Here is a 56,133-nt window from a genome sequence, read left to right on the forward strand (position 1 = left end):
ACCAGGGGCCTTACGTCTGCCCGGAGTTGGGAGTACACCACGAGACTCCCGGAGGCGATCACCCTCAGCGACCGTCGGTTACCGGGAAAGGCTCATGGTGCCCACGTGGGCCTGGTTGATGCGGTCGTCGCGGCCGACGGCCGACTGGGTGGCGAGTCGGCCCAGCGCGTCGTACGTGTTGTGCAACGTGAGGAAGTCGCCGACGTGCCGGGTGAGTTCGCGGGCCGCAGCGTCGTAGGACATGTCGACAGAGCGGCCGGAGGCGACCAGACCGGTACGGCGGCCCGCCGCGTCGTACGACCACTTGGTGGTCGCCCCGGTGGGGTTGTACGCCCGACGCGACGCCCCAACTCGTCGTAGTTACAGGAGTTCGCGGCCGTCCACGCTCTCCGAGCGGACGCATCCGTACTGGTCGCGGGCGATGGACAGACGGGTTCCGTCGGGGCCAGTGGCCTCGGCGAGGCGGCCGCTCGCGTCCTAGGCGTAGGTGGTGACCTGGCCAGCGGCGTCCTTGCGGACGGTCTGACCCAGCGTGTTGCGCTCGAAGACGGTGGTCTCGCCCAGGGCGTTCGTCCGGGCGACCAGCCGACCCGCGGCGTCGTGCCGATAGGTGGGCGCACGGTCGTCGAAATCGGTCTCCATGACCAGACGGCCCGCCGGGTCGCGGGTATAACACCATTTCAAACCCTGGGGTTGGTGACCTGGGTGAGGCGCAGCTCGGTGTCGTGGCCGGACTCGTGACGTACGCCGTCGGGGGTCGTTCGGGCGGTGAGCAGATCGAAGTGGGTGTACTCGAAACGGGTCTCGCCACCGAGCGGGTCGATGTGGGTGGTGCAGTTGCCCTCGCCGTCGTAGGTCCAGGACTCGTGGACACCGTCCGGCAGAGTGCGCCGGGCCAGTCGGTTCTCCGGCGTCCATTCCAGCCGAGTCGTCGCGCCCGTGGGGTCCGTGCGGGTGACGGGGCGGCCGAGGGCGTCATGGGTCTGGCGGGTGACCGCGCCGAGTGGATCGGTGATCTCCTGAGGCAGGCCCGCCTGGTTGCAACGGATGGTGGTGACGTTGCCGAGCGGGTCGGTGACCTTGGTCGGGCGGCCCGCCTCGTCGTAGGCGAAGTGAGTGGTGTGGCCTGTTGGGGTGGTGATCGAGGCGGCTTAGAGGTTCACCGGGACCGGGGCCGCCTGCTGTCCTGCAGCATCGGTGGCAGCTCACTGGGCACCGTCCAGCACTCCGGGCCGCCACCTTGACGGGGCCAAACTTCCGGCCCACCACCGTGCCACTCGATCAGGTCCGATCCGGCGACGTCCAGCTCGTCCCCGACCACCAGCCCGGCTCGTCGGAGGAGCAACGTCAGCTCGTGCAGCGAAAACGCCGCGCCCAGGACCTGGTCACCAACGCGCACACGCCGGCCTCCGGAGCCGCAGGGGGCCTCCACGCTCACAACACGCTCGACCATGGACTCAGCCTCTCACCAGTCAGTGTCGCGCTGCATGTCCGAGGAACGACCTCAGAACCGACAGCCGAACGCTCCTGAACGGCGGCGTCCGTCGCTGAATCTGTCGAAAGCCCTGGCGGCCGCACTCGCCACGGGCGCGATCGCCACCGTGAACTCCACCCTTTGGAGCATGTCCGGGGCCCTGAGCGCGCCGCGCCTCGTGATCGCCATGGCCGGGTCCGTCGCGCTCATGATCGGCTGGCTGATCGTGGACGCGCACCTGTGCCATCGATCAGCAGAGGCCTCGCCGGAGGCGAGGAAGAGGGCGGCTCTCTACAACGCGTCCACGGTCGTGACCGCCGGCATCGGGGTGCTCATCTGCTACGCGGGTTTGATGGTCATCAACTTGGTGCGGGCGCTCTTCATCCTCAACGCCCGCGTCTTCGCCTCCCTGACACGAACCCCGCTGCACGCCACGGAATACTGGAGGCTGTCCTGGTTCGTCGCTTCGATCGCCACGGTGGGCGGCGCTCTGGGATCGGGCTTGGAGAGCGACGATGCGATCCGAGCAGCCGCTTATTCCAAGCGCGAACAGGAACGTCGCCGCCTGCTCGAGGACGACGGTGACTAGCGGGTGACCAGAGTCGGAGATGCGTATTTGGTCGCGGCCGTCCGGGCGGGAAAGATCGGCTGATCGATCGGTGAAGGGTTTGTTTCGCGTCGGAGGCCGACGGGGACCCGCACGGCACGCCGTCGGAGCGCCGAAGCTCCGCCTGGCGGGCCGGCGGCGGAACCACGGTTCCACCTCATCCGGGTAAACGGCCCGCAGAGGCGTGCCGGAGCCACGGACTCCGTCGTAGCACTTACGAGAGTCAGGCTCTCCGCGTCGTCTCCATCCCCGTCACGCCGCGGTCATGCCGTGACACCAAGGGAAGTCATCATGAAAGCAGCGGTATACGAAGGACCGCGAACGGTCACAGTGAAGGACGTACCGGACGCGAAGATCGAACATCCCTGCGACATCATCGTCAAGATCACCACCACCAATATCTGCGGTTCGGACCTGCACATGTACGAGGGCCGCACCTCGTTCGAGTCCGGCCGCACCCTGGGACACGAGAACATGGGCCAGGTGGTGGAGGTCGGCTCGGCCGTCCGCAAGGTGCAGGTCGGCGAGTACGTGGTCCTGCCCTTCAACATCGCCTGCGGCTTCTGCAAGCAGTGCGAGCAGGGTCTGACCAACTACTGCCTGACCATGCAGCCGGAACCGGCCCTCGCGGGAGCCGCCTACGGATTCGCCGACATGGGCCCCTACCAGGGCGGCCAGGCGGAGCTGCTGCGCGTGCCCTACGGCGACTTCAACGCGCTGCGTCTGGGCGAGGACGCCGCCGAACGGCAGACCGACTACGTGATGCTCGCCGACATCTTCCCCACCGGCTATCACGCCACCGAGATGGCCCACGTCAAGCCGGGCGACCAGACCATCGTCTTCGGGGCCGGTCCCGTCGGGCTGATGGCGACCTACTCCGCCCTCCTCAAGGGCGCCGGCCGCGTCTGGACGGCCGACCACCAGCCCGACCGGCTGCGCAAGGCGGAGGAGATCGGGGCCATCCCGATCAACACCGCCGAGCAGAACCCGGCGGAGGTCGTCAAGGAGGCCACCCTCGGTCTGGGCGCCGACAACGGCTGCGAATGCGTCGGCTACCAGGCACACGACCCCGAGGGACACGAGGACGCCAGCCTCACGCTCAACGGCCTGATCGACTCGGTCAGGTTCACCGGCGACATCGGCGTGGTGGGCGTGTTCCTGCCCCAGGACCCCGGCGGCGCGGAGGCCCAGGGCGAGCTGGAAGCTCAGGGCAAGGTTCCGATCGACTTCGGGATGATGTGGTTCAAGGGCCAGCACATGGGGACCGGGCAGGCGCCGGTGAAGAAGTACAACCGGGCGCTGCGGGATCTGATCGCCGGCGGGAAGGCGAAGCCGAGCTTCGTCGTCTCCCACGAGCTCAGCCTGGACGAGGCCCCCACCGCCTACGAGCACTTCGACGCCCGTGACGAGGGCTGGACCAAGGTGGTCCTGCATCCCGACGGACACGGCAACGGCCACAAGCGGTAAGAGACCCGGGGGCGCCGTCCGCCTGCTTCACCGGACCAGGTCGGCCGACGAGTGGCGTCCAACCACATCTGACACGACGGATCTGCAGTCGGCGACGGCGCCCCCATCATCCCGGTGCCGGCCGACCCCCGCCGGAGGCACTGTTCTGACAGCGGCTTGCCGTCCAGGTCTCGACTCGGGGCCGTAGCTTGCTGCGGCCCCAGGGGCCGGCCCCCTGCGCTCACACGCCGTCAGACACCCACGAGCCCCCTCCCAATCAGGGAAGGGGCTCGACAGATCACACAAGGTTGCACGTCCGGGAGCGGCTCAGACCCACTCCACCTCGGGTGTTTCCGGGCCCCGGCAGCGGTGTTCGAGAGGACGCCGGCGGCACCGACGGGCAAGGGACCGAAGCGCCGACTGCAGCCAGTGCAGCCGCCGCCTCCTCCTCGCTCGCCCCCGCCAGCGCCTCCATCACCCGATCGAGTGCCTCGCCCACCTCAGTGCGCGTGACCGCTCGCAGCCGGCGTCGGACCTGCGTTCTTGACCGTCAGCGGCAGCAGCTTCTTGCCGGTCGGGCCGATCTGGATGTGGGTGTCCATCTGCGGCCATATACCAACGGACCCATAACCGCTGCCCGCGCCGGAGAGCCGCTGCGGCATCGTCCAACTACCGCAACGCTGCCGTAGCGGGACCCACAGTGCGCCTGCCCGCTGGAGCAGCCGCGGCACGATGCGCCCGTGCCGCCGAGCCTGTGGTGCCATGTAATCCGCCGCTGATCCGCTCCGCCCGGTCGGTTGCGGTTGTGGGAGCCGCGCGTCATGCAGGCGGCAAAGGCTGTTCCGTCCAGACGGTCTTGCCGTCGTGGGTGTAGCGGGCTCCCCACCGCTCTGTGAGCTGCGCGACCAGGAATAGCCCGCGTCCACCCTCGTCCGTGCTCAGGGCCCGTCGCAGGTGAGGGGACGTGTGGCTGGTGTCGGACACCTCGCAGATCAGGCAGTGCGTACGGATGAGACGCATAGTGACGGGGCCGGCCGCGTATCGGTAGGCGTTCGTGACCAGCTCACTCGCGACCAGCTCAGTGGTGAAGGCCAGTTCGGTCAGCCCCCATTCGGCGAGTTTCGCCGTGGTCAGCTCTCTGGCACGGGCGGCCGAGGTCGCCTCCAGCGGCAGCTGCCACGAGGCGACATTCTCCGGCCGTAGCACGCGGGTACGGGCGATGAGCAGTGCGACGTCGTCGGTGGGGAGGTGGCCCTTGGGCAGCAGCGCCTCGACCACGGCATGGCACGCATGGTCCAGAGGTTCCGGCGTGTTGGTAAGACATGCGCGCAGGAACTCCAGCGCGGTGTCCACGTCGCCGTTTCCCGCCTCCAGGAGGCCATTGGTGTAGAGGGTGAGCAGGCTCCCCTCGGGGAGATCCACATCGTATGTCTCAAAGGGCAGTCCGCCCAGGCCCAGCGGCGGACCCGCGGGCGGATCGAGCACGGTCACCTCGCCGTCCGGGGTGGACACGACCGGAGCCGGGTGACCGGCCCGTGCCAGGGAACAGTGCTTGGAGACCGGATCGTAGACGGCGTAGAGGCAGGTGGCCCCGAGCACCTGCTCGGTCGCCGACGGGTTGCCGCTCGCGTTCGCCTCCAGCTCCGCGGCCAACAGACTGACCAGGTCGTCCAGCCGCGCCATCACCTCGTCCGGTTCCAGGTCGAGGCTGGCCAGGGTGCGCGCGGCGGCACGCAGCCGACCCATCGAGGCCGCGGCGTGGATCCCGTGACCGACCACGTCTCCGACGACGAGGGCGACCCGAGCCCCTGACAACGGGATCACGTCGAACCAGTCACCCCCGAGGCCCGGTTCACCGCTTGCTGGGAGGTAGCGGCAGGCCACCTCCACGGCCGGCAGGTCGGACAGCGTGCTCGGCAGCAGGCTGCGCTGAAGGGTCAGAGCGGTGTTCTGCTGCTGGGTGAAGCGCCGCGCGTTGTCGATGCAGACGGCCGCGCGCGAGGAGAGCTCCTGGGCCACCGCCGCATCGTCATCCTCGAAAGGCTCCGAATCCCGCGACCGCCACAGGCTGACCACGCCCAGCACGAGGCCACGCGCGACCAAGGGCACCGCGATCAGCGAATGAACGCCGAGCCCCAGGGCGAGTTCGACCCGTCTCCGGTCCATGGCGTGCCACTCGGGGCGGAGGGACAGCAGCCGTTCGACGATCGGGCGCCGCTCGGCCAGGCACCGTGCCTGCGCGGACTCCGGCAGCAGCGGCACCACATCGCCCTCCCGGAACGGGATACGGAGTTCCGGCGGTGAGAGGGCGGTCCGGAGCAGCGGCCCTGCCGCACCAGGAACGGGTTCGTCACCCACTGTCACAGGCTTGAGGAGGTCCACCGAGCAGTAGTCGGCCAAGCCCTGGACGCCCACTTCGGCCAGTTCCCGAGCGGTCTGTGCCACGTCCAGTGAGGTTCCGATCCGGGCGCTCGCCTCGTTCAGCAGAGCGAGTCTGCGTTGCGCCCGGTGGCGGTCGGTGACGTCCTCGATCGTCTCGGCCACGCCGAGAACCCGGCCCGAGGGATCTTCCATCCGGAACGCCGAGACGGACACGATCCGTTCCCGGCCCGGATCGTGACGCGTCCGGGCGGACTGCTCCGTGAAGATCCACGGCTCGCCGGTCTCCAGGACGCGCCGCACCCGTTCGTCCGCCGGACCGGCGTCCTCGTCGACCATGAATTCGCGGGGTCGGTGGCCTACCGGTGCCTCGGCCGGGACGCCGCTTGCCTTTTCGACCGCACGGTTGACTCTGATCACTCTCCTGTCCGGGCCATAAGTGACCAGCCCGATTGGAGACCGGCGGTACAGACCATCCAGCAGCGCACGGTCCCGCTGCCAGGCAATGACGTCGGCGGCAGGAGCACCGACCAGGAGCCACTCCTGATCGCCCCCCTCGCGGGTGACCGCACGGGCCCGGAAACCCATCTCCACACGGCGTCCGTCGCGGTGCCGGACGGGCAGGATCCCGAACCATCCCCCCGCCTTCACGGCCTCCACGACGACGGACCGCGCGACCGGCAGGTCACGGCTGTCGATCAGGAGGTCCTGCCACGTCCGTCCGATCACTTCCTTGGCCGGATAGCCGAGCAGTTCCTGCGCTCGTGAGCCCCAGCCGACCACGGTGCCATGAGCGTCGAGCACGGCCGCGGCGCCACGCCCGAGGGCGAAAGGATCCTCAGGACTCTCACTGAAGTGCCTCGACGGCGTCCCCATAGCCACCACCACCTTGCCTCCGATGGTCCTCCCGGTGGTCTCCGTCCGCGACTCTCCCTCTCGGGTCCGAGGGTCTCGGCAGGAATGCCATGTCCCCGCTCGGCACGTGCGAGGAACGGGGAGGCCGTTCGGTCAGTTCGCCGAGACCTCGGGCGCCGACGCGATCGCCGTCGGCTACGGCGCCCCCAGTCCACCGCGAACCGGTTGCTCAATATGACCCAGCCCTCGTGGTAGCCGCTCGGGACAGCGGCGGCGAACCGGCGCAGCCGCGACCGAGCCCGTGTGAGGAAGCGGGATGGCTGCTGCGGGCGCAGGGCCGCCGATGGCGCGCGTCGACCTCGGCAAGCAGAAAGCGGAGGGACCTCGTGCGTTACCGGTACGCACGAGGCCCGACCAGCTACTTGTTGACCACAGTCAATGGCAGAAGCTTCTTGCCCGTCGGCCCCACCTGGATCTGCGTGTCCATGGCGGGGCACACGCCGCACGCCGATCGGGCTGCGAGCCGCTGATCCCCGCTGCTCTTCGCACCAGCTCGTTGTTCGTCGCGTGGATCCCCCGCGTGTAGATCAAGTTCGCGGCGTGCTCGAGGATGCGACCTCGCGTCGCCAGCCCGCTGCCCGTGCGCCCGCGAAGATCACGCGATCCATCCTTCATATGCATGCCACCACGCAGATTGGGCTCTGCAGCCCAACATGAACACGGATTGGGCTTGACAGCCCAATCCGCGTCGCGTTGACTACGAGTGGGCCAGACAGCCCAGACTGATACCGACCCGAGGACCGCCACCATGTCTCGTCTCAGCACGCCCGAGCTCACCGACATCGACGCCAAGACGCAGGGCACGCTCGACGCCATCGCCAAGCAGTTCGGCTTCGCTCCGGGCATGTTCACCACGCTCGCCGCCAACCCGAGGGTCCTCGAGATCGTGATGGGCCTGCAGGGCGGCATCGCCAAGCTCCTCGACGCGAAGACCCGCCACACGATCGCGCTGGCCACGTCCCGCTCCAACGACTGCGACTACTGCTCGGCGCTGCACGGATACATCTCCGCGAACCTCGCAGGCATGTCCACCGAGGAGATCGAGCTGGCCCGCAGCGGCGGCTTTACCGATCCCAAGCGCGCCGCCGTCGCCCGCTTCTCCCAGCAGGTGATCGAGACCCGCGGTCAGGTGGGCGACGATGACATTGCCGCGGTCCGCGACGCCGGGTACACGGACCCCGAGATCCAGGCGATCGTCACCGTCGTGGTCGTCACGCTGCTCACGAACTACCTCAACAACGTCAACGACACCGTCGTCGACATCCCCGGTGCGGGCGCGTAACCAGCGACATCGAAACCGCATCGACCGGCACGCAGGCAGCCCCGATGAAAGCGACATTCACCACGTACTGACGTGACTCCAACGCACAAAAACCACCTCTGACCCGATCTCCCCGAACACGAAACGAAAACCGAGCATGGATCTCAACAAGCTGATCACCAAGCACCTCACCCGCTACTTCGACCCGAACAAGAAGATCCCGGAGGAGACCTTCCAGCTCCTGCTGCGCTACCTGCGCACCTCGCCGACGACGGTCAACATCCAGCCGAACCACTTCCATGTGCTGGAGACACAGGCCGGCAAGGACAAACTGGCGGACGCTCTCGTCGGCCGCTTCGCCGACAACCAGGAGAAGGTGCGCAACGCGTCGCACGCGATCGTGTTCACGACCCGCAAGACGATTCCCGACGAGCACCTGCAGGAGATCTTCGCCAAGGAGCGCGCGGACGGTCGCTTCGCGGACCCGGAGATCCAGAAGGGGTGGGAGGCCGGAGCGTCCAACTTCGTGGAGATCCAGTCGGAGAACTATGGCGGCGACGTGCTCCACTGGCTGGAGAAGAACACCTACCTCGTGGTCGGCGCGACCATGATGGCCGCCGCTTCTCTCGGAGTCGACGCCACCCCGTTCGAAGGGTTCGACCGCGCGGCGATCGACGAAGCGTTCGGCCTCACCGACACCGACTTCACCACAACGCTGATCATGGCGCTCGGGTACCCGGACGAGACGCGCGTCTCTCGCCAGCCGGTCTCGCGCCTCGACGCCGAGAAGATCTTCACCCACATATGACGAACTGAGCGGGTGCGCGACCGGCGCGCCCGCTCGCTTCTGCGCCACTCGACTCTCCGGCGCCCGCACCTCTCCTCGACGGACGCCGGACAGTCGACCTCCACCGACCTCAAGGAGGCCAAGATGCACGCAGACAGGACAGTCCAGAACCGCGCGGCCGCGCGCGCCGCAGAGCTCCCGGGTTCTGAGCACACGCACCAGTTCACCGGCGACTGGGAGGTGTGGAAAGTCGGCGGCAAGGTGTTCATGCTGCAGACATCGATGCCTGGGGAGCCGGTCGTGATCCTCAAGGCCGATCCCTCGGATGCGGAGACGCTCCGCGCCTCGCACACGAGCATCTCTCCCGGCTACCACATGAACAAGAAGCACTGGATCACCATCAGACCTGGTGCGGATATCGAGCAGGCGTTGGTGGACGACCTCGTGACCGAGTCGTACCTGCTCGTCGTCGCGGGCCTTCCCGGACAGAGCCGCCCGGCCGACCCCGACACCTTCAGCTTCCTGCCGTCCGCCGACTGACCGACGCGGCACCAGACAAATACAAAACCGGCTCTTCGCCGATCCGGTGGGGATCATGGCGTGAGTCCGCCGGCGGCTAGTGCAGCGCCGCATTGATCTTGCGAGGATCATGCGGCTTTGAGCGGGGTTCCGTCGTAGGTCCAGCGGAACGGTCGGGCCTCATCGTCGTAGGCGAGAGTGAACTCGCGGATCTGGTCGATGAGGCCCTGGCGCGAAGTGAACTCACCACGCCGCGGCAGTCGGCGGGCCAGGATGCACTGACGAGCCGTCATGAAACGCCGAGGCTAGCGGGTCGTGGCGCCCTTGGAGGGCATGGCCTTCAGCGTGCCGCACAGCGCGGGAGCGGTGGCGACCTGGGGAAGCTTGGGGTCCAGCTCGCTGGGGCCTAGCACGTTGGTGAACTTGCCGCTGCCGTCGTAGTCGATGCCGTGCACGACGATGACCGCCTTGCCGGCGCGGATGTTGCTGGCCACATCGTTGTTGACGGTGATGGTGCGCGAGTACTGGTAGGAACTGCCCACGGGAAAGCGGGTCACCGCCAGTGCGCTGGCCGGGGAAGTGTCGCCGCTTGTGGTCAGCGAGGGGCCGATCTTGCCGTAAGACTTCATGCCGTCGGTGGTGCTGATCGCGATGTGCCCGTTGAGGTTGGTGGCCGCGGCAGCAGTGGGGCACACGCCCATGCCGTCGATGTAGATGTGGGCCGCGTGCGGAACTCCGGCTAGGAGCCCCTTCACGGTCATCCTCACGGTGACCTTGTGACCGGACAGGGACTGTGACAGCGGCTTGCCGTCCAGGTCTCGACTCGGGGCCGTAGCTTGCTGCGGCCCCAGGGGCCGGCCCCCTGCGCTCACACGCCATCAGACACCCACGAGCCCCCTCCCAATCAGGGAAGGGGCTCGACAGATCACACAAGGTTGCACGTCCGGGAGCGGCTCAGACCCACTCCACCTCGGAGACGATGTGCGGGGTGTTTCCGGGCCCCGGCAGCGGTGTTCGAGAGGACGCTGGCGGCACCGACGGGCGAGGGACCGAAGCGCCGACTGCAGCCAGTGCAGCCGCCGCCTCCTCCTCGCTCGCGCCCGCCAGCGCCTCCATCACCCGATCGAGTGCCCCGCCCACCTCAGTGCGTGTGACCACTTGAAGCCGGCGTCGGACCCGTGTTCTTGACCGTCAGCGGAAGCAGCTTCTTGCCGGTCGGGCCGATTTGTATGGCCGTGTCCATCTGCGGGCACACGCCGCAGTCGAAGCAGGGCGTCCAGCGGCAGTCCTCGACCTCCGTCTCGTCGAGGGCGTCCTGCCAGTCCTCCCAGAGCCAGTCCTTGTCCAGGCCGGAGTCGAGGTGGTCCCAGGGCAGGACCTCCTCGTAGCCGCGCTCGCGGGTGGTGTACCAGTCGACGTCGACGCCGAAGGGCGCGAGGGCCTTGTCGGCGCAGCTCATCCAGCGGTCGTAGGAGAAGTGCTCGCGCCAGCCGTCGAAGCGGCCGCCGTCGTCGTACACCGCGCGGATGACGGCGCCGATACGGCGGTCGCCCCGCGACAGCAGGCCCTCCACGATTCCCGGCTTGCCGTCGTGGTAGCGGAAACCGATCGAGCGGCCGTACTTCTTGTCGCCGCGGATCTTGTCGCGGAGCTTGGCGAGCCGGGCGTCCGTCTCCTCCGCGCTCAGCTGCGGGGCCCACTGGAAGGGGGTGTGGGGCTTGGGGACGAAACCGCCGATGGAGACCGTGCAGCGGATGTCGTTCGAGCCCGAGACCTCGCGGCCCTTCTGGATGACGTGCATCGCCATGTCGGCGATCTGGAGGACGTCGTCGTCGGTCTCCGTCGGCAGACCGCACATGAAGTACAGCTTCACCTGGCGCCAGCCGTTGCCGTAGGCCGTGGCGACCGTGCGGATCAGGTCGTCCTCGGAGACCATCTTGTTGATGACCTTGCGGATGCGCTCCGAGCCGCCCTCCGGGGCGAAGGTCAGGCCCGAGCGGCGACCGTTGCGGGTCAGCTCGTTCGCCAGGTCGATGTTGAAGGCGTCGACGCGGGTGGAGGGCAGGGAGAGGCCGATCTTGTCGTCCTCGTAGCGGTCGGCGAGGCCCTTGGCGATGTCGCCGATCTCCGAGTGGTCCGCGGAGGAGAGGGAGAGCAGGCCCACCTCCTCGAAGCCCGTCGCCTTCAGGCCCTTGTCGACCATGTCGCCGATGCCCGTGATCGAGCGCTCGCGCACCGGGCGGGTGATCATGCCGGCCTGGCAGAAGCGGCAGCCGCGGGTGCAGCCGCGGAAGATCTCCACCGACATGCGCTCGTGGACCGTCTCGGCCAGCGGGACCAGGGGCTGCTTGGGGTAGGGCCACTCGTCCAGGTCCATGACCGTGTGCTTCGACACGCGCCAGGGGACACCGCTCTTGTTCGGGACGACACGGGCGATACGGCCGTCCGGCAGGTACTCGACGTCGTAGAACGCCGGGATGTACACCCCGCCCGTCTTCGCCAGGCGGAAGAGGACCTCCTCGCGGCCGCCGGGGCGGCCCTCGGCCTTCCACTCGCGGATGATCCGGGTCATGTCGAGCACGGCCTGCTCGCCGTCGCCGATGACGGCCGCGTCGATGAAGTCGGCGATCGGCTCCGGGTTGAACGCCGCGTGGCCGCCGGCCAGGACGATCGGGTCGTCGTCCGTGCGGTCCTTGGACTCCAGGGGGATTCCGGCCAGGTCCAGGGCGGTGAGCATGTTGGTGTAGCCCAGCTCCGTGGAGAAGCTCAGCCCGAGCACGTCGAAGGCGCGGACCGGGCGGTGGCTGTCCACCGTGAACTGCGGGACGCCGTGCTCGCGCATCAGCGCCTCCAGGTCCGGCCACACGCTGTAGGTGCGCTCGGCGAGGACGCCCTCCTGCTCGTTGAGGACCTCGTAGAGGATCTGGACGCCCTGGTTGGGCAGGCCGACCTCGTACGCGTCCGGGTACATGAGCGCCCAGCGGACATCGCACTCGTCCCAGTCCTTGACGGTGGAGTTGAGCTCTCCGCCGACGTACTGGATCGGCTTCTGCACGTGGGGGAGCAGAGCTTCGAGCTGCGGGAAAACCGACTCGACAGGCATCTCGCGAACCTTCATGAGCTGACAGGGGTGACCATCAAGCGTAACCCGGCCGAGGGGCTCCCCCGAACGCTCAGCCGGTCGTCCCGGAGCGGATCTTCTTCCACAGTCCGGGCAGCTCCGCCTCGGCCTGGGCCGCCCGTGCCTCCTCGCGCCCGTACAGCACCCCGTATGTGAAGGTGCTCTCCCCCGTCGCATGGGCCACCGCGGACAGCTCGCGCAGGGTCAGGCGGGTCATGACACTGTCCTGGTGGTCGCCGAGGAGGGTGGTCAGGGACTTCATCGCCTTGGTGAGGAAGCGGGCGGGTTTTCCGAGGGCCGGGGTGGCGGCCTCGGCCGCGTACCGGGTGCGCTTGGCCTTCTTGCGGGCCTCGTGCACGGCGACGTCGCGTTCCCCGCCGGGCGGGACGCCGATCGCCCGCTCGACCAGGGCGGACAGGGTCGCGAGGTCCTTGTCCATGGCCTTGGCGAGGACCTTCTCCGGCTTCTTCCCGGCTGCCTTGCGCAGCGGCGGGTCGGCCAGGAGCGCGTCCAGGGTGTCCAGCAGGGTCAGATAGCGGCGGGAGTCCAGCACGCCGGTCAGATGGGCCCGGGCGCCGCCGCCGCGTGCCTCGGCCCAGGAGGCGAGGCGTTCGGGGAGCGGTCCGATGACCAGGTCGGGCGGGAGGGCGTCCAGGTCGGCCGTCAGGCGCTCGGCCATCACCTCCTGGTCGCGGTCCACGCCCAGCTCGCCCGCGAGCCACTTCAGCTCGTCGGCGACGGGGTCGGTGACGGCGCGGTCGAGGACGGAGCGGAAGCTGCGCAGGGTGCTGCGGGCGCGGCGGGTGGCGACCCGCATGCGGTGCACGGAGTCGGGTACGTTCCGGCGGACGGCGGGGTCGAGCTCGACCAGCACGTCCCGCTGGGCGCGCAGATAGGCGAGAACGTGGTCGCCGGCCGTCACCGGCGGTGCGGGCTTGGCCTTCCTGTGGCGCGCTCCCCCTGTCTGCTCCAGGGCCCGGGCGAGCTTGGACGGCGACTTCGAGGGGCGCACGCCCGCCTTGCGCAGCCGTTTGTCCACCAGGTCCAGGAAGGCGGGGTCGCCGTCGTCGGCGAGTTCCACCTCGATCTCGGTCCACTGGGCGGCCCCGCCCGGCGCTCCGAGCCGCTGCGCGGTCACGGCGTCGACGCTCGCCTCGGCCAGCAGGGTGCCGTCCGCGTCGACCAGGTGGCGCACATCGCGGGCGGAGCGCAGCCGGACCAGCGGGACCAGTTCGGCGTCCCTGACCCGGGACCGGGCCAGGGCGGCGATCTCCTCCGGGACGGTGTCGGAGAGCGGGGCCCTGATCTCGTCCCGCACGCCCGGTTCGACCGGGAACTTCAGATGCCAGCCGGCGTCCGAGCCGCCGGTGCGGCGGCGCAGGGTGAGGGCGGCGGCGGTCAGGCGCTGGTCGGCGGTGTCGTAGTAGGTGGCGTCGAGCTCCACCAGGCCCTTGTCCAGGACGGCCGCCACTCCGCCGACGCCGGTCAGGTCGGGCAGCCCGCTGTCGTCGGACTCGTACTTGCGCTCGATCTCGCGTTTCGCATCCGCCATGGATCGAATCTAGTTGTCCGCGCGGTGGTGCGGCAGGGGTAGTCCCGGGTGAATGGCCGGAAAACTCCCGTCATCCACCCGGCGAACCACCGCCCGCACCATCCGGATCGCCGGGTAACCGCAGGCCCCCGCCGCACGGCTGGAGACCTACGCCGACATGGGTCTCTGGACCTTGATCGACTGCAGCAGTCCCACGGCCACCCAGACCGCGAACATCGACGAGCCGCCGTACGACACGAACGGCAGCGGCAGGCCGGTGACCGGCATGATGCCGAGGGTCATGCCGATGTTCTCGAAGGCCTGGAAGGCGAACCAGGCGACGATCCCGGCGGCCACGATCGTCCCGTACAGCTCGGTGGAGTCGCGGGCGATGCGGCAGGCCCGCCACAGCACCACGCCGAGCAGGAAGATGATGAAGCCGGCGCCGAGGAAGCCCAGCTCCTCCCCCGCGACCGTGAAGACGAAGTCCGTCTGCTGCTCGGGCACGAACTGGCCGGTGGTCTGCGAGCCGTGGAAGAGGCCGGCGCCGGTCAGGCCGCCGGAGCCGATGGCGATACGGGCCTGGTTGGTGTTGTAGCCGACGCCCGCCGGGTCCAGGTCCGGGTTGGCGAACGCCGCGAAGCGGTTGATCTGGTACTCGTCCAGGATGTGCAGCTGCCAGATGGCGACACAGCCGATCACGCCGGTGACGAGCAGGCCGAAGATCCAGCGGTTGGAGGCGCCGGAGGCGAGCAGCACGCCCAGGATGATCGCCACCATGGCGAGCACCGAGCCGAGGTCGGGCATGAGCAGCAGGATCAGGCACGGTACGGCCGCGAGGCCCAGGGACTGCGCCACCGTCCGGTGGTCCGGGTACGGCTTGTCGCCGGCGTCCACCCGGGCCGCGAGCATCATCGCCATCCCCAGGATGATCGTCACCTTGAGGAACTCGGCGGGCTGCAGCGAGAAGCCGCCGATGACGAGCCAGTTGCGCTGGCCGTTGATGGTGGCGCCGAGCGGGGTGAGGACCACCAGGGCCAGCAGGACCGACAGGCCGTAGAGCATCGGCACGGCGTTGCGCAGGGCGCGGTGGCCCAGCCAGAGCGTGCCGAGCATCAGGGCGAACCCGATGCCGAGGTTCATCAGGTGCCGTTCCAGGAAGAAGTACGGATCCCCCTGATTGATCTCGGTGCGGTTGCGGGTCGCCGAGAACACCAGCGCGGACCCGATCAGGGACAGCGCGAGGGCGGCCAGCAGTATCGGCCAGTCGAGCCTGCGGGCCAGCGAGTCACGGGCGAAGATCCTCGTCCAGCCGGCCCGCTCGGGGCCGTACCCGGAGACGGAGAAGCTGTTCGCGCCGGTCATGAGGGCATCCTCCGGCTTCCCCGCTTGGGGATCCTGCGTGGTCGCCTGCGGGTGTCGCGGTTGCCCGTGGTGGGCGGGGGCGAGGTGGCGGGCTGCTGGTCGGCGCCGTTGCTGGGGTTGTCCTGCTGGGAGGCCTCGGCGTCCTTCGCCGGGTCGCCCGCGACCTTCGGGGCGTCGATCATGCCGTCGGTGCGGACCTTCGGCAGGCCCTTCTGCGGCTCGGGCAGCAGCGCCTTCTTGTTGTCGATGGAGCCGTCTCCCTGGACGCCGTACAGCGCGCTGTAGATGTTGCGCACGGCCTCACCGGCGGAACCGGAACCCGTACCGGCCTGGGAGATCGTCATGATCACCGAGTAGTCCTTGGAGTACGTGGCCAGCCAGCCGGTGGTCTGCTTGCCGTAGACCTCCGCCGTACCGGTCTTGCCGTGCAGGGGGATCTTGTCCTGCGGCCAGCCGTTGAACTTCCACGCGGCCGTACCGCGGGTGATGACGCCCGCGAAGGCGTCGTTCATGCCCTTGAGGGTGGCCTGGCTGACCGGCAGCTTGCGCTGCACCTTGGGCTTGATCTCCTGGACGCTCTTGCCATCGGCGCTGATGATCGCCTTGCCGATGGTCGGGACGTACTCGGTGCCGCCGTTGGCGACGGCGCCGTAGATCATCGCCTCCTGTATCGGCGTCACGAGGGTGTCGCCCTGGCCGATGGAGTAGTTGATCTCGTCACCCTCGCGCATCTTGTTGCCTTCGAGGCAGTTCTCGTAGGCGATCTTCTCGACGTAGGAGCCGTCCTTCTTGCCGCTCTTGCACCAGGCGTCCTTGTTGGCCTTCCAGTAGTCCAGCTTCCACTGGCGGTCGGGGACACGGCCGGTGACCTCGTTGGGGAGGTCGATGCCGGTCTCCTTGCCGAGGCCGAACTGGTGGGCGGTCTTGAAGAAGTAGTCCTTCGGCTGGCCCTTCTTGGGGTTGATGCCGCCGTCCCGCTTCCACTCCTTGTCGGCGAGGCCGTAGAAGACGGTGTCGCAGGAGACCTCCAGGGCGCGGCCCAGGGAGATGTCGCCGAAGTTCTCGCCCTCGAAGTTCTTGAAGACCTGGCCGCCGACCGAGTACGAGCTGGTGCAGGGGTAGCCGCCGTCCCAGGCGTAACCGGCCTGGACCGCCGCCGCCGTGGAGACCACCTTGAACGTCGAACCGGGGGCCGCCTGACCCTGGATGGCCCTGTTGAGCAGCGGGTAGTCGGAGTCCTTGCCGGTGAGGGCCTTGTAGTCCTTGGCGGAGATGCCGCCCACCCATACGTTCGGGTCGTAGGTCGGGGCCGAGGCCATCGCGACGATCCGGCCGGTCTTGGCCTCCATGACGACGACGGCGCCGGAGTCGGCCTTGTAGTTCTCCTGGGTGATCTTGTCGTACTGCTCGCGGGCCGCCTTCATCGCCTTGTCCAGTTCGTACTCGGCGACGCGCTGGACGCGGGAGTCGATGCTGGTGACCAGGTTCGAGCCGGGCTCGGCGGCGTCCGACTTGGCCTTGCCGATGACCCGGCCGAGGTTGTCCACCTCGTAGCGGGTGACGCCGGCCTTGCCGCGCAGCTCCTTGTCGTACTGCCGCTCCAGGCCGGAGCGGCCGACCATGTCGGAGCGCAGATAGGGCGAGTCGGTGTCCTTGGCCTGCTGGATCTCGGCGTCGGTGACGGGCGAGAGATAGCCGAGCACCTGCGCGGTGTTGGACTTGCCCGGGCCCGGGTAGCGGCGCACGGCCTCGGGCTCGGCGGTGATGCCGGGGAAGTCCTCGGCGCGCTCACGGATCTGCAGGGCCTGCTTGGGCGTGGCCTCGTCGGTGATCGGGATGGGCTGGTACGGCGAGCCGTTCCAGCACGGCTTGGGGGTCTTGGCGTCGCACAGCCGGACCTTCTGGATGACCTCCTCGGGCTTCATGCCGAGGACGCCCGCCAGCTTGGTGAGGACCGCCTTGCCGTCGTCCTTCTGCTTGAGCAGGTCGGTGCGGGAGGCGGAGACGACCAGACGGGTCTCGTTGTCCGCGAGGGGCACCCCGCGGGCGTCCAGGATGTCGCCGCGCACCGCGGGGTCGACGACCTGCTGGACGTGGTTGCCGGACGCCTCCTTCTGGTACTGGGCGCCCTCACGGATCTGCAGGTACCAGAGCCGGCCGCCGAGCGTGCCGAGCAGGGAGAGGACGAGGATCTGGATCACGACGAGCCGGATCTGGACCCGTGGGGTCCGGCCGGTCTCGGGGATGTTGGTCACTGCGGTTGTCTCCCCCTCTCAGTGCGCGGACGTGTGTGCGAGCGGCGCGTGTGTGCGCACCGGCTGCGCGCGTACGAATGATGAACGACCAGCCTGTGAACCCGCGTTCCACGAAAGCTGACCCGTTCGGGTGAACTCCCCGGACTCCTCGGCTGCCTGACTCGCCCTCACAGTCGCTTGACCCCCTTGATGCGGCCGACCCGCGCGGAGCGGGTGCGGGCCTTGGCCTTCAGCGCGCCCAGGCCGCCGCGCTGGCTGCCGATGCGCAGGCCGGTGCCGGAGGAGAGCCAGCCGGTGGAGATGCCACCGGCCTTGGCGGCGGGACCGCTCTCGGCCAGCGGGTCGTTGTCCGCCCGGCGGGCCAGCCACATGATCCCCGGGACCACGAACGGGGCGAGCAGCAGGTCGTACAGGGCCGCCGAGAACAGCAGCCCGGTCAGGCCGACATGGCGGGCGGCGGTGTCGCCGACGAGGGCGCCGACGCCCGCGTACAGCAGCGTGGAGCCGACGGCGGCGGCGACCACGACGGCCATCGGGCCGGTCGCCGACTTCAGGCGGCCGTTCCCCGGCTTGATGAGCCCCGCGAAGTAGCCGGTGACGCACAGCACGAGGGCGTAGCGGCCGGCCGCGTGGTCGGCGGGCGGGGCCAGGTCGGCGAGCAGGCCGGCGCCGAAGCCGACGAGGGCGCCGCCGACATGGCCGTACACCATGGCGAGGCCGAGGACGGTGAGCAGCAGCAGGTCCGGGACGGCGCCCGGCAGATGCAGGCGGGCGAGGACGCTCACCTGGATCACCAGGGCCACGACGACCAGCGCGCTGGAGAGCAGGATCCGGTTGAGGCGCATGGAAGAGTCAGCTCCTACTGCTGCTGGCCGGTCGGGGCGTTCTCGTCGGCGGAGGGGGTCACCGTGACGGTCACCGTGGGCGTCGGGACCGGCTTGGGCTGGGCCGGCAGGACCGTGTCGCGCGGGTCCTTCTTCGGGGCCTGGACGACCACGCCGACGATGTCGAGCTTGGTGAAGCCGACGTACGGGGTGACGTAGATCGTGCGCGTGAGGCCGCCGTTGGAGGGCTCGACGCGGGAGACCACGCCGACCGGCACACCGGGCACGAACGGCCGGTCGGCCTGGGAGCCGAAGGTGACGAGGCGGTCGCCCTTCTTCACCTCCGCCTGGCCGTTGAGCAGTTCCACGCGCAGCGGGCGGTCGCCCTGCCCGGAGGCGAAGCCGAGCTCGTCGCTGCCCTCCATGCGGGTGCCGACGGTGAAGTCGGGGTCGTTGGCGAGCAGCACGGTGGAGGTGTTGGGGCCGACGGTGGTGACGCGGCCGACCAGGCCGTCGTCGTTGAGGACGGTCATGTCGCGCTTGATGCCGTCGTTGGCGCCGGCGTCGATGGTGATGGTCCAGGAGAAGCCCTGGGCCGCTCCTATGGCGATGACCTGGGCGCCCTTGATGCCGTACTGGCCCTCGCCGGCGATCTTCAGCATCTTGTCGAGCTGGTTCAGCCGGCTGCGGTTGCGGTCGTCGCTGCCGAGCTTCGCCTTGAGAGCCGCGTTCTCCTTCTCCAGCCGGGCGAGCCGGTCGTGGCGGCCGCCGGAGTCCCGGATCGCGGAGACGGCGTTGCCGACCGGATCGACCGCCGAGGACAGCCCGTTCTCGACGGGGCCGAACACCGCGGCCGCGGCCTGCCGGGCACCGTCGACCGGAGAGTTCCTGCCCCCGCGGATGTCCACCGTGATCAGCGCGAATGCGATGGCAACCAGCAGGACCAGGAGCAGCCGGCTCTCTTTCGTGTCCCTCACGTGCGGCGGCCGTGCCCTTCCTCAATAGGAATTCGGGAGCCCCTCTTTGCGGGCGCTTCACGCGAAACGCGAACCCGAGGGGCCCATTTGTGGGAGCTTATGCCTCTAATCAACGATCCGCCGCACGAGAGGAGAACGTCTCGTACGGCGGAATCGAAGAGTTACGTCATCTGCGCGGCTGGGCGTCCAGGACCTGCTGCAGCGCCTCGAACTCCTCGACGCATTTGCCGGAACCGAGCGCGACGCTGTCCAGCGGGTCCTCGGCGATGTGGATCGGCATGCCGGTCTCCCGGCGCAGCCGCTCGTCGAGGCCGCGCAGCAGGGCTCCGCCGCCGGTCAGAACGATTCCTCGGTCCATGATGTCGCCGGACAGCTCCGGCGGGCACTTGTCGAGGGTCGTCTTGACCGCGTCCACGATCGCGTTGACCGGCTCCTCGATCGCCTTGCGGACCTCGGCAGCCGAGATGACCACGGTCTTGGGCAGCCCGGACACCAGGTCCCGGCCGCGGACTTCGGTGTGCTCGTCGGAGTCGAGGTCGTACGCCGAACCGATCGTGATCTTGATCTGCTCGGCCGTGCGCTCACCCAGCAGAAGGCTGTACTCCTTCTTGATGTACTGGATGATCGCGTTGTCCAGTTCGTCGCCCGCGACCCGGATGGACTGGGCGGTGACGATGCCGCCGAGCGAGATGACCGCGACCTCCGTGGTACCGCCGCCGATGTCCACCACCATGTTGCCCGTGGCCTCGTGGACCGGCAGGCCGGAGCCGATGGCGGCGGCCATGGGCTCCTCGATGATGTGCACCTGGCGCGCACCCGCCTGGGAGGACGCCTCGATCACGGCGCGGCGCTCGACGCCCGTGATGCCCGAGGGCACACAGACGACCACCCGCGGGCGGGCGAGATACCGCCGCTTGTGGATCTTCAGGATGAAGTAGCGGAGCATTCGCTCGGTGATCTCGAAGTCGGCGATCACACCGTCCTTCAGCGGGCGGACCGCCACGATGTTGCCCGGCGTCCGGCCGATCATCTTCTTCGCTTCGGCACCGACCGCGAGGATCCCACCCGTGTTGGTGTTGATCGCGACGACAGACGGCTCGTTGAGTACGATTCCGCGACCCCTGACGTACACCAGCGTGTTGGCGGTCCCGAGGTCGACAGCCATGTCACGGCCGATGAACGACATTGAGTTCCCCATCCGGATTCATCTGGCCTTCCCGAGCTTTTGAGGGCATATCAGGTCGGCGAGGCGGGTGCGGTGACGCGAAGGCTTCCATCGTAAACGCGCCTTCGCGAACACTGCGCGAGGGTCTCCGCCATTGTCACCATGTGGCGGCCCGCCCCGCTTGTGGAGACGCTCCATCGGTGGCACGCGTTCCCCCGAACGGCAAGGCATATGCCAAGGGACGGCCGGAAATGTACGGCCGTCCCTGGTCAGGCGCCACCGGAGCGGGCTGACGCCTCATCAGAAAAATTATCGAAAATTCAACTCGCGCGAGCTCACGCCCGGCCCGGGAAGAAGATCTTCACCTCGCGCTCGGCGGACTCCTCGGAGTCGGAGGCGTGGATCAGGTTCTCGCGGACGATCACACCGAAGTCGCCGCGGATGGAGCCCGGCGCGGCCGCGATCGGGTCGGTCGGACCGGCGAGCGCGCGCACGCCCTCGATGACCCGCTCGCCCTCGACGATCAGGGCGACGACCGGGCCGGAGGACATGAACTCGACCAGGGGCTCGTAGAACGGCTTGCCGACGTGCTCGGCGTAGTGCTGCTCCAGCGTGGCACGGTCCAGGGTGCGCAGCTCCAGCGCGGTGATCTGCCAGCCGGCCTTGCGCTCGATACGGCTGATGATCTCGCCGGTCAGGCCCCGACGGACGGCGTCGGGCTTGAGGAGGACGAGGGTGCGCTGGCTCACGGGAGGACTCCTTCTGCGGACGTCTGCGGTGGTGGGACGAGGTTACAGGGCGTGTCCGGCCGCCCGTCACACAGCGTCAGGTGTAGAGGAGCCGGACTCCGCCTGGGCGGCGAATCTGGCCTTGGCCTCGTCCACCTTTCTGCCGAAATGCACCGACGCCCACCACAGCGCCCCGAACACCGCGCCCATGAAGTACATGGTCGGGACGAAGACGCCGGAGGCGACCAGCGCGATCTGCAGGGCCCAGCCGAGGGCCACCCCGCCGGGCCGGGTCACCATGCCGCACAGCAGCACACACAGCAGCATGGCGATGCCGCTGACCAGCCACACCGTGGAGACCGACAGGCTCGGGTCCTTCATCGCGACGAGCCCGGCGAACCCGATGATGAAGAACTCGCCGATCAAGGTCGATGAACAGAGCGTACGCATCTTCGACTCTCAGCCCTTCCCCAGCAGCAGCCGGGCCTCGCCGACGGTGATGACGGAACCGGTGACCAGCACGCCGCCGCCGGCGAACTCGCCCTCCTCCTCGGCCAGCGTGATCGCGGCCTCCAGGGCGTCCGGCAGCCGCGGCTCGACCTGCACCCGCTCCTCGCCGAACACCTCGACGGCGATCGCGGCCAGTTCGTCCGCGTCCATCGCCCGCTGGGTGGAGTTCTGCGTCACGACGATCTCGGCGAAGATCGGCTCGAAGGCCTCCAGCAGACCCCGCACGTTCTTGTCGCCGCTCGCTCCGACGACGCCGATCAGCCGGCTGAAGTCGAACGCCTCCCGCACCGCGTCCGCGGTCACCCGCGCGCCCGCCGGGTTGTGCGCGGCGTCCAGCACGATGGTCGGGGAGCGCCGTACCACCTCCAGGCGGCCCGGCGAGGACACGGCCGCGAAGGCCTTGCGGACGGTGTCGATGTCCAGCGGCTCGGCGCGCTGCGCGCCGACGCCGAAGAACGCCTCGACGGCGGCGAGCGCGACGGCCGCGTTGTGCGCCTGGTGGGCGCCGTGCAGCGGGAGGTACAGCTCCGGGTACTCGCCGCCGAGGCCGCGCAGGGTGACCAGCTGACCGCCGACGGCGACCTGCCGGGCGACGACCCCGAACTCCAGCCCCTCGCGGGCCACGGTGGCGTCCACCTCGACGGCCTTCTTCAGCAGCACCTGCGCCGCGTCGACCGGCTGCTGGGCCAGGATCACGGTGGCGTCCTGCTTGATGATCCCGCCCTTCTCGCCGGCGATCTCCGCGGGCGTCTCGCCGAGGCGGTCGGTGTGGTCCAGGTCGATCGGGGTGATCACGGCGACGTCACCGTCGATGACGTTGGTGGCGTCCCAGGAGCCGCCCATGCCGACCTCGACGACGGCGACGTCCACGGGGGCGTCCGCGAAGGCGGCGTACGCCATGCCGGTGAGCACCTCGAAGAAGGACAGCCGGTACTCCTGCCGGGCGTCCACCATCTCGACGTACGGCTTGATGTCGTTGTACGTCTCGATGAACCGCTCGGCGGTGATCGGGGTGCCGTCCAGGCTGATGCGCTCGGTGATCGACTGCACGTGGGGGCTGGTGTAGCGGCCGGTGCGCAGCTCGAAGGCGCCGAGCAGGGCCTCGATCATGCGGGCGGTGGAGGTCTTGCCGTTGGTGCCCGTGATGTGGATCGAGGGGTACGACCGCTGGGGCTCGCCGAGGAAGTCCATCAGCGCGGAGATGCGGCTGACCGAGGGCTCCAGCTTGGTCTCGCCCCAGCGGGTGGCCAGCTCCGCCTCGACCTCGCGCAGGGCCTTGTCGACCTCAGGGTCCTCCGGCCGCGCGGGTACGTCTGCCTGCGGCGGGCCGCCGCTCTGCGTCCGCAGGGTTCGACTACCCGCTTCGATCACGGCGAGGTCGGGGTCGCGGTCGGTCTCCTCAGCGATGATCTCGTCGAAGCTGTCGAGGGGGTCGGTGCCGTTCGGGTCGCTCACGGGGCCCAGTCTACGGAGCGGGAGCGACAAAGGGTGCGGTGGCTCGGTGCCCCTGCTGAAGGGGGTGGCTGAGCGTGTCGTGCGAGTGCGGATCGATGTCGCTCCTCGCGCAGTTCCCCGCGCCCCTTCGGGGCGTGCGAAGGCCCCCGGTGCCTCAGCGGCTCCAGGGGCCTTCGGCGCCGTTCGCCTACGCCTGCGGCAGCTTCTCCAGCTGGGCCTGGATGCGGGCGATGTCGTCCTCCGCCTTGGACAGACGCGTGCGGATCTTGTCCACCACGTTCTCCGGGGCCTTCGCGAGGAACGCCTCGTTGCCGAGCTTGGCCGTGGCCTGGGCCTTCTCCTTCTCGGCGGCGGCCAGGTCCTTCGCGAGCCGCTTGCGCTCGGCGGCCACGTCGATCGTGCCGGAGAGGTCGAGGGCGACCTCCGCACCGGCGACCGGCAGGGTGGCCGTGGCCGTGAAGGCGTCGCCCTCCGGCTGCAGGCGCAGGAGCTGGCGGATGGCGGCCTCGTGCGGGGCGAGGGCCGTACCGTCGAGCGTCAGGCGGGCCGGGACGCGCTGGCCGGGCTGCAGGCCCTGGTCGGCGCGGAAGCGGCGGACCTCGGTGATGACCGACTGGAGGGTCTCGATCTCCCGCTCGGCCGCCGCGTCGCGGAAGCCACTGTCCTTCGGCCACTCGGCGATGACGACGGACTCGCCGCCCGTCAGCGTCGTCCACAGGGTCTCCGTGACGAACGGGACCACCGGGTGCAGCAGCTTCAGGGTGACGTCGAGGACCTCGCCCAGGACCCGCTTGGAGACCTCGGCCGGCTCGCCGCCCGCCTGGAAGACCGTCTTGGACAGCTCGACGTACCAGTCGAAGACCTCGTCCCACGCGAAGTGGAAGAGGGTGTCCGAGAGCTTGGCGAACTGGAAGTCGTCGTAGTGGGCGTCGACTTCGGCCACGACCGAATTGAGGCGGGAGAGGATCCAGCGGTCCGTCGCGGACATACGGGACGGGTCCGGCAGCGGGCCCTGAACCGTCGCGCCGTTCATCAGGGCGAAACGGGTGGCATTCCAGATCTTGTTGGCGAAGTTGCGGGAGCCCTGGACCCAGTCCTCGCCGATCGGGACGTCGACACCCGGGTTGGCGCCGCGCGCGAGGGTGAAGCGGAGCGCGTCGGAGCCGTACTTGTCCATCCAGTCCAGCGGGTTGACCGCGTTGCCGAAGGACTTCGACATCTTCTTGCCGAACTGGTCGCGGACCATGCCGTGCAGGGCGATGGTGTGGAACGGCGGGGTGCCGTCCATCGCGTACAGGCCGAACATCATCATCCGGGCGACCCAGAAGAAGAGGATGTCGTAGCCGGTGACCAGGACGGAGTTCGGGTAGAACTTCGCGAGCGACTCGGTCTGTTCGGGCCAGCCGAGGGTGGAGAACGGCCACAGGCCGGAGGAGAACCAGGTGTCGAGGACGTCGGTGTCCTGGTGCCAGCCCTCGCCGGCCGGGGCCTCGTCGTCGGGGCCGACGCAGACGACCTCGCCGTTCGGGCCGTACCAGACGGGGATGCGGTGGCCCCACCACAACTGCCGCGAGATGCACCAGTCGTGGAGGTTGTCGACCCAGTCGAAGTACCGCTTCTCCATCTCCTGCGGGTGGATCTTGACGCCGCCGTCGCGGACGGCGTCGCCGGCGGCCTTCGCCAGCGGGCCGACCTTGACCCACCACTGCATGGACAGGCGCGGCTCGATGGTGGTCTTGCAGCGCGAGCAGTGGCCGACGGAGTGGACGTACGGCCGCTTCTCGGCGACGATCCGGCCCTCGGCGCGCAGCGCGGCGACGATGGCGGAGCGGGCCTCCAGGCGGTCCAGGCCCTGGAAGGGGCCGTGGGCGGTGATGACGGCGTGCTCGTCCATGATCGTGATGGACGGCAGGTCGTGCCGCTGGCCGATCTCGAAGTCGTTCGGGTCGTGGGCCGGGGTGACCTTGACGGCGCCGGTGCCGAACTCGGGGTCGACGTGCGTGTCCGCGACGACCGGGATGGAACGGTCGGTCAGCGGGAGCCTGATGAGCTTGCCGACCAGGTGCTTGTAGCGCTCGTCGTCGGGGTGGACCGCGACGGCGGTGTCGCCGAGCATCGTCTCGGCACGGGTGGTGGCGACGACGATGGTGTCGTCCCCCTCGCCGTACTTCATGGAAACGAGCTCGCCGTCGTCGTCCTGGTACTCGACCTCGATGTCGGAGATCGCCGTCAGACAGCGCGGGCACCAGTTGATGATGCGCTCGGCGCGGTAGATCAGCTCGTCGTCGTAGAGCCGCTTGAAGATGGTCTGGACGGCCTGGGACAGGCCCTCGTCCATGGTGAACCGCTCACGCGACCAGGCGACGCCGTCACCGAGGCGCCGCATCTGCCCGCTGATCTGGCCACCGGACTCGGCCTTCCACTGCCAGACGCGCTCGACGAAGGCCTCGCGGCCGAGGTCGTGCCGGGACTTCCCCTCCTTGCCCAGCTCCCTCTCGACGACGTTCTGCGTGGCGATGCCAGCGTGGTCCATGCCGGGCTGCCACAGCGTCTCGTAGCCCTGCATGCGCTTGCGGCGGGTCAGGGCGTCGATGAGGGTGTGCTCGAAGGCGTGGCCCAGGTGCAGGCTGCCCGTGACGTTCGGCGGCGGGATGACGATCGTGTACGGCGGCTTGTCGCTCTTCTCGTCCGCCTCGAAGTAACCGCGCTCTACCCAGCGCTCGTACAGCGGCCCCTCTACATCGGCCGGCGCGTACTGGGTCGGCAGTTCGGAGTCGGGCGCGGGTGGCTGCTGCTGAGCATTCTCGGTCACGGGGGTCAGTTTAGAGGTGTCACGGGGCGGTCCCGAAACGCGTTTGTTGTGTAACGGTGCGGCCCCCGGTGCCGTGCGTTTGCCGTGCCTGGTCCAGGATGTCAGGAACACTTAAGCATCTGGAGGGGAACCCAGAGATGAGCAACAACCAGCCGGGCCCGTACGGCGGCCCGCCCCAGCAGCCGGGTCCGTACGGCCAGCCGGGGCAGCCTGGTCCGTACGGCCAGCCGGGGCCCTACGGTCAGCCGGGCCCCTACGGCCAGCAGCCGCAGGCCCCGCAGCCCGGTTACGGCTACCCCCAGCAGGCGCCTCCGGCCGCTCCGCCGCAGCCGGGTTACGGCTACCCGCAGCAGGGCGGCGTGCCGCAGCAGCCGAACCCGTACGGCCAGCAGCCGGGTCCCTACGGCCAGCAGCCCTACGGCATGCCCCAGCCCCCGGCCCCGGCGGGCGGCAAGAAGAAGACGGGCCTGATCATCGGCGCGGTGGCCGTGGTGGCGGCCGTAGCGGTGGGCGTGTACTTCGCGGTCGGCGGGAGCGGCGGCAGCGATGTGGCGGACGACGGGCCGCACAAGCTGATCACGCCGGCGAAGGTGATCAACGGGACGTACAAGAAGTCGGACCAGGACTCGGCCGACCAGGGCATGAGCCAGAGCGACCTGAAGAAAACGGAAGCGCTGGGCGTCAAAGACCCCAAGGACGTGAGCGCCGGCTACAGCTACGGCTCGGGCCTCGCCGGGAAGAGTCTCGGTTTCTCCGGGGTGTACGGCACCATCGACGACCCGGAGAAGGTCGTCGACGGATTGTTCGCGATGATGAAGGAGGACTCCGAGAAGGACAAGTCCTCCAAGGGCAAGCTCGTCGGCAGCCCGCAGAAGATGTCGCCTTCCGGCTTCTCGAACGGCGTCATGAAGTGCCAGTCCATCGAGACGCAGGAGTCGGGCAAGACGATCACGACGCCGATCTGCGCGTGGGGCGACCACAGCACGGTCGCGTACGTCATCTCGTTCGACTTCGCGGGACTCGCCGCGGGGAAGAGCACCTCGATGGAGGATGCCGCCCAGTTGGCCGCGGAGCTCCGCAACGACGTACGGGTGAAGGCCTGACACCGTAGGCCTTGACGCGGAAGGGCCCCGGTCGGTCGACCGGGGCCCTTTGGCACGGCGGAGGTTACGCCGACTTCTGCTCCCCGGACCCCCGCCCCCGCGCGTCCCGCGGGATCAGGGTCGGGTTGACGTTGGAGAGGACCACGTCCGCCGTGATGACGACGCGGGCCACGTCCTTGCGGGACGGGACCTCGTACATGACGCCCTGGAGGACTTCCTCCATGATGGCGCGCAGGCCCCGGGCGCCGGTCTGGCGGAGGATGGCCTGGTCGGCGATGGCCTCCAGGGCCTCGCGCTCGAAGTCCAGTTCCACGCCGTCGAGTTCGAAGAGGCGCTGGTACTGCTTCACCAGGGCGTTGCGGGGTTCGACCAGGATCTTGAGGAGTGCCTCGCGGTCGAGGTTGTGGACCGACGTGATCACCGGCAGACGGCCGATGAACTCGGGAATCATGCCGAACTTGACCAGGTCCTCCGGCATGACGTCCTCGAAGACGTCCTTCGACTCCAGCTCGCGCTTGGAGAGGATCGTGGCGCCGAAGCCGATGCCCTTCGCGCCCGCCCGGGCCTCGATGATCTTCTCCAGGCCGGCGAAGGCACCGCCCACGATGAACAGGACGTTCGTCGTGTCGATCTGGATGAACTCCTGGTGGGGGTGCTTGCGGCCGCCCTGGGGCGGGACCGAGGCCGTGGTGCCCTCGAGGATCTTCAGCAGTGCCTGCTGGACGCCCTCGCCCGAGACGTCACGGGTGATCGAGGGGTTTTCGCTCTTCCTCGCCACCTTGTCGATCTCGTCGATGTAGATGATCCCGGTCTCGGCCTTCTTCACGTCGTAGTCGGCCGCCTGGATCAGCTTCAGGAGGATGTTCTCCACGTCCTCGCCGACATAGCCGGCCTCCGTGAGCGCGGTGGCGTCGGCGATCGCGAACGGCACGTTCAGCATGCGCGCCAGGGTCTGCGCGAGGAGGGTCTTGCCGGAGCCCGTGGGGCCCAGCAGGAGGATGTTGGACTTCGCCAGCTCGATGGCGTCGTCACGGCCCCCCGGACCGCCGTTCTCGCCGGCCTGGACCCGCTTGTAGTGGTTGTACACCGCGACGGAGAGGGCCTTCTTCGCCGCCTCCTGGCCGACCACGTAGCCCTCGAGGAACTCGTAGATCTCGCGCGGCTTGGGCAGCTCTTCCCAGCGCACCTCGCTGGTCTCCGCGAGCTCTTCCTCGATGATCTCGTTGCAGAGATCGATGCACTCGTCGCAGATGTACACACCGGGCCCTGCGATGAGCTTCTTGACCTGCTTCTGGCTCTTGCCGCAGAACGAGCACTTGAGCAGATCGCCGCCGTCACCGATGCGTGCCACGGTGTGCTTCCCCTTCGCCTGGGAGACGCCTGGACGCTTTCGAATCCAGCGGCTCCTGGTGCTGCCTTATGTCCGACGGTACCTTGCCGGGCCCGGTGTTCGGGCCCCCCTTGGCAGGGTTCACTTTGACGTGCACCGTGCCAAGAGGGGCAGAGAGTGTGCCGCTCCGCCTCAGCGGACCGCGGCGTTGTTCAGCTTGCGGGTGGAGATGATCTGGTCGACGAGGCCGTACTCCAGCGCCTCCTCGGCCGTGAGGATCTTGTCGCGCTCGATGTCCTCGCGAACCTGTTCGATCGGCCGGTTCGAGTGCTTGGCCAGCATGTTCTCCAGCTGCTCACGCATCCGGGTGAACTCGTTGGCGATGATCTCCAGGTCGGAGAGCTGACCGCGGCCGGTGGAGCCCGCCGGCTGGTGGATCAGCACGCGCGAGTTCGGCAGGGCCATGCGCTTGCCGGGGGTGCCGGCGGCGAGCAGGATGGCCGCCGCGGAGGCCGCCTGGCCCATGCAGACGGTCTGGATGTCGGGCTTCACGAACTGCATCGTGTCGTAGATCGCCGTGAGGGCGGTCATGTCGCCACCGGGGCTGTTGATGTAGATCGAGATGTCCCGGTCCGGGTCCATCGACTCCAGGCACAGCAGCTGCGCCATGACGTCGTTGGCGGAGGCGTCGTCGATCTGGACGCCCAGGAAGATCACGCGCTCCTCGAAGAGCTTCGCGTACGGGTCGTACTCGCGGATGCCCTGGGAGGTGCGCTCGACGAAGCGCGGAATGACATAGCGGCTGTCGGGGCGGGGCCCTTCGTACATGCCGCTGGCGGCGCCGGGGAAGTTGCTCATGGGGTGTTCACCGTCCTGGTGGCGTTCTGGGGGCTTCGGTCTCGGCGGTGCGTGGCGCGGCCGGGCCGGTCAGGCACCGGTGCCGCCGCCTCCCGGAACACCCGAGGCGTGCGTGATGATCTCGTCAATGAGACCGTACTCCTTGGCCTCTTCCGGGGTGAACCAGCGGTCGCGGTCGCCGTCGCGGATGATGGTCTCGACCGTCTGGCCCGAGTGTCGCGCGGTCAGCTCGGACATGCGCTTCTTGGTGCGCATCAGGTACTCGGCCTGGATCTTGATGTCCGAGACCGTACCGCCGAGGCCCGCGGAGCCCTGGTGCATCATGATGTCCGCGTGGGGCAGGGCGAAGCGCTTGCCAGCGGTGCCGCCGGTGAGCAGGAACTGGCCCATGGAGGCGGCCATGCCCATCGCGATCGTGACCACGTCGTTCGGGATGTACTGCATGGTGTCGTAGATCGCCATGCCGGCCGTCACCGAGCCGCCGGGGCTGTTGATGTAGAGGTAGACGTCCTTCTCCGGGTCGGCGGCGAGGAGCAGCAGCTGTGCGGTGATCTTGTTGGCGATGTCGTCGTCAACCTGCTGGCCGAGGAAGATGATCCGCTCGTTGAGCAGCCGGTTGTAGACCTGGTCGCCGAGGCCACCACCGATGGAAGGCTCGCCGGCGGCGGAGGGCATCAGATTCGTCACGTATCCACCTGCTCGTCTTACGACGGCGCCGGGCCGTCTCATTGTTCTGCCTTTCATGGACCCTAACGCGAGGGTCCCTTCGGGGAATCCCGGAGATGGGGGTGTTCGCCGGGGGCGTAGCGCTCCGCTCGGGGGCCGGGAGCCCGCTCGCCGTGAGGTGCGCGGTGCGTCGGCGGCCGCGGGTCGTCCGTGGTTGCTCACGCGGTTCCCCACGCCCCCTCGGTGGGCCACCGCCCGGGTACGACAGCGGGCCCCGGGGAAAGTCCCCAGGGCCCGCTGTACGCGCCTCACAGACGCCGTGGGACCGCTCAGCCCTCGGCGTTCTCCTCGGAGGTCTCCGACGCCTCGGCGGCCTCGGTCTCCTCCTCCTCGTCGTCCAGGTCGACGACCTCGCCGTTGGTGTCCTTCACCGTGGCGGCCTCGACCACGACGGCCAGGGCCTTGCCGCGGGCGACCTCGCCGACCAGGAGCGGCACCTGGCCGCCCTCGACGACGGCCTGGGCGAACTGGTCGGGGGACATGCCGGAGGACGCCGCACGCCGCATGAGGTGCTCGGTGAGCTCCTCCTGGTTGACGTTGAGCTGCTCCTTCTTGACCAGCTCGTCCAGGACGAACTGGGTCTTGATGCCCTTGACCGCGGCCTCGCGGGTCTCGGCCTCGAACTCCTCGGCGGTCTTGCCCTGGATCTCCAGGTACTTGTCGAGGGTCAGGCCCATCTGGGCGAGCTGGTGGTGCTCCAGGTTGTGCTTGCGGGTGTTGATCTCGTCCTCGAGCAGCTTCTCGGGGACCGGCACCTCGACCAGCTCCAGGAGCTTGTCCAGGACGCGCTCCTGGGCCTGGGTGGCCTGGTCGAACTGCTTCATGTCGGCCAGGCGCTTGCGGCTGTCGGCCTTCAGCTCGTCCAGGGTGTCGAACTCGGAGGCGAGCTGCGCGAACTCGTCGTCCAGCTCGGGCAGTTCACGGGCGGCGACCTGGGTGACCTTGACGGTGACCTCGGACTCCTTGCCCGCGGCGGAGCCGCCCTTCAGCTCGGAGGTGAAGGTGGCCTCCTCGCCGGCGGACAGGCCCTTCACGGCGTCGTCGATGCCGTCGAGCAGCTCACCGGAGCCGATGGTGTAGGAGACGCCGTTGGCGATGCCGTCCTCCAGCACCTCGCCGTCGACCTTGGCCTGCAGGTCGATGGTGACGACGTCGCCGTCCTCGGCGGCGCGCTCGACCGGGGAGGTGGAGGCGAAGCGCTCACGCAGCTGCTCGACCGACTTCTCGATGTCCTCGTCGGTGACCTCGACGGCGTCGACCTCGACCTCGATGCCGGAGTAGTCCGGGATCTCCAGGGCCGGGCGGACGTCGACCTCGGCGGTGAAGTTCAGCGTCTCGCCGTCCTTCAGCTCGGTGATGTCGACCTCGGGCTGGCCCAGCGGGCTGAGCTCGGCCTCGTTGACCGCCTCGGTGTAGAACTTCGGAAGCGCGTCGTTGACGGCCTCCTCCAGCACGGCGCCACGACCGAACCGCTGGTCGATGACCCGGGCCGGGATCTTGCCCTTGCGGAAGCCCTTCACCGTGACCTGCTGGTTGATCTTCTTGTACGCCGCGTCGAGGCTGTCCTTGAGCTCCTCGAAGGGCACCTCGACAGTGAGCCGAACCCGGGTCGGGTTCAGGGTCTCCACGGCGCTCTTCACGGTTCGGTCTCCTTGTGGCTGACTTCTTGGTTTCTGCCGGGGCCAGACTGGTCCGGCGGATTCGCCGCCCGGAGGAGTTCGTAGGCCGAGTGGGCCGGGACACACGGGCGCGCAGTTTGCATAGTAACCGCAGCCGGTCAGCGCCCCAAAAGGCGATCATCACGACGTCGTGAGCAGGTGGTCGGGGTGGCGGGATTTGAACCCACGGCCTTCCGCTCCCAAAGCGGACGCGCTACCAAGCTGCGCCACACCCCGTCTGGTGCGACACGTAGGGTACATGCCCCGGCCGGTCGCGTCGGCCGCATTCTCCGAGGCGGCGCGCGCGGGCTCCGGGGATCAACTCGTTGGCCTCCACGGCGGGCGACCCGCTACGATGCGTGCAGTGCCGCGGTCGCCGACCTGCGGCGCACTGTTGCGGGCGTAGCTCAATGGTAGAGCCCTAGTCTTCCAAACTAGCTACGCGGGTTCGATTCCCGTCGCCCGCTCCATACGACTCAGGGCCAGGTCAGAGGGTTAGTCCTCCGCCTGGCCCTGGTCGTTTCCGAGATCGTTCGCGGGGGTCCGAAAGGGCGGCCGGCCAGCCGCTTCGTGGCCTCCCTCCAAGCGCCTCAAACGCCTGTTTCCGCAGCCCCGGCATGCCTAGACTCGGCGGATGACCTTGGAATGGGAACAGGTGATCGTTCACTCGGCGGATCCGGTGGCCTTGGGGCAGTGGTGGGCTACTGCTCTCGGCTGGGTCGTGGTCCACTCCTCGGACGAGGAGTTCGAGATCCGCCCGGAGCCGGACCGCCTGCCGGGGTTGGACTTCGTCCGGCTCGACGAGGCCAAGACGGCCAAGAGCCGGCTGCATCTCGACTTCAGGCCCGACGACCAGGCCGCAGAGGTGGCTCGCCTCGAGGCGCTCGGCGCGAAGCGTGTCGACATCGGCCAGGGTGACCAGTCGTGGGTTGTCATGGCGGACCCCGAAGGCAACGAGTTCTGCGTCCTTGGCCAACGGCGTCAGTGAGAACCCGTTGAGAGCGCGCGTGTCCTGGCGCGTCCACCGTTGCAGGACGTCCGCGCGATGCCTTCCAAGCCGTGCTTCAACCCCGATCGATCACAGGTGACCCCGTCGTGGGGGACGGCGATCACTGCTTCCGCACAGGCACCACCACGGTGCCGGCATCGTGGGAGCTTGCGGGCACCTGGTACGTGCATGTCGACGGCGCACAGTCCCTTGACGCAGACGTGCAGGGCGGCGGACACCCGTCCGCCGAGCATCCCGGCCTGCCGGCGCCTGTGTCGTCGCTGTCGTCGAGCGTGCCGGTGACCCGGCCGGTGCTCAGGTCGAGGGTGGCCGGGTGGCGGAGGCGGTGGGCGGGCCGGGCCGCTCGGCGCTGGAGTTGCCCTCCCACGGCTCGCGTCCGGGCGCCGGGGCGATGGCACGGACGCGGCCGCTGGAGAGGGTGAGGTGCGGGGGCCGCGTACCTGGCCGGCCGTACCGTCGTCAGGGCCGGCAAGACACAGATGTTCGTGCGCCGCGCCGAGCGGGTGGATCCCGCCCTTGGCCCCCTCCGCATCCAGCGGGGCCTGTCCGGCGGCGCCGCACCTCGCGGCTGGACCGCGAGCCGGCGGCCGGAGGCGGACCGGGCGAGGTGGGCACGCCCATGCCGCCGCTGCCGAGGCGGTCCTCGACGCGGTGGCCGCCGTTCTCCGCCGGCCCCGCTCCGGTCAGAACTTGATCGAGTTGATGGAGTCCGCTATCGAGTTCAGGAAGCGGTCGATGGACGGGGCCATGCCGGTCGAGGCGAGGAAGAAGCCGAACAGCACCGCGACGATCGCGGGGCCCGCCTTGATGCTCCCGCCTCTCAGCAGCACTACAAGGATGATCGCCAACAGCAGCACCACAGACAGTGAAATGGCCACAACTAATCACACCCTCGGTCGGTCCGCTCTCCCGGCCCGGGGGTACGCCCCGCGCACCCCTGCCAGAACCATCGTGCCACCAACCAGGCCCGCCCATGCGGCCCGTGACACAACGTCGGACATCCGGCCGGCGCGGACGATCCGCCGCAGGGTAATTCGACCGGGCCGCCCGCACATGACTCCCCCGGGAATTAAGCGACTTCGTTTCCGCCTCCACACATCCTGTGCGCAGGTAATTCGAATTGATGGCACAGAGGCGCCGTATGCCCCATTTAGTCGGGATGAATCGGGACATCGAGGGTGAGTTGACGGCCTCTGTGTGCGCACCATCACGTAGACAGGGATGGCAAGTTCTGTAAATCGGTGGGTACCCGAAGAAGTTAACCAGGAATGACTGCGGGGGTTTTACGAAATCCCACAGACGACGCTAGGGTGCCTGAGATGTTTGACGCCGCCTCCTCCTCCGGCCAGAACCGCAGGCCGCTCCCCCCGGCACAGTCGCCGGCGGACGGAGTGCCCAGTCCGCGTACCCCGCCGAGTACGCCGGCGCGGCAGACGAACGCGGACAGACCCGGCAAACAGCACGACGGCGCACAGCACGGCGGCAAGCAGCGCGACTCGTTCTTCGACAACGCCAAGTACCTGGCGATCGTGCTCGTCGCGATGGGTCACTCGTGGGAGCCGCTGAAGGGCGACAGCCGGATCCTGGAGGGCGTGTACACGGTCGTGTACTCCTTCCACATGCCGGCGTTCATCATCATCTCCGGCTTCTTCTCGCGCAGTTTCGACATGCGCCCGGACCGGCTGAAGCGGCTGATCACCGGTGTCGTCGTGCCGTACGTCCTGTTCGAGACCGCGTATCCGACGTTCAAGAACCTGGTCACGGGCTCGCACGAGGAGATCAGCCTCCTCGATCCCTGGTACCTGACCTGGTTCCTGGTCGCGCTGTTCATCTGGCGGCTGACGACGCCGATCTGGAAGCTGGTGCGCTCGCCGTTCGCAGTCGCCCTCGGCATCGCCATGCTGGCGTCCGTCACCCCGAACATCGGTGACGACCTCGATCTGCAGCGCGTCCTGCAGTTCCTGCCGTACTTCGTGCTCGGCCTGTGCATGAAGCCCGAGCACTTCCAGCTGGTGCGCCGCCGCTCGGTGCGGATCGCCGCGGTGCCGGTGTTCGCCGCCGCGCTGGCCGTCGGCTGGTGGGCGGTGCCGCGCATGAACACCGCGTGGTTCTACCACCGGGACTCCGCGCAGGAGCTGGGCGCGCCCTGGTGGAGCGGCCCGGTGATGACGCTCGCGATGATGGGCTGCTCGCTGCTGCTGACGGCGTGCTTCTTCGCCTGGGTGCCGCGCCGGAGGATGTGGTTCACGGCGCTCGGCGCGGGCACTCTGTACGGCTATCTACTGCACGGCTTCCTGGTGAAGTTCGCCGACTACCGCGGCTGGTTCGACCACCCGTGGCTGCACCGCCCGTTCGGCGAGATCCTGGTGACCCTGGCCTTCGGCGCGGCCGTCACCCTGCTGTGCACCAAGCCCGTGCAGCGGGTCTTCCGGTTCGCGATGGAGCCGAGGATGGAGTGGGCGTTCAAGCAGGACGCGGCGGAACTCGCCCGCGAACGGCAGCGCAGGGAACGCGAGCGCGAGAAGGTCGGCGCCTAGGACCCCGACTGCTCCCCCAGACCGAGAAGCGCGCGCATCCGGGCGTACTTCTCGGTCAGTCGTTTCCGGGTCGGCTCGTCCAGGACCGCCAGCCGCTCCGGGTCGGCGTTGTGCGCCAGGTCGGCCTCCTTCACCAGCCGCGCGCCGTCCGTGGCGAGGATCCGCCCCGCGTACGCCTCCGGGTCCTCCCCCGGCCGCTTGGTGAGGGCGTCCACGATGGCCTTGGTACGGGCGCTCAGGGCCGCCTGTTCCAGCCACTCACGCGTGAGCGCGTCGTCCTCGACGGAGTCGTGCAGCCAGGCCGCCGCGATCTGTTCCGCATCCCCGCCCCGGGCCCGCACACCGGCGGCGACGGCGGCGAGATGTTCGGCGTACGGCCGTCCCGCCTTGTCGGTCTGGCCCTCGTGGGCGGCACGGGCGAGGGCCTCGACCTCGGCGAGCGTGAGCTGAGTCATCGGCCCAGTGTCTCGCGGCGCGGGGGCCGCACGAGCGGGCGGGGTCCACAAGCCAACCGGGCCCAAAGCCAACCGGCCCTCCGCCGCAAGCCCACTGCCCCGGATCCGTCGGCGGATCGGCGGGTCAGGGGGTCAGCGGGGTCTGTCCGCGGCAGATCAGGAGCAGGGCCCGGTCGTCGTTGACGTCCTTCGCGACCGCCTCGATGAGGTGCCAGGCGGCACCGTGGAAGCCGCCGACGACATAGCGGTCGGCCTCGCCGGTGAGCCGGTCGATGCCCTCGACGATGTCGCGGTCGGAGGTTTCCACCAAACCGTCCGTGAACAGCATCAACACGTCCCCGGGCCGCAGCGAGCCCTTCACGGAGTCGAACTGCGCGCCGTCGTACACACCCAGCAGCGGCCCCTCGGCGGCCTTCTCCTCCCAGCGTCCGCTGCCCGCGCTGAGCTGCAGCCCCGGCGGATGGCCGGCCGAGTACAGCTCGTAGTCGCCGGAGTCGAGGTCCAGGACGAGATGGATGGAGGTGGCGAAGCCCTCGTCCCAGTCCTGGCGGAGGAGGTAGCCGTTCGCGGCCGGAAGGAAGGCGTGCGGGGGAAGGGAGCCCAGCAGGCCCCCGAAGGCGCCGGACAGCAGCAGGGCGCGCGACCCCGCGTCCATGCCCTTGCCGGACACGTCCGTGAGGACGACCTCCAGCGTGCGGCCGCCGTTGGTCCGGGCCGCGACCACGAAGTCCCCGGAGAAGGACTGTCCGCCGGCCGGCCGCAGCGCCATCTCGTGGTGCCAGCCCTGCGGCAGCTTCGGCAGCTTGCTCTGCACCCGGATCCGCTCGCGCAGGTCGAACAGCATGGTGCCGCCGCGCCGCCAGGGCACCCCGACCCGGCTGCGGAACTGCGCGGTGAGCAGCCCGAAGAAACCGCAGGCGGCCACCACCAGCACCACGCCCGGAGTGACCCGGGACGGGCCCTCGGTGTACGGGCCGAGCCGTACCGACTCCACGATCAGCGCGGTGGCCCCGGCCGCGTACAGGCCGAGCAGGCTCGCCGGGCGCAGCAGCAGGCCGCCCGCGATGATCGGCAGCACCAGGGTGGCCGGGGAGCACCAGACCGAGTCGACCAGGGTCATGGCCATGAGGACGGGGATGGTGATCAGCAGTCCGGCGAACGCGATCCAGTCGGAGCCGTCGCCGCGGAAGTAGTCCACGGCGCTTCTGCGCAGGCCGGTGCGGGCCCGGTGCCACTGCATCTTCCACCGGGCCGTGAACGTCTCGGCCTTCGCGCGCCGCTCTCGTCCTGCTGCCATTAGTTCGCGACCCTATCCATCGGACCGGCTGCTTGGCACGGGAGGTCCCACTTGTCCCTCGTGCGAGGCCCGACTTCGCGGTTCGTCGTCGTCTGTCCTCGGTTCGTCCTCACAGTGAACGGCACGCGAGGCCATCGCGCCGCCGTCCGGGGGAAATTCGCTGGCTCGTCCCGCGACGCCCTGGTACGCATGGTTCATGGGGACTGACCGGGAAACCGAGTTGAGGGTGCTGCGCGAGTCCGACTGGGACCGGTGGTACGACGTCCTGTACCGCGCCTTCGGCGCCTCGGCGGCACCGCCCGAGGAACGCGAACTGGACAAGTCCCTCACCGAGTTCGACCGTTCCCTGGCCGCATGGGACGGGGACGCGATCGTCGGTACGACGGGGGCGTTCAGCTTCCGGATGACCGCGCCGGGCGGGACCGCGGTCCCGGCGGCCGGCGTGACGATGGTGAGCGTGGCGGCCACCCACCGGCGGCGCGGGGTGCTGACCTCGATGATGCGCCGGCAGCTGGACGACGTACGGGCGCTGGGCGAGCCGGTGGCGGTGCTGACCGCGTCCGAGCCCGCGATCTACGGCCGTTTCGGGTACGGCGCGGCCACCTTCCGTACGGCCGCCGAGATCGACACGAGCCGGGTGACGCTGTCCCTGCCGCCCGGCGTGGACGACGTACGCCTGCGCTACGCGGCGCCCGCGGACGTCCTCGACGCCTGCGAGGCGGTCTACGCGGCGCTGGTGCCACTGCGGCCCGGGATGCTGGCCCGGCGGCCCGGCTGGGAGCGGGCCGGTCTCCTCGACCCCGAGAGCGAGCGGGGCGGGGCGTCGGCGCTGCAGTGCGCGGTCGCCGAACGGGACGGCGAGGTCACGGGATACGTCCGCTTCAGCACCAGGATCGGCTGGGGCGAGAGCGGCCACGACGGCACGGTGCAGCTGAAGGACCTGGCCGCGCTCGATCCCGTCACCGAGGCGGCGCTGTGGCGGTTCCTGTTCGGCATCGACCTGATGACCACGCTGTCGGTGCGATCGCGACCGCTCGACGACGCCTGGCGATACCTGGTCTCGGACCCCCGCCGCTGCCGGCCGCGCCTGAAGGACGACGCGTACGTGCGTCTCGTCGACGTGGGTGCGGCACTGTCGGCGCGCACGTATCAGGCGCCCGTGGACGTCGTGCTGGAGGTGGAGGACACCTTCTGCCCGTGGAACGCGGGGCGCTGGCGCCTGACCGGGGACCCGAAGGGCGCGTCCTGCGAGCGCACGGCCGACGCCGCCGATCTCTCCCTCACCGTACGGGAGTTGGGCGCGTCCTACCTCGGCGGTGTGACACTGCTGTCGCTCGCGGCGGCCGGGCGGGTACGGGAGCTGCGGCCGGGGGCGCTGACGGAGGCGTCGGTGGCGTTCGGCTCACCGGTGGCCCCGTGGCTGCCGCACGGCTTCTAGTGCCCGGTCACCGCTGCTGACAGGTGGGGCACCAGAAGAGGTTGCGGGCGGCGAGGCCGGCGGTGCGGATCCCGGTGCCGCAGATGTGGCAGGGCTGGGCGGCGCGGCGGTAGACGTACACCTCGCCGCCGTGGTCGTCCACGCGCGGTGGCCGGCCCATGGCCTCCGGGGTGTGCTCGGCCCGAACCGTGTCGATCCGGTTGTTCCGGACGCCTTCGTGCATCAGCTCGACGAGGTCGGCCCATATCGCGTCCCACTCGGCGCGGCTGACGTCCCTGCCCGCGCGGTAGGGGTCGATGCCGTGCCGGAACAGCACCTCGGCGCGGTAGACGTTGCCGACGCCGGCGACGGTCTTCTGGTCCATGAGCAGCGCGGCGATCGTCGTACGGCTGCGGGAGATCCTGCGGTACGCCGCGTGCGGGTCGGCGTCCTCGCGGAGCGGATCGGGGCCGAGGCGGGCGTGTACGGCCCGCTTCTCCGGGTCGGTGATCAGCGCGCAGGTGGTGGGGCCGCGGAGGTCCCCGTACGCCGTGTCGTTCGCGAGCCGGAGCCGGACGGTGTCGGCCGGCGGGGGTGCGGGGGCGTCGCCGAAGCCGACCTTGCCGAAGAGGCCGAGGTGGATGTGGACCCAGTCGGTGTCCCGGAAGCGGAGGAAGAGGTGCTTGCCGTGGGCTTCGGTGGCCGTCAGTTCGGAGCGGTCCAGGAGGGCGGCGGCGTCGGAGAACTTGCCCTGGGGGCTGGTGACGCGGGGGGCCGTGCCTTGGAAGCGCTCGGCGTAGTCCTGGGCCAGCCGATGGATGGTGTGCCCTTCCGGCACGGCGGGAGTGTCCTTTCCTTCGCGAGCGGACGCCCCGAGAGCGCGCCCTCGGGGCGGAGCCCAGGGGTGCCCTATGCCTGGCTGTCCTGCGGGTGGTGGGCCGGGATCGGCGGCAGGTCGCCCGTCGTCTCGTACGCCGACAGCATGTCGATCCGCCGGATGTGACGCTCGTCACCGGAGAACGGCGTGTTGAGGAAGACCTCGACGAACTTCGTCGCCTCCTCCGTGCTGTGCATGCGCGCACCCACGGCGACCACGTTGGCGTTGTTGTGCTGCCGCCCCAGCGCCGCGGTCTCCTCGCTCCAGGCCAGCGCCGCCCGCACGCCCTTCACCTTGTTCGCGGCGATCTGCTCACCGTTGCCGGAGCCGCCGATCACGATGCCGAGGGCGTCGGCGTCCGCGGCCGTCCGCTCGGCGGCGCGAAGGCAGAAGGGCGGGTAGTCGTCCTGGGCGTCGTAGATGTGCGGCCCGCAGTCGACGGGCTCGTGACCCGCCGCCTTGAGCCACTCGACGAGATGGTTCTTGAGTTCGTAGCCAGCATGGTCGGAGCCGAGATACACGCGCATGCCATGAGTGTGACACGCCGCATTGCGGGCAGCAGCCTCGGGTGGCGGCACCCCGCCGGGCCCCCAGGAACCCCCGCCGGGCCTCGGAAGATGTGACCGGGACCATAGAACCTCAAGGGAACCTCAAGTAACGATACGGATTCAGAGGTTCCCGAATCCGTTCGCCTCGGATTCACTGGACCGACTCGTACACCGCTCGTATGAGCTGCTCCTCCTGGCGCAAAGGAAATCCGTCCAATGACCCCTGGTTCGGGCCTCCAAGCAGGACTCAAGAACCGCCACCTGACGATGATCGCGATCGGTGGTGTCATCGGAGCCGGCCTCTTCGTCGGCTCCAGCTCCGGTATCGCCACGGCGGGACCGGGCATCCTCCTGTCCTACGCCCTCGTCGGCACCCTCGTCGTGCTCGTGATGCGCATGCTCGGCGAGATGTCCGCCGCCAACCCCACCTCCGGCTCCTTCTCCGCGCACGCCGACCGTGCGCTCGGCCGCTGGGCCGGGTTCTCCATCGGCTGGCTCTACTGGTTCTTCTGGGTCGTCGTGCTGGCCGTCGAGGCCACCGCCGGCGCCAAGATCCTCTCGGGCTGGGTGCCGGGCGTACCGCAGTGGGGCTGGGCGCTCATCGTGATGACCGTGCTCACCGCGACCAACCTGGTCTCCGTCGGCTCCTACGGCGAGTTCGAGTTCTGGTTCGCCGGTATCAAGGTCGTGGCGATCGCCGCGTTCATCGCCATCGGTGTGCTGGCCGTCTTCGGCGTACTGCCGGGCGTGCACGCGGACAAGGCCTCCTTCGGCAACCTCACGGATCATGGCGGCTTCCTGCCGCACGGGCCCGGCTCGATCCTCACCGGTGTCCTGCTGGTCGTCTTCTCGTTCATGGGCAGCGAGATCGCCACCCTGGCGGCCGGCGAGTCGGAGGACCCGCAGCGTGCGGTCACCAAGTCCACCAACAGCATCATCTGGCGTATCGGCGTCTTCTACCTCGGCTCGATCCTCATCGTGGTCTCGCTGGTGCCGTGGAACGACCCGTCCATCGCCGAGCAGGGCTCCTACGTCGCCGCGCTGAACTCGCTCGGCATCCCCAACGCCGGTCAGATCATGAACGTCATCATCCTGACCTCGGTGCTGTCCTGCCTCAACTCCGGCCTGTACACGGCCTCCCGCATGGCCTTCTCGCTCGGCCAGCGCGGTGACGCCCCGAAGGCGTTCGCCCGCACCACCTCCCGGGGCGTGCCGATGGCGGCGATCCTGTCGTCGGTCGTGTTCGGCTTCGTGGCGGTCTTCTTCAACTACAAGTACCCGGACTCCGTCTTCCTCTTCCTGCTCAACTCCAGCGGTGCGGTGGCCCTGTTCGTGTGGCTGGTCATCTGCTTCTCGCAGCTGCGGATGCGCAGGATCATCCAGCGGGAGGCGCCGGAGAAGCTCGTCGTGAAGATGTGGCTGTACCCCTATCTGACCTGGGCAACGGCCGCGCTGATCGTGTTCGTCCTGGGTTACATGCTCACCGACACCGAGGGCGCCAGCAGCGGGCGCAAGACCGTGCTGCTGTCGGTCGCGGTGGCGGCGGTCGTGGTGGTGATCGCTGTGGTGAAGCAGCAGATCGAGTCCCGCCGTGCCGCGACGGCCCCCGCCGCCGTCGAGGCGGCCGAGAAGGTCACCACCGGCTGAGGTCACCGACCCGGCCGATGAACATGGCCGCATAACCTGACGGCACCTGTCAGGTTATGCGGCCATGCTGCATCCCATGACCTCTGTGGACGACGCCCTGGACCTGACCCTCCTGCGCCCCGGCGACGCCGGTTACCGCGACGAAATCGCCGGTTTCCAGCGCGGTTTCGCCCAGCGGCCCGCCGCCGTGGTGCCCGCCCGCTCGGCGGCCGACGTGGTGGCCGCCGTACGGTACGCGGCCGCCCAGGGCCTGCCCGTCGGGGTGCAGGCGACCGGGCACGGACTGCCCGGCGGCTACGAGGGCGGGCTGCTCGTCAGCACCCGGCGGATGGACGGGGTCGTGGTCGATCCCGGGGCCCGTACCGTCCGGGTGCGGGCCGGAGCGCGCTGGGGGCAGGTGGTCGCGGCCGCCGAGCCGTACGGGCTGGCGCCGTTGAACGGGTCGGCACCCGGCGTGGGCGCGGTCTCGTACACCCTGGGCGGCGGACTGGGGATCCTCGCCCGCGAGTTCGGCTACGCGGCCGACCATGTGCGGTGGCTGGAGCTCGTCACCGCCGACGGGGAGCTGCGGCACGTCACCGCCGGCTCCGACCCCGAGCTGTACTGGGCGCTGCTCGGCGCCGGGCAGAACCTGGGGATCGTGACCGAGCTGGAGATCGGGCTCGTACCGGTGCGGACGCTGTACGGCGGCTCGCTCGCCTTCGACGGGCGCGCGGTGGACCCGGCGGCCGTGCTGCGGGCGTACGAGGCCTGGACGCGGACCGTGCCCGACGGGCTGACCTCGTCCTTCGCCGCCGTACCGTACCCGGACCTGCCCGCGCTGCCCCCGTACCTGCGCGGCAGGTACGTCGTCTCGGTCCGCGTCGCCCACACCGGCGCCGACGGCGAGCGGATCGTCGCCCCGCTGCGGGAGATTGGGCCGGTGCTCGCGGATTCCCTGCGCGAGATGCCGTACGCCGAGAGCCACACCATCCACAGTGACCCGGACTTCCCGCACGCCTACTACGGCGACAGCGCGGTGCTGCGGGAGCTGGACATGGAGCGGGCCGGTGAGCTGCTGCTGGCGACCGGGCCGGAGGCGGGCCCGATGTGTGTCGTGCAGGTCAATCACCTGGGCGGCGCGCTCGCCCGCCCGGCGCCGAACGCGGTGCCGTACCGCGACGGGCGGTTCCTGGTGCGGCTGTTGACGGCCGGGGAGCGGAAGCGGGCCCGGGCCGTGCTCGACCCGGCGTTCGCGCTGCTGGCCGAGGACACCCTGGGACGGTCCCTCAACTTCGCTTTCGGCGCCGGGGACCGCAGCACCGGCCTGTACGGCCCCGGAACGCGAAAGAGGCTCGCCCGGGTCAAGGAGACCTACGACCCGGCGAACCTCTTCCGCAGGAACTACGGCGTCTAGCGCTTGTTCGCGAACTTCCAGGCGGTGGGCAGGGCGCCCATCGCCAGGGCGGCCTTGAGGGCGTCGCCGATCAGGAACGGGGTGAGGCCGAGCGCGACGGCCTGGGAGAGGGAGAGGTGGGCCGCGACGGCCAGGTACGGCACGCCGACGGCGTAGATGATCGCCTCGCCGAGGAGCATCGTGCCCGCCATGCGCAGCGGCGAGCGGTCGGCGCCGCGCCGGGCCAGGGCGCCGACGGCGGCCGAGGCGAGCAGCATGCCGAGGATGTAGCCGAAGGAGACCGAGGCCGCGCCGGAGGTGCCGCCCGCGAACCACGGCATGCCCGCGACGCCGGCGAGCGCGTACAGGGCGAGGGAGAGGAAGCCGCGGCGGGCGCCGAGCGCGGTGCCGACGAGCAGCGCGGCGAAGGTCTGGCCGGTCACCGGCACCGGGGAGCCGGGCACCGGGACGGCCACCTGGGCCGCGAGTCCGGTGAGCACGGCACCGCCGACGACGAGGACCGCGTCGCGGACGCGGGACGCGGGGAGCAGGTCGGCGAGGACTGCGCCGGGGCGAGCGGTGGCGGTGGCGGTGCTCATGGGGACTCCGCGGGTGACGGGGACATGCTGGGACACCGTGACGCTATCCCAGCCGCCTCGGGCCGATCACCGTCAGCGCTCGACAAAGGGCGGAACGACAGCTTGGTGGGCTTCGAACAAAGAGTGCGGGCTACACCGATCAGGGCGTGAGACTGGTCACTGAGGCGGGGACGCGTGGCTCACTCGGCGGGATTCCGAGGGGACTGTGGAGTCTCACCAAATGAATCCTGGTCATCTGGTCGGATTCACCTTTCCTGCCCTACTCTTCCAGCCATGGTTGCCCAGGCCCGGAACTTCACCTCGCGTCGCTATGTCGACCTGCGACGCCAGGGCACGGCCACCTGTCGCCGCCCGGAGTAGGGGCGGACCACCCGGCACGCCTCTGCTCCCGGAGTTCCGAGACGTGTCGGCCCCGTTTCCCGAGGACGGTCCTCCATGCCCCGTACCGCGGTACCCACCCTTGTCTCGCCCGTTCCGCGTGCCGCCGACAGCGACCGGCGGCGCACCAGCGCCAGTGTCGTGCTGCGGTCCGTGCTGGAGCACGGGCCGGTGGCGCGCAGCACCATCGCCCGGCTCACCGGGCTGTCGCCCGCGTCGGTGACCGAGCACTGTGCCCGGCTCGCCGAACTCGGACTGATCCGGGAGTCCGCACAGCCGCGCCGCTCGGGCGGGGTCGGCCGGCCGCACGTCCCCGTCGACCTGGACGACACGGGGTTCCTGGTCGGCGGGGTGCACGTGGCCGTGCCGTACACGACCGTCGCTCTGCTGGATCTGCGCGGCCGGGTGGTGGCCCGGCGTGAGCTGAAGCACGAACGGACCGATCCCGGCTGGGTACTGGCGCGGGCCGCCGAGGGACTCGCCGGGCTGCTCGCCGGGGCGCCGGGCCGCCGGCCGCTGGGGGTCGGGGTGGCCGTCGGCGGCTGGGTGGACCGGGAGACCGGCAGCGTGGTCGAGCACGAGCTGCTGGGCTGGCGCGAGGTGCCGGTGCGGGAGCTGCTCGGCACCCGCACCGGGCTGCCGGTCCATGTGGACGGGCACGCGCGGGCGCTGGTGAACGGGGAGCGGCTGTTCGGGCGGGCCCGCGGCAGCGCGAGCGTGCTGCATCTGTTCGTGGGCAATGTGGTCGACGCGGCTTTCGCCACCCATGACGAGGTGCACCACGGACCGCGTTCGGCGGCCGGGGCGATCGCGCATCTGCCGGTGCCGGGCGGCACCGAGCCCTGCCCGTGCGGCCGTACCGGCTGCCTCCAGGTCGAGCTGAGCGAGCGGACGTTGTGCCGGCGGGCCAGGGCGGCGGGGGTGACCGGTGCGGCCAACCCGATGCGGGTGGTGGCCGCGGCGGCGGCCGGGGACGCGGTGGCCCGGCGGCTGCTGGTCGAGCGGTCCCGGACGACCGGGCGGGCGGCCGGGCTGCTGCTGGACGTGCTCAATCCGGAGACGGTCGTGGTGACCGAGGTGGGTGTCATCCACTTCGAGGACTGCCTGAGCGCGCTCAGGGAAGCGGCCGGAAAGAACCGGTCCACGGCGGTGGAACCGACGAGTTTCCCGGATTCGGTGCTGGCGGTGGCGGGCGGTTCGGTGGCCCTCGACGTGGTGTTCCGTGATCCGCTGGGCGTGCCAGCTGAGGCTATTTAATTCAGAAACTCGGAATGTTGACAGGGAGTGTTCGTGGCCGGGAACATGCTGGTCATGAACCCGCTCACGAGCTGTCGCACCCTCTGTTGCTGACACGTTGCCGCGCATGAAGCGCGTGTTTCCGTCTGCGTGAGTTCTTTCTTCTCCGGTATTTCCTCACCCGGAATTCCGTCTGCCTTTCTCCGCTTTTTTCGTCTGGAGAGCCTCCCATGCACCGTCGTCTCTTTCTCACCTCCCTGCTGGGCGCGTCCGCCGCCGTGACGGGCCTGGCCGGCTGCGCCAAGGGGGCTGCCTCTGCCGACACCGCCGGCGCCGCGGCCAAGCCGCTCACGGACAAGGTCCCGGCGGGCACCAGCCTGAAGATCGCCTCCTACCAGGGCCAGCAGCAGTTGCAGTTCCGGCTGGCGAAGCTGCCCAAGCTGCCGTTCACCGTGTCGAGTTGGCTGAACATCGGGGCGGGCCCGGACGTCATCAACGCCTTCCGCGCGGGGTCCCTGGACCTCGCCAACAACGCGGGCATCCCGCCGATCCAGGCGCACTACCAGGGCTTCGACGCGAAGATCGTGGCGATCGACCTCACCCGCAAGCCCAACTACCTCTTCGCCACCAAGCCCGGCAGCGACGTCCACACCGTCGACGACTTCAAGGGCAAGCGGCTCGCCTTCTCCCAGGGCCAGGCCCAGGGCGTCGTCCTGCTACGGGCACTGAAGAAGGCGGGCCTCGCGTACGACGAGGTGAAGCTGGTCCCGCTGACCAGCAACCAGTTCCTCACCGCCCTGCAGTCCGGGCAGGTCGACGTGGCCCCGCTCGCCAACAGCCAGGCCCCCGCGTATCTGAAGCAGTACGAGGCGAAAGGCGCCCGCACCATCCCCACCGATGTCGTCGACCTGCTCAACCTGCTGTGGGCGCCGCAGTCCGTGCTGAACGACCCCGCGAAGGCCGCCGCGATCGCCGCCTACATCCCGCAGTGGGCCCAGGGCCAGGTGTGGCAGTACGAGCACCCGGACGTGTGGAACGAGGAGTTCTACGTCAAGACGCAGAACCTGACCCTGGAGCAGGCGCGGGGCATCGCCCGGCTCGCCAACAAGCCGCTGTTCCCGCCCGCGTGGGACGAGGCGATCACATGGGAACAGGAGACGGCCGATCTGCTCGCCGAGGGCGGGTTCGTGAAGAAGTTCGACGTCTCCTCGCTCTTCGACCACCGCTTCGAGTCGATCGCCGCCAAGGCCGTACCCGAGGAGTACCGGAAATGACCGCCGTGACCACGACGACGACCGCCGTTGCGGCGACGGGGGCCGGGAAGGTTCCCCGGGTCCGCGGGCCGAGGCGCCTCTCCCCCGGCCGCCGGCTGCCCGCCGCCCGGCTGATCGGCCCGCTCGTGCTCCTCGCCCTGTGGACCGCCGCGTCCACCGCCGGAGCGCTCGACACGGGTGCCGTTCCCGCGCCCTGGACGGTCGTGCGGACGGCCGGTCATCTGTGGACCGCCGGCACCCTGCCCACCGACATCCTGACCTCGCTGCGGCGGGCCGGGTACGGCTTCGCGATCGGTCTGGCCGCGGGCGTGCTGCTCGCGCTCGCCGCCGGGCTCAGCCGGGCCGGGGAGGCGCTGATCGACGGGACCGTGCAGTTCAACCGGGCGATCCCGACCCTCGGCCTGATCCCGCTGTTCATCCTCTGGCTGGGCATCGGGGAGACCTTCAAGATCGCGATCATCGCGATCGTCGTCTACATACCGATCTATCTGAACACGCATGCCGCGCTGTCCGGCATCGACGGCCGGTACGTCGAACTCGCCGAGGTCCAGGGTCTGTCGCGGCTCACCTTCATCCGCCAGGTGGTGATCCCCGGCGCACTGCCCGGATTCTTCGTGGGTCTCCGGCTCGGTGTGACGAGCTCGTGGCTGGCCCTGGTGGTGCTGGAGCAGATCAACGCCACCAGCGGCCTCGGCTACATGATGTTCCAGGCGCAGAACTACGGCCAGACCGACGTCATCCTGGTCGGCCTGCTGATCTACGGCGTCTTCGGCCTGGTCTCCGACAGCGTGGTCCGTCTCATCGAACGGAGGGTGCTGTCGTGGCGCCGCACACTGAGCAGCTGACCCGCCCCGCCGTCCGGCTGCGCGGCCTGACCCGGTCGTTCCAGGGCCGTACGGTCCTCGACGGCATCGACCTCGACCTGCCCGCCGGCCAGTTCACGGCCTTGCTCGGGCACAGCGGCTCGGGCAAGAGCACCTTGCTGCGGGCCATCGCCGGACTCGACCACGAGGTCGCGGGCGGCGGACAGCTCACCGCCCCCGAGCGGATCTCGGTCGTCTTCCAGGACTCACGGCTGCTGCCGTGGCGCCGGGTACTGGACAACGTCCTGCTCGGCACGGACGGCAGGGACGCCGAGGAGCACGGCCGGGCCGCGCTGGAAGAGGTCGGTCTGAAGGGCCGTGAGCGCGCCTGGCCGGGCGAACTGTCCGGCGGCGAGGCCCAGCGGGCCGCGCTCGCCCGCTCCCTGGTCCGCGAGCCCGAACTCCTGCTCGCCGACGAGCCGTTCGGAGCGCTGGACGCACTGACCCGCATCAGGATGCACAACCTGCTGCGCGACCTGTGGCAACGCCACCGGCCGTCCGTGCTGCTGGTCACCCACGACGTGGACGAGGCGATCGTGCTCGCCGACCGGGTCCTCGTCCTGGACCAGGGCCGCATCGGCCTCGACCTGACCATCGACCACCCTCACCCACGCTCCCACCGCGACCCGGTCCTGAGCGAACACCGCGAACGACTCCTGACCGCACTCGGCGTCACGGAGAACCACGGATGACCCACCACACCCACCACCGGCCCGACCCGCCACCGCGCCGCAGGCACCCCGCGGACGAGGCGATCGTGCTCGCCGACCGGGTCCTCGAGTACGGCCCACGCCAGACCCTCCGGGAGCGCTACGGCCTTCCCCGTCCCGCCAAACAGCACACCGCAGCCCTCGTCTGAAAGGACCCGCACATGTCCCTCGACATCACCAAGGTCACCGCACGCATCGGCGCCCGTGTCTCCGGCGTCGACATCACCAAGCCCCTCGCCCCGGAAGAGGTCGCCGCGATCCGCGAGGCCCTGAACGTCCACAAGGCTCTCGTCTTCGAGGCGGGCGGTCTGGACGATGCCGGCCAGCAGGCCTTCGCCCGCCACTTCGGTGATCTGACCACCGCGCACCCGACGGTCGGCGCGGTCGACGGCGCCCCGAACGTGCTGCCCGTGGACAGCGAGCGGGGCCGCGCCAACCACTGGCACACCGACGTCACCTTCGTCCTGAACCCGCCGCAGGCCAGCACCCTGCGCTCGATCACCGTGCCGCCGTACGGCGGCGAGACTCTGATCGCCAACGCGGCCGCCGCCTACCGGGACCTGCCCGAGCCGCTGCGCCGCCTCGCCGACACCCTGTGGGCCGAGCACACCAACGACTACGACTACGCCGTGCCGGACGAGGAGGTCGACGAGGAGAAGGCGGCACAGCGCGCCCAGTTCACCTCCATCACGTACCGCACCGCCCACCCGGTGGTCCGGGTCCACCCCCTGACCGGAGAGCGCGGGCTGTTCGTCGGCGGGTTCGCGCAGCGGATCGTGGGCCTGTCCGTCGGCGAGTCCCGCAAGATCCTCGACCTGCTCCAGGCGTACGTCACCCGTCCGGAGAACATCCTGCGCCACCGCTGGGCGGAGAACGAACTCGTCCTCTTCGACAACCGGATCACCCAGCACTACGCCATCGACAACTACGACGGACGGCCGCGCCGGCTGCACCGGGTGACCGTCGCCGGTGACGTCCCGGTCGGCCTCGAGGGCAAGGAGAGCTACTCGATCGAGGGCGACGCCTCGCACTACACGCCGGTGCTCGCGGCGGCGTAACCGGATCCTCACCCTCCGCACAGAGGGTGTCCGGATACTGGGCGGCCCCTTCGTCTGAGCGGACGGGCCGCCCAGACTGGCGGCGTTTTTGCCCGCCCATTGCACGGGAGAGCCGCACCCATGCCCACCAGCACGACCACCGGGACACCGCCCCAGCAACAGGAGGGCGGTGCCTCCCTCTCCCACGGCCTCAAGCAGCGCCATCTGTCGATGATCGCCCTGGGCGGGGTGATCGGCGCAGGTCTGTTCGTCGGCTCCGGCGCGGGCATCGCCGCCGCCGGTCCGTCCATCGTCATCGCCTACGCGCTCTCCGGCCTGCTGGTGATGCTGGTGATGCGGATGCTGGGCGAGATGTCGGCCGCCTACCCGTCCTCGGGCTCCTTCTCCGCGCACGCCGAGCGGGCGATCGGCCCCTGGGCGGGCTTCGCCGCCGGCTGGTCCTTCTGGGTGCTGCTGTGCACGGCCGTCGGCCTGGAGGGCATCGGCGCCGCGCACATCGTCCAGGGCTGGCTGCCGGGCACCCCGCAGTGGATGTGGGTGGCCCTGTTCATGGTGGTGTTCTGCGGGGCGAACCTGGCCGCCGTGAAGAACTTCGGCGAGTTCGAGTTCTGGTTCGCCGCGCTGAAGGTCGGCGCGATCAGCCTGTTCCTGATCCTCGGTGTGCTGGCCATCGCCGGTGTGCTCCCCGGCACCCACTCCCCCGGCGCCGCCAACCTCGGCGACTTCATGCCGCACGGCAACCAGGGTCTGCTGGTCGGCCTGCTCGCCTCCGTCTTCGCCTACGGCGGCCTGGAGACGGTCACCATCGCGGCCGCCGAGTCCGAGAACCCGGTCAAGGGTGTGGCGTCCGCCGTCCGCACGGCCATGTGGCGCATCGCCCTGTTCTACATCGGCTCGATGGCGGTCGTCGTCACCCTGGTCCCCTGGAACTCCAGCGAGGTCCTGGAAAAGGGCCCGTACGTCGCCACGCTCGACCACCTCGGCATCCCCGGCGCGGGCCAGCTGATGAACGTGGTCGTGCTGGTCGCCCTGCTGTCCGCGATGAACGCCAACATCTACGGCTCCTCACGCATCGCCCACTCCCTGGTCGAGCGCGGCCAGGGCCCGAAGGCGCTGGTCAAGCTGTCCGGCGGGGTCCCCCGGATCGCGGTCCTCACCTCCTGCTTCTTCGGGTTCGTGTGCGTGCTGCTCAGCTACTGGCGCCCGAACGACGTCTTCCCGTGGCTGCTGAACATGATCGGCGCGGTCATCCTGGTCGTCTGGATCTTCATCGCGGCCTCCCAGCTGCTGCTGCGCCGCCGTATCGAGCGCGAGGCCCCCGAGAAGCTGGTCGTGCGCATGTGGGCGTTCCCGTGGCTGACCTGGGTCGCGCTGGCCGGCATGGTCGCGATCTTCGTCCTGATGGCCCGCGAGCCGGACACCCGCGTCCAGCTCTGCTCCACCGGCGGGATGACCCTGTTCCTGGCGGCCGTGGGCTACCTCTGGCAGCGGGTCCGCGCCAAGCGCTGACACCCCCACGTCGAGAAGGCCCCCGCGTGCGACACGCGGGGGCCTTTCCGTCGCCCTGCGCCGGGCCCGGCTCCCGAGATTGTGCGGGCCGCGGGCAGGAGGGACGGTGGTCTCGGGACCCTCCGCGCGACGGAGCTCTTCACGACGGAGAAAGCGCACCCCTGTCACAGAACCGTGCCGTGCTCTGTCTTCCCTGCAAAGCAAGTCGTGTGAGCCCGGAACCGCCCGCTCGCGATGGTCGGTTCGGGGCCGGCCTACGGAGGTGCAGCACCATGCGGGAAGCGAATTCCGAGGACGGGTTCGGACCCAGGATGCTGGCGGACGTCACGCCGCCCTTCATTCCCGAGGGCGCCTCGGCGATGACCACCCTCGTCGAGTGGCCTCCCGGTCACCCCGGGATGCCGCCACACCGCCACTCGGGGCCGGCGTTCGGTTATGTGCTGGAGGGCGCCATCCGCTTCGAGCTCGAGGGTGAGCCGGAGCGCGTGATCAAGGCCGGCGAGACGTTGTGGGAGCCGGGCGGTGACAAGATCCACTACCAGAACGGCAACGCCCTGCCGGACGCGCCGTCCACGTTCGTCGTGGTCATGATGTGCGCGCCGGGCCGGCCCATGTACACGCTGGTCGAGGAGGAGGAGCTCAAGGAGCGGGCCCATCTGCGCGCCCCGCGACCCACCGACTGACCCGATCCTGGAGGCCGACCATGTCGAACGGCGATCCAGCGGCAGGCGGCGCCGAACGCCGGCCCCGCTCGGAAGCATGGAAGACGGCGCTCACCGTGCTGCAGTCGGCGAAGCCGCCGTCCGTTCCGCGAGGGGCGGAGGCGATGACCGCTCTCGTCGAGTTCCCGCCCGGCGATCCCGGCACCCCTCCGCACTGGCACTCGGGACCTGCCTTCGGCTACGTGCTGGAGGGCGAGATGCTCTTCGAACTGGAAGGCGAGCCGGAGCGGGTGATCAAGGCCGGTGAGGCGTTCTGGGAGCCGGGCGGTGATGTCATCCACTACCAGGACGGCAACAACCGGACGGATTCCTGGAGCCGTTTCCTCGTCACCATGCTGTGCGAGCCGGGTCAGCCCATGCTCACCCTGGTCGACGACGAGGAGCTGGCCCGGCGTCAGCACCTGCGAGCTCCCCGTCCCGGAGCGTGATCCGCCGCTGAAGGGCGCCACCCGGACCCTCGTCCCGGACGCGTTCCCCTTATGCGCAGGGCACGTTCAGCGAGAGCAGCGCGGTGTGACGGCCGTCGACCCGGATCTCGCTCACCGCCGCGTTGCGCAACTTCGGGAAGACGCGGCGGTATTCGGCGAGCGGAACACCGAGCAGTGAGCACAGCACCAGCCGCAGCAGGGTGTTGTGGGCGACGACCAGGACCCGCCCGCCGGGGTGGGCGGCGGCGACGCGGCGCAGGGCGGCGCTCCCGCGCCCGGCCGCCGCGCGGGGGTCCTCGGCGCCGGGGAAGGGGTGCGCCACCGGGTCGGCGCGGAACGCGTCCGCCGCCCTCGGGTTCTGTGCCGCGAACTCGGCGAGCGTACGGCCCTCCACCACCCCGAAGTCGCACTCCCGCAGGTCGTCCTCCCGGTGCGGGGTGAGCCCCAGGGCCCGGCAGGCGGGGTCGGCCGTGGCGATCGCCCGGGACAGCGGCGAGGTCCAGACGGCGTCCACCGGATGCGCGGCGGCCCACCTTCCCAGCGCCTCGGCCTGGGCGTACCCGGTGTCGGTGAGCGAGACGTCGCTGACTCCGGCATACCGGTTCTCGGCATGCCACACGGTCTGTCCGTGGCGGGCGAGGAGCAGGGTGGCGGCGGTCATGGGCAGCAGTATCCCCGCGGGCTCGCCACGGGCCGAAAGCCCTGGTGGTGACCGTCCGGCATGCGAGGGGCGGGCGAGTGGCGCACGATGAACGCATGTCCGACAAAGACATCGCACGCGGCGGCGGGCGGCGACTGCTCCGGGCAGCGGCCACGCTCGCCCTGGCCGCATCCGCGCCGTTGCCGGCCGCCGGTTCCGCACAGGCCGCGACCAAGCACGACACGATCGCACTGAAGGCGCTCGACGACATCGTCAAGGGCGACTACAAGGCCGCCACCGCCCACTTCGACGCGGACATGCGCAAGCACCTGCCGCCGGAGGGCCTGAAGGACTCGTGGACGCACTACCAGGACGAGTTCGGGCACTACAAGTCGCACCAGAAGCCCAAGGACGTCAAGTCCGGCCGGTTCACCGTCGTGAGCGTGCCCCTGCGCATGGCGAAGAGCGACGGCGAGTTCCGCGTGAGCTTCGACAAGTCCGGTGCCATCGCCGGCCTGTTCTTCCTCAGGCCGGGCGTACCGTTCCCGAAGTCGATGCCCGCGTGATCACCGGTCCAGCCGGGCCAGAGCGTGCGCCGCCACCTCCCTGGGCAGCCACCCGCGCAGCTCCAGCTCCCCCACCAGCCGTGCGTACGGCTCGGCGAACCGCGCCGTGCGGCCGGGGCGCGGCTCGACCGCCGGCCCCACGCGGGCCATCGACTCGGCGACGGCGGCGAGGCGGTCTCCCGCCCCCGTGCCGTACGCGGCCAGCGCCGCCATGCCCAGAGCGGGTTCCGGCCGCTCGGGGACGCGGACCGGGCGGCCCAGGACGTCCGCGCGCAACTGGGTCCAGTAGGCGCTGCGGGCCGCGCCGCCGGTGAAGGTGAGGGGGCCGTCCACGCGGGCGCCGAGGTGGTGGAGGTAGTCCAGGCAGAGGCGCTCGGCGAAGGCCACGCCCTGCAGGAGGGCCGCCCACAGGTCGGCGTCCGACTCCGGGTCGCCGAGCAGGAGCGCGGTGGCCTGCGGGGCGCGGAAGGGGAAGCGTTCGCCGGGTGAGACCAGCGGGTAGGCGACGGCACCCGAGGGTTCGTACGCGGCCGCGCGGCCGTCCAGGGCGGCCGGATCGGCGGCCGGGAAGCGGGCGGTGAGGATGCCGGCGCCGACGCTGGAGGCGCCGCCGGGCAGCCAGGTGCCGTCCGGGGCACGGTGGTTGTAGACCACGCCGGCCGGATCCCGGACCGGCTCGGCGGACGCGCCCTTGAGCACCAGTGTCGTGCCGAGCACCGAGTTCCACGCGCCCTCGCGCAGCGCGCCGGCGGCGATCTGGGCCGCGCAGCCGTCGGTCATGCCCGCGACGACCGGGGTGCCGGCGGGGATGCCGGTGGCGTCGGCGGCGGCCGCGCAGACCTCGCCGAGCCGGGTGCCGGGCGGTACGACGTCCGGGAGGGCGCCGGCCGGGAGCCCGGTGAGGTCGGGCCAGCGCTCGCGCTCCACGTCGTACGCGGTCTTCAGGGCGTGGCTGGAATCGGCCGGGACACGCCCGCCGGTCAGCCGTGCGGTGATCACGTCCGGCTGGTGCGCGATCCGTCCGGCGCCGTACCGGCCGACGAGCCAGCGCGCCTTCGGCAGGGCCCAGATGTCCTGCACGGCGAGGCCCGCCGAGCGCAGCCGGCCCGCGTCGGCGGACGCGCGCCCGTCGTCGTACATGAGCGCGGGGCCGGCCGGGCGTCCCGTGTCGTCCGTGAGCAGCACGGTCCCGGAGGTCCCGCACACCGCGAGCCCGGCCACCTCCGCGCGGGCCCCGCCGAGCGCCTTCCGGCAGGCCGCGCACACCGCGTCCCACCACTCCCCCGGGTCCTGCTCGTGCCGCATCCCGTCCCGCCGTCCGCGCACCAGGGGCGCGGCACCGCTGCCGAGGACCGTGCCGCCGGCCGTCACGAGCAGTGCCCGCACCCCTTGGGTACCGAGGTCGATCCCGAGCCACGCCACCGCCATCCGAACCTCCGCACATCGCGAACGCTCCTGTGAAGTTCCCACTCCTCACTGAGATTTCCCCTTGATTTCCCCGTGCCCAAGGGATTGACGGCCTTCCCGTGCCGTTACACCCTCTGTTGTCGAGTCGACTCGCCCTGTCATCCCGGCCCGACCCCACCGCGGCCGGGCCGAGCGACCGGGACGGCGGACAGAGGCAAGATGGGCAACAGCAGCGCGCACTCCCCGCAAGGGCCCGCGGCCCGGCAGACGGCCATGGCCGAACTCGTCCTCGCGGAGGGCTCGGCGACCGCGGCCGAGCTGGCCGAGCGGTTCGGGGTGAGCCTGATGACCATCCACCGGGACCTCGACGAGCTCGAACGGCAGGGGATCGTCAGGAAGTTCCGGGGCGGGGTGACCGCGCAGCCGTCCGGGGTGTTCGAGTCGAACGTGCAGTACCGGCTGAAGACCATGCGCCCGCAGAAGGCCGCGCTCGCCGCGCACGCCATGCGACACATCGAGCCCGGCATGGCGGTCCTCCTCGACGACTCCACCACCGTCCTGGAGGTGGCCCGCCGGCTGCGGCTCGGCGAGATCACCCCGCTGACGGTCGTCACCAACTTCCTGGAGGCGATCAACCTCCTCGCCGGGCAGCGCGGCATCCATCTGATGGCGCTGGGCGGCGACTACGACCCGCTGCACTCCTCCTTCCTCGGGGTGTCCTGTGTGGAGGCGGTCGAGCAGCTGCGCGTGGACGTCGGTTTCCTGTCGACGTCGGGGGTGCACGGCGGCTACGCCTACCACCAGGAGCAGCACATCGTCTCCGTGAAGCGGGCGATGCTCGACGCGGCCGCCCGCACCGTGCTGCTGGTCGACCACACCAAGCTGAGCCGGGTCGCGCTGCACCGGGTGGCCCCGCTGTCCCGCTTCGACCTGCTGCTGGTGGACGACGGCGCCTCGCCCGAGGCGCTGCGCGACCTGGACGAGCACAAGGTGCGCCACGAGGTGTGCGCCGCGGATCCGAAGGAGCGTGCATCCCCGTGACGACCTCCCGCGTGCGTGTGCCGGCCGCCGGCGACCACTTCGTCCTGCCGCGGCTGATCAGGGCCGCCCTCGGCCGGGAGGCCGACTGCGAGGTGCGGGAGCTGACGCTCGGCTGGCCGCTGGAGCCGTTCGGGCCGGTCGCCGAGGTGAGCGAGGCGAGCGACGCCGAGGACGAGCTGATCACGGCGCTCGACGGCGCGGAGGTGCTGGTCACCCAGATGGGCCCGGTCACCGCCCGCGTCCTCGCCGCCTGCCCCGCGTTGCGGCTGGTCGTGGTCTGCCGGGGCGGTCCGGTGAACGTCAACCTGGAGGCGGCGAAGCGGCACGGCGTACGGGTGTGCTTCGCACCCGGCCGCAACGCCGCCGCCACCGCCGAGTTCACCGTCGGCCTGCTGCTCGCCGCCCTGCGCCGCATCCCGCAGGCCCACAATCTCCTCGCCGATCAAGGGAGTTGGGGCGGATCCGCGTACTACACGTACGAGCACAGCGGTGTCGAGCTGGAGGACCTGCCCGTCGGGATCGTCGGATACGGCGCGGTGGGCAGCCGGGTCGCGCGGGTGCTGTGCGCCTTCGGGGCGCGGGTGATGGTGCACGACCCCTACGTGCGCGGCGAGGTGCACGGGCTGCGCCTGGACTCGCTGGACGAACTGCTGCGCCGCTCCCAGGTCGTCACCCTGCACGCCCGGCTGACGGCACAGACCCGTGGCCTGCTCGGCGCCCGTGAGCTCGCGCTG

The 56,133-nt window shown here is 69.9% G+C and carries 47 protein-coding genes, 2 tRNA genes and 3 pseudogenes (1 of these 52 only partly in view); 24 read left to right on the top strand and 28 right to left on the bottom strand.

Annotated elements, in window-relative coordinates:
- Positions 1 to 126 precede the first annotated feature (126 nt).
- Positions 127 to 1,145, bottom strand: a pseudogene (locus ACIBJF_RS20010) (type IV secretion protein Rhs); the annotation flags it as partial.
- Between the two features lie 405 nt (positions 1,146 to 1,550).
- Between ACIBJF_RS20010 and ACIBJF_RS20015 the strand changes: the two are divergent.
- Both ACIBJF_RS20015 and ACIBJF_RS20020 read left to right on the top strand, forming a co-directional pair.
- Positions 1,551 to 2,063, top strand: a pseudogene (locus tag ACIBJF_RS20015) (hypothetical protein); the annotation flags it as partial.
- Positions 2,064 to 2,372: 309 nt separating this feature from the next.
- Entirely contained in the window at positions 2,373 to 3,548 is a 1,176-nt protein-coding gene (locus tag ACIBJF_RS20020; RefSeq protein ID WP_399175251.1) for a glutathione-independent formaldehyde dehydrogenase, read from the top strand.
- A 798-nt stretch (positions 3,549 to 4,346) separates the two neighbouring features.
- Here ACIBJF_RS20020 and ACIBJF_RS20025 read toward each other — a convergent pair.
- Positions 4,347 to 6,782 carry a SpoIIE family protein phosphatase gene (locus tag ACIBJF_RS20025; RefSeq protein ID WP_399175253.1) on the bottom strand — a complete coding sequence of 812 codons (2,436 nt, stop codon included), beginning with the start codon at positions 6,780 to 6,782 and terminating at the stop codon, positions 4,347 to 4,349.
- Between the two features lie 787 nt (positions 6,783 to 7,569).
- Between ACIBJF_RS20025 and ACIBJF_RS20030 the strand changes: the two genes are divergently transcribed.
- The 3 genes from ACIBJF_RS20030 (at position 7,570) to ACIBJF_RS20040 (ending at position 9,409) form a co-directional block, all read left to right on the top strand.
- On the top strand, positions 7,570 to 8,103 hold the full coding sequence (locus ACIBJF_RS20030) for a carboxymuconolactone decarboxylase family protein (RefSeq protein ID WP_399175255.1): 534 nt from the start codon (positions 7,570 to 7,572) through the stop codon (positions 8,101 to 8,103).
- Positions 8,104 to 8,239: 136 nt separating this feature from the next.
- Positions 8,240 to 8,890 (top strand): nitroreductase family protein, encoded by a 651-nt coding sequence (locus tag ACIBJF_RS20035; protein WP_399175256.1) that lies wholly within the window; start codon positions 8,240 to 8,242, stop codon positions 8,888 to 8,890.
- A 123-nt stretch (positions 8,891 to 9,013) separates the two neighbouring features.
- A complete protein-coding gene (locus ACIBJF_RS20040; RefSeq protein WP_399175258.1) occupies positions 9,014 to 9,409 on the top strand; it encodes an MmcQ/YjbR family DNA-binding protein in 396 nt (131 codons plus the stop codon).
- Between the two features lie 107 nt (positions 9,410 to 9,516).
- On the opposite strand, the gene ACIBJF_RS20045 is transcribed toward ACIBJF_RS20040, so the two are convergent.
- The 13 genes from ACIBJF_RS20045 to ACIBJF_RS20105 form a co-directional block, all read right to left on the bottom strand.
- The gene (locus tag ACIBJF_RS20045; protein WP_399175260.1) at positions 9,517 to 9,681 is read right to left on the bottom strand and encodes a hypothetical protein; all 165 of its coding nucleotides are present in this window, start codon (positions 9,679 to 9,681) and stop codon (positions 9,517 to 9,519) included.
- A 12-nt stretch (positions 9,682 to 9,693) separates the two neighbouring features.
- Entirely contained in the window at positions 9,694 to 10,149 is a 456-nt protein-coding gene (locus ACIBJF_RS20050; RefSeq protein ID WP_399175262.1) for a hypothetical protein, read from the bottom strand.
- Between the two features lie 380 nt (positions 10,150 to 10,529).
- Positions 10,530 to 12,491: a TIGR03960 family B12-binding radical SAM protein gene (locus ACIBJF_RS20055; RefSeq protein ID WP_399175263.1), complete on the bottom strand. Its 1,962-nt coding sequence runs from the start codon at positions 12,489 to 12,491 to the stop codon at positions 10,530 to 10,532.
- Positions 12,492 to 12,561: 70 nt separating this feature from the next.
- A complete protein-coding gene (locus ACIBJF_RS20060) occupies positions 12,562 to 14,061 on the bottom strand; it encodes a CHAD domain-containing protein (RefSeq protein ID WP_399175265.1) in 1,500 nt (499 codons plus the stop codon).
- A 147-nt stretch (positions 14,062 to 14,208) separates the two neighbouring features.
- Positions 14,209 to 15,405 (bottom strand): rod shape-determining protein RodA, encoded by a 1,197-nt coding sequence (rodA, locus tag ACIBJF_RS20065; protein ID WP_399175267.1) that lies wholly within the window; start codon positions 15,403 to 15,405, stop codon positions 14,209 to 14,211.
- Positions 15,402 to 17,660 (bottom strand): penicillin-binding protein 2, encoded by a 2,259-nt coding sequence (gene mrdA / locus ACIBJF_RS20070; RefSeq protein ID WP_399175268.1) that lies wholly within the window; start codon positions 17,658 to 17,660, stop codon positions 15,402 to 15,404. Before mrdA ends, rodA begins: the two co-directional genes overlap by 4 nt.
- Before the next feature lie 167 nt (positions 17,661 to 17,827).
- A complete protein-coding gene (gene mreD / locus ACIBJF_RS20075) occupies positions 17,828 to 18,505 on the bottom strand; it encodes a rod shape-determining protein MreD (RefSeq protein ID WP_399175269.1) in 678 nt (225 codons plus the stop codon).
- A 14-nt stretch (positions 18,506 to 18,519) separates the two neighbouring features.
- Entirely contained in the window at positions 18,520 to 19,461 is a 942-nt protein-coding gene (gene mreC, locus ACIBJF_RS20080) for a rod shape-determining protein MreC (protein ID WP_399175271.1), read from the bottom strand.
- A 166-nt stretch (positions 19,462 to 19,627) separates the two neighbouring features.
- Complete coding sequence (locus ACIBJF_RS20085) at positions 19,628 to 20,647, bottom strand: rod shape-determining protein (RefSeq protein ID WP_020940056.1); 1,020 nt, start codon at positions 20,645 to 20,647, stop codon at positions 19,628 to 19,630.
- 314 nt (positions 20,648 to 20,961) lie between these two features.
- Positions 20,962 to 21,375, bottom strand: a complete 414-nt coding sequence (gene ndk, locus ACIBJF_RS20090; protein ID WP_399175272.1) for a nucleoside-diphosphate kinase — start codon at positions 21,373 to 21,375, stop codon at positions 20,962 to 20,964.
- Between the two features lie 66 nt (positions 21,376 to 21,441).
- Entirely contained in the window at positions 21,442 to 21,804 is a 363-nt protein-coding gene (locus ACIBJF_RS20095; protein WP_399175274.1) for a DUF4233 domain-containing protein, read from the bottom strand.
- Positions 21,805 to 21,813: 9 nt separating this feature from the next.
- The gene (locus ACIBJF_RS20100; RefSeq protein ID WP_399175276.1) at positions 21,814 to 23,319 is read right to left on the bottom strand and encodes a bifunctional folylpolyglutamate synthase/dihydrofolate synthase; all 1,506 of its coding nucleotides are present in this window, start codon (positions 23,317 to 23,319) and stop codon (positions 21,814 to 21,816) included.
- Positions 23,320 to 23,506: 187 nt separating this feature from the next.
- The gene (locus ACIBJF_RS20105; protein ID WP_399175278.1) at positions 23,507 to 26,131 is read right to left on the bottom strand and encodes a valine--tRNA ligase; all 2,625 of its coding nucleotides are present in this window, start codon (positions 26,129 to 26,131) and stop codon (positions 23,507 to 23,509) included.
- Between the two features lie 137 nt (positions 26,132 to 26,268).
- On the opposite strand from ACIBJF_RS20105, the gene ACIBJF_RS20110 reads away from it, so the two are divergent.
- Positions 26,269 to 27,234 carry a hypothetical protein gene (locus tag ACIBJF_RS20110; RefSeq protein WP_399175280.1) on the top strand — a complete coding sequence of 322 codons (966 nt, stop codon included), beginning with the start codon at positions 26,269 to 26,271 and terminating at the stop codon, positions 27,232 to 27,234.
- A 64-nt stretch (positions 27,235 to 27,298) separates the two neighbouring features.
- On the opposite strand, the gene clpX is transcribed toward ACIBJF_RS20110, so the two are convergent.
- The 5 genes from clpX to ACIBJF_RS20135 all read right to left on the bottom strand — a co-directional run bounded on the left by clpX (position 27,299) and on the right by ACIBJF_RS20135 (position 32,043).
- Entirely contained in the window at positions 27,299 to 28,585 is a 1,287-nt protein-coding gene (gene clpX / locus ACIBJF_RS20115) for an ATP-dependent Clp protease ATP-binding subunit ClpX (RefSeq protein WP_189948500.1), read from the bottom strand.
- A gap of 171 nt (positions 28,586 to 28,756) precedes the next feature.
- Positions 28,757 to 29,422 carry an ATP-dependent Clp protease proteolytic subunit gene (locus tag ACIBJF_RS20120; RefSeq protein ID WP_059249543.1) on the bottom strand — a complete coding sequence of 222 codons (666 nt, stop codon included), beginning with the start codon at positions 29,420 to 29,422 and terminating at the stop codon, positions 28,757 to 28,759.
- Positions 29,423 to 29,491: 69 nt separating this feature from the next.
- The gene (locus ACIBJF_RS20125; RefSeq protein ID WP_208903621.1) at positions 29,492 to 30,097 is read right to left on the bottom strand and encodes an ATP-dependent Clp protease proteolytic subunit; all 606 of its coding nucleotides are present in this window, start codon (positions 30,095 to 30,097) and stop codon (positions 29,492 to 29,494) included.
- A gap of 320 nt (positions 30,098 to 30,417) precedes the next feature.
- Positions 30,418 to 31,788, bottom strand: a complete 1,371-nt coding sequence (tig, locus tag ACIBJF_RS20130; protein WP_399175282.1) for a trigger factor — start codon at positions 31,786 to 31,788, stop codon at positions 30,418 to 30,420.
- 178 nt (positions 31,789 to 31,966) lie between these two features.
- A tRNA-Pro gene (locus tag ACIBJF_RS20135) sits at positions 31,967 to 32,043 on the bottom strand.
- Positions 32,044 to 32,202: 159 nt separating this feature from the next.
- Between ACIBJF_RS20135 and ACIBJF_RS20140 the strand changes: the two genes are divergently transcribed.
- Positions 32,203 to 32,276, top strand: a tRNA-Gly gene (locus ACIBJF_RS20140).
- 164 nt (positions 32,277 to 32,440) lie between these two features.
- Positions 32,441 to 32,794: a VOC family protein gene (locus tag ACIBJF_RS20145; protein WP_399175283.1), complete on the top strand. Its 354-nt coding sequence runs from the start codon at positions 32,441 to 32,443 to the stop codon at positions 32,792 to 32,794.
- A gap of 704 nt (positions 32,795 to 33,498) precedes the next feature.
- Here the strand turns inward: ACIBJF_RS20145 and ACIBJF_RS20150 are convergent.
- Positions 33,499 to 33,693 carry a hypothetical protein gene (locus tag ACIBJF_RS20150; RefSeq protein ID WP_351216565.1) on the bottom strand — a complete coding sequence of 65 codons (195 nt, stop codon included), beginning with the start codon at positions 33,691 to 33,693 and terminating at the stop codon, positions 33,499 to 33,501.
- A gap of 441 nt (positions 33,694 to 34,134) precedes the next feature.
- On the opposite strand from ACIBJF_RS20150, the gene ACIBJF_RS20155 reads away from it, so the two are divergent.
- Positions 34,135 to 35,352, top strand: a complete 1,218-nt coding sequence (locus ACIBJF_RS20155; RefSeq protein ID WP_399175285.1) for an acyltransferase family protein — start codon at positions 34,135 to 34,137, stop codon at positions 35,350 to 35,352.
- On the opposite strand, the gene ACIBJF_RS20160 is transcribed toward ACIBJF_RS20155, so the two are convergent.
- Positions 35,349 to 35,807, bottom strand: a complete 459-nt coding sequence (locus tag ACIBJF_RS20160; RefSeq protein ID WP_399175287.1) for an HD domain-containing protein — start codon at positions 35,805 to 35,807, stop codon at positions 35,349 to 35,351. The two genes, ACIBJF_RS20155 and ACIBJF_RS20160, sit on opposite strands and share 4 nt — an antisense overlap.
- A gap of 124 nt (positions 35,808 to 35,931) precedes the next feature.
- Positions 35,932 to 37,104: a PP2C family protein-serine/threonine phosphatase gene (locus tag ACIBJF_RS20165; protein ID WP_399175289.1), complete on the bottom strand. Its 1,173-nt coding sequence runs from the start codon at positions 37,102 to 37,104 to the stop codon at positions 35,932 to 35,934.
- A 196-nt stretch (positions 37,105 to 37,300) separates the two neighbouring features.
- Here ACIBJF_RS20165 and ACIBJF_RS20170 point away from each other — a divergent pair, with 196 nt between their 5' ends.
- Positions 37,301 to 38,542 (top strand): GNAT family N-acetyltransferase, encoded by a 1,242-nt coding sequence (locus ACIBJF_RS20170; protein WP_399175291.1) that lies wholly within the window; start codon positions 37,301 to 37,303, stop codon positions 38,540 to 38,542.
- A gap of 7 nt (positions 38,543 to 38,549) precedes the next feature.
- Here the strand turns inward: ACIBJF_RS20170 and ACIBJF_RS20175 are convergent, their stop codons facing one another.
- A complete protein-coding gene (locus ACIBJF_RS20175; protein ID WP_399175293.1) occupies positions 38,550 to 39,359 on the bottom strand; it encodes an Fpg/Nei family DNA glycosylase in 810 nt (269 codons plus the stop codon).
- Between the two features lie 71 nt (positions 39,360 to 39,430).
- Positions 39,431 to 39,925 carry a ribose-5-phosphate isomerase gene (locus ACIBJF_RS20180; RefSeq protein ID WP_399175296.1) on the bottom strand — a complete coding sequence of 165 codons (495 nt, stop codon included), beginning with the start codon at positions 39,923 to 39,925 and terminating at the stop codon, positions 39,431 to 39,433.
- Positions 39,926 to 40,162: 237 nt separating this feature from the next.
- Between ACIBJF_RS20180 and ACIBJF_RS20185 the strand changes: the two genes are divergently transcribed.
- Positions 40,163 to 41,593, top strand: a complete 1,431-nt coding sequence (locus tag ACIBJF_RS20185) for an amino acid permease (protein WP_399175298.1) — start codon at positions 40,163 to 40,165, stop codon at positions 41,591 to 41,593.
- Between the two features lie 76 nt (positions 41,594 to 41,669).
- On the top strand, positions 41,670 to 42,989 hold the full coding sequence (locus tag ACIBJF_RS20190; protein ID WP_399175300.1) for an FAD-binding oxidoreductase: 1,320 nt from the start codon (positions 41,670 to 41,672) through the stop codon (positions 42,987 to 42,989).
- Here the strand turns inward: ACIBJF_RS20190 and ACIBJF_RS20195 are convergent.
- Positions 42,986 to 43,567, bottom strand: coding sequence for a biotin transporter BioY (locus ACIBJF_RS20195; RefSeq protein WP_399175302.1), 582 nt, complete (start codon positions 43,565 to 43,567; stop codon positions 42,986 to 42,988). The genes ACIBJF_RS20190 and ACIBJF_RS20195 overlap by 4 nt on opposite strands.
- Positions 43,568 to 44,002: 435 nt before the next feature.
- Between ACIBJF_RS20195 and ACIBJF_RS20200 the strand changes: the two genes are divergently transcribed.
- The 9 genes from ACIBJF_RS20200 to ACIBJF_RS20240 all read left to right on the top strand — a co-directional run bounded on the left by ACIBJF_RS20200 (position 44,003) and on the right by ACIBJF_RS20240 (position 51,745).
- Positions 44,003 to 45,202 carry an ROK family protein gene (locus ACIBJF_RS20200; RefSeq protein ID WP_399175304.1) on the top strand — a complete coding sequence of 400 codons (1,200 nt, stop codon included), beginning with the start codon at positions 44,003 to 44,005 and terminating at the stop codon, positions 45,200 to 45,202.
- Between the two features lie 209 nt (positions 45,203 to 45,411).
- Positions 45,412 to 46,455 carry an ABC transporter substrate-binding protein gene (locus tag ACIBJF_RS20205; protein ID WP_399175306.1) on the top strand — a complete coding sequence of 348 codons (1,044 nt, stop codon included), beginning with the start codon at positions 45,412 to 45,414 and terminating at the stop codon, positions 46,453 to 46,455.
- Positions 46,452 to 47,300 (top strand): ABC transporter permease, encoded by an 849-nt coding sequence (locus tag ACIBJF_RS20210; protein ID WP_399175308.1) that lies wholly within the window; start codon positions 46,452 to 46,454, stop codon positions 47,298 to 47,300. Before ACIBJF_RS20205 ends, ACIBJF_RS20210 begins: the two co-directional genes overlap by 4 nt.
- Complete coding sequence (locus tag ACIBJF_RS20215; protein WP_399175309.1) at positions 47,276 to 48,010, top strand: ABC transporter ATP-binding protein; 735 nt, start codon at positions 47,276 to 47,278, stop codon at positions 48,008 to 48,010. Before ACIBJF_RS20210 ends, ACIBJF_RS20215 begins: the two co-directional genes overlap by 25 nt.
- On the top strand, positions 48,007 to 48,177 hold the full coding sequence (locus ACIBJF_RS20220) for a hypothetical protein (protein ID WP_399175310.1): 171 nt from the start codon (positions 48,007 to 48,009) through the stop codon (positions 48,175 to 48,177). The genes ACIBJF_RS20215 and ACIBJF_RS20220 overlap by 4 nt, the downstream gene beginning before the upstream one ends.
- A 12-nt stretch (positions 48,178 to 48,189) precedes the next feature.
- Positions 48,190 to 49,086: a TauD/TfdA dioxygenase family protein gene (locus ACIBJF_RS20225; protein ID WP_399175311.1), complete on the top strand. Its 897-nt coding sequence runs from the start codon at positions 48,190 to 48,192 to the stop codon at positions 49,084 to 49,086.
- A 120-nt stretch (positions 49,087 to 49,206) separates the two neighbouring features.
- On the top strand, positions 49,207 to 50,595 hold the full coding sequence (locus ACIBJF_RS20230) for an amino acid permease (RefSeq protein ID WP_399175312.1): 1,389 nt from the start codon (positions 49,207 to 49,209) through the stop codon (positions 50,593 to 50,595).
- Between the two features lie 272 nt (positions 50,596 to 50,867).
- On the top strand, positions 50,868 to 51,278 hold the full coding sequence (locus ACIBJF_RS20235) for a cupin domain-containing protein (RefSeq protein ID WP_399175314.1): 411 nt from the start codon (positions 50,868 to 50,870) through the stop codon (positions 51,276 to 51,278).
- 20 nt (positions 51,279 to 51,298) lie between these two features.
- Positions 51,299 to 51,745, top strand: coding sequence for a cupin domain-containing protein (locus ACIBJF_RS20240; protein WP_399175316.1), 447 nt, complete (start codon positions 51,299 to 51,301; stop codon positions 51,743 to 51,745).
- Positions 51,746 to 51,794: 49 nt separating this feature from the next.
- Here ACIBJF_RS20240 and ACIBJF_RS20245 read toward each other — a convergent pair whose 3' ends face one another.
- Positions 51,795 to 52,406, bottom strand: coding sequence for a histidine phosphatase family protein (locus ACIBJF_RS20245; protein WP_399175318.1), 612 nt, complete (start codon positions 52,404 to 52,406; stop codon positions 51,795 to 51,797).
- A 95-nt stretch (positions 52,407 to 52,501) separates the two neighbouring features.
- On the opposite strand from ACIBJF_RS20245, the gene ACIBJF_RS20250 reads away from it, so the two are divergent.
- Complete coding sequence (locus ACIBJF_RS20250) at positions 52,502 to 52,951, top strand: DUF3887 domain-containing protein (protein ID WP_399175320.1); 450 nt, start codon at positions 52,502 to 52,504, stop codon at positions 52,949 to 52,951.
- Here ACIBJF_RS20250 and ACIBJF_RS20255 read toward each other — a convergent pair whose 3' ends face one another.
- Positions 52,952 to 54,379: an FGGY-family carbohydrate kinase gene (locus ACIBJF_RS20255; RefSeq protein ID WP_399175322.1), complete on the bottom strand. Its 1,428-nt coding sequence runs from the start codon at positions 54,377 to 54,379 to the stop codon at positions 52,952 to 52,954. It abuts the gene before it with no gap.
- A gap of 198 nt (positions 54,380 to 54,577) precedes the next feature.
- Here ACIBJF_RS20255 and ACIBJF_RS20260 point away from each other — a divergent pair, with 198 nt between their 5' ends.
- Together ACIBJF_RS20260 and ACIBJF_RS20265 are read left to right on the top strand one after the other, a co-directional pair.
- Entirely contained in the window at positions 54,578 to 55,399 is an 822-nt protein-coding gene (locus tag ACIBJF_RS20260) for a DeoR/GlpR family DNA-binding transcription regulator (RefSeq protein ID WP_399175324.1), read from the top strand.
- A gap of 11 nt (positions 55,400 to 55,410) precedes the next feature.
- Positions 55,411 to 56,133: pseudogene (locus tag ACIBJF_RS20265) on the top strand (NAD(P)-dependent oxidoreductase) (its annotated part continues 18 nt past the right edge of the window); the annotation flags it as partial.

The organism is Streptomyces sp. NPDC050743, assembly GCF_044456925.1.
Taxonomy (GTDB): domain Bacteria; phylum Actinomycetota; class Actinomycetes; order Streptomycetales; family Streptomycetaceae; genus Streptomyces.

Coding starts and splice junctions, on each gene's coding strand:
- ACIBJF_RS20245 (WP_399175318.1), bottom strand. CDS start 52,406: ATGACCGCCGCCACCCTGCTCCTCGCCCGCCACGGACAGACCGTGTGG.
- ACIBJF_RS20165 (WP_399175289.1), bottom strand. CDS start 37,104: ATGGCAGCAGGACGAGAGCGGCGCGCGAAGGCCGAGACGTTCACGGCC.
- ACIBJF_RS20205 (WP_399175306.1), top strand. CDS start 45,412: ATGCACCGTCGTCTCTTTCTCACCTCCCTGCTGGGCGCGTCCGCCGCC.
- ACIBJF_RS20240 (WP_399175316.1), top strand. CDS start 51,299: ATGTCGAACGGCGATCCAGCGGCAGGCGGCGCCGAACGCCGGCCCCGC.
- mreD (WP_399175269.1), bottom strand. CDS start 18,505: ATGCGCCTCAACCGGATCCTGCTCTCCAGCGCGCTGGTCGTCGTGGCC.
- ACIBJF_RS20180 (WP_399175296.1), bottom strand. CDS start 39,925: ATGCGCGTGTATCTCGGCTCCGACCATGCTGGCTACGAACTCAAGAAC.
- ACIBJF_RS20110 (WP_399175280.1), top strand. CDS start 26,269: ATGAGCAACAACCAGCCGGGCCCGTACGGCGGCCCGCCCCAGCAGCCG.
- ACIBJF_RS20210 (WP_399175308.1), top strand. CDS start 46,452: ATGACCGCCGTGACCACGACGACGACCGCCGTTGCGGCGACGGGGGCC.
- ACIBJF_RS20145 (WP_399175283.1), top strand. CDS start 32,441: ATGACCTTGGAATGGGAACAGGTGATCGTTCACTCGGCGGATCCGGTG.
- ACIBJF_RS20190 (WP_399175300.1), top strand. CDS start 41,670: ATGACCTCTGTGGACGACGCCCTGGACCTGACCCTCCTGCGCCCCGGC.
- ACIBJF_RS20055 (WP_399175263.1), bottom strand. CDS start 12,491: ATGCCTGTCGAGTCGGTTTTCCCGCAGCTCGAAGCTCTGCTCCCCCAC.
- ACIBJF_RS20235 (WP_399175314.1), top strand. CDS start 50,868: ATGCGGGAAGCGAATTCCGAGGACGGGTTCGGACCCAGGATGCTGGCG.
- ACIBJF_RS20195 (WP_399175302.1), bottom strand. CDS start 43,567: ATGAGCACCGCCACCGCCACCGCTCGCCCCGGCGCAGTCCTCGCCGAC.
- ACIBJF_RS20185 (WP_399175298.1), top strand. CDS start 40,163: ATGACCCCTGGTTCGGGCCTCCAAGCAGGACTCAAGAACCGCCACCTG.
- ACIBJF_RS20035 (WP_399175256.1), top strand. CDS start 8,240: ATGGATCTCAACAAGCTGATCACCAAGCACCTCACCCGCTACTTCGAC.
- ACIBJF_RS20250 (WP_399175320.1), top strand. CDS start 52,502: ATGTCCGACAAAGACATCGCACGCGGCGGCGGGCGGCGACTGCTCCGG.
- ACIBJF_RS20170 (WP_399175291.1), top strand. CDS start 37,301: ATGGGGACTGACCGGGAAACCGAGTTGAGGGTGCTGCGCGAGTCCGAC.
- ACIBJF_RS20220 (WP_399175310.1), top strand. CDS start 48,007: ATGACCCACCACACCCACCACCGGCCCGACCCGCCACCGCGCCGCAGG.
- ACIBJF_RS20030 (WP_399175255.1), top strand. CDS start 7,570: ATGTCTCGTCTCAGCACGCCCGAGCTCACCGACATCGACGCCAAGACG.
- ACIBJF_RS20050 (WP_399175262.1), bottom strand. CDS start 10,149: ATGACCGTGAAGGGGCTCCTAGCCGGAGTTCCGCACGCGGCCCACATC.
- ACIBJF_RS20060 (WP_399175265.1), bottom strand. CDS start 14,061: ATGGCGGATGCGAAACGCGAGATCGAGCGCAAGTACGAGTCCGACGAC.
- ACIBJF_RS20200 (WP_399175304.1), top strand. CDS start 44,003: ATGCCCCGTACCGCGGTACCCACCCTTGTCTCGCCCGTTCCGCGTGCC.
- ACIBJF_RS20230 (WP_399175312.1), top strand. CDS start 49,207: ATGCCCACCAGCACGACCACCGGGACACCGCCCCAGCAACAGGAGGGC.
- ACIBJF_RS20155 (WP_399175285.1), top strand. CDS start 34,135: ATGTTTGACGCCGCCTCCTCCTCCGGCCAGAACCGCAGGCCGCTCCCC.
- ACIBJF_RS20045 (WP_399175260.1), bottom strand. CDS start 9,681: ATGACGGCTCGTCAGTGCATCCTGGCCCGCCGACTGCCGCGGCGTGGT.
- ACIBJF_RS20160 (WP_399175287.1), bottom strand. CDS start 35,807: ATGACTCAGCTCACGCTCGCCGAGGTCGAGGCCCTCGCCCGTGCCGCC.
- ACIBJF_RS20120 (WP_059249543.1), bottom strand. CDS start 29,422: ATGAGCAACTTCCCCGGCGCCGCCAGCGGCATGTACGAAGGGCCCCGC.
- ACIBJF_RS20020 (WP_399175251.1), top strand. CDS start 2,373: ATGAAAGCAGCGGTATACGAAGGACCGCGAACGGTCACAGTGAAGGAC.
- ACIBJF_RS20255 (WP_399175322.1), bottom strand. CDS start 54,379: ATGGCGGTGGCGTGGCTCGGGATCGACCTCGGTACCCAAGGGGTGCGG.
- ACIBJF_RS20125 (WP_208903621.1), bottom strand. CDS start 30,097: ATGCCCTCCGCCGCCGGCGAGCCTTCCATCGGTGGTGGCCTCGGCGAC.
- ACIBJF_RS20260 (WP_399175324.1), top strand. CDS start 54,578: ATGGGCAACAGCAGCGCGCACTCCCCGCAAGGGCCCGCGGCCCGGCAG.
- ACIBJF_RS20025 (WP_399175253.1), bottom strand. CDS start 6,782: ATGGGGACGCCGTCGAGGCACTTCAGTGAGAGTCCTGAGGATCCTTTC.
- rodA (WP_399175267.1), bottom strand. CDS start 15,405: ATGACCGGCGCGAACAGCTTCTCCGTCTCCGGGTACGGCCCCGAGCGG.
- ACIBJF_RS20085 (WP_020940056.1), bottom strand. CDS start 20,647: ATGTCGTTCATCGGCCGTGACATGGCTGTCGACCTCGGGACCGCCAAC.
- ACIBJF_RS20225 (WP_399175311.1), top strand. CDS start 48,190: ATGTCCCTCGACATCACCAAGGTCACCGCACGCATCGGCGCCCGTGTC.
- ACIBJF_RS20040 (WP_399175258.1), top strand. CDS start 9,014: ATGCACGCAGACAGGACAGTCCAGAACCGCGCGGCCGCGCGCGCCGCA.
- ACIBJF_RS20095 (WP_399175274.1), bottom strand. CDS start 21,804: ATGCGTACGCTCTGTTCATCGACCTTGATCGGCGAGTTCTTCATCATC.